At 63.4% G+C, this 55624-nt stretch carries 56 protein-coding genes and 1 pseudogene (2 of these 57 running past the window's edge); 28 read left to right on the top strand and 29 right to left on the bottom strand.

Translation table 11 applies throughout. The features are described 5' to 3' along the window. Positions 1-879, top strand: partial view of a trypsin-like peptidase domain-containing protein gene (locus tag ACVJ19_RS29095; RefSeq protein WP_453952624.1) — the final stretch only. Its footprint begins 2106 nt before the window's first position; only the last 879 of its 2985 coding nucleotides appear in the window; its start codon lies beyond the left edge, outside the window; the stop codon is at positions 877-879. A gap of 141 nt (positions 880-1020) precedes the next feature. Here the strand turns inward: ACVJ19_RS29095 and ACVJ19_RS29090 are convergent, their stop codons facing one another. Both ACVJ19_RS29090 and ACVJ19_RS29085 read right to left on the bottom strand, forming a co-directional pair. After that, positions 1021-1464, bottom strand: coding sequence for a deoxycytidylate deaminase (locus ACVJ19_RS29090; protein WP_453952623.1), 444 nt, complete (start codon positions 1462-1464; stop codon positions 1021-1023). Between the two features lie 268 nt (positions 1465-1732). After that, entirely contained in the window at positions 1733-2926 is a 1194-nt protein-coding gene (locus tag ACVJ19_RS29085) for a restriction endonuclease (RefSeq protein WP_453952622.1), read from the bottom strand. A 167-nt stretch (positions 2927-3093) separates the two neighbouring features. Between ACVJ19_RS29085 and ACVJ19_RS29080 the strand changes: the two genes are divergently transcribed. Next, positions 3094-4299, top strand: coding sequence for an HNH endonuclease (locus ACVJ19_RS29080; protein ID WP_453952621.1), 1206 nt, complete (start codon positions 3094-3096; stop codon positions 4297-4299). A 147-nt stretch (positions 4300-4446) separates the two neighbouring features. Here ACVJ19_RS29080 and ACVJ19_RS29075 read toward each other — a convergent pair whose 3' ends face one another. The 3 genes from ACVJ19_RS29075 to ACVJ19_RS29065 all read right to left on the bottom strand — a co-directional run bounded on the left by ACVJ19_RS29075 (position 4447) and on the right by ACVJ19_RS29065 (position 7238). Continuing rightward, the gene (locus tag ACVJ19_RS29075) at positions 4447-5415 is read right to left on the bottom strand and encodes a DUF2971 domain-containing protein (RefSeq protein ID WP_453952620.1); all 969 of its coding nucleotides are present in this window, start codon (positions 5413-5415) and stop codon (positions 4447-4449) included. A 235-nt stretch (positions 5416-5650) separates the two neighbouring features. Beyond that, positions 5651-6412, bottom strand: coding sequence for a DUF4145 domain-containing protein (locus ACVJ19_RS29070; RefSeq protein ID WP_453952619.1), 762 nt, complete (start codon positions 6410-6412; stop codon positions 5651-5653). Next, entirely contained in the window at positions 6402-7238 is an 837-nt protein-coding gene (locus tag ACVJ19_RS29065; protein ID WP_453952618.1) for an abortive infection family protein, read from the bottom strand. The genes ACVJ19_RS29070 and ACVJ19_RS29065 overlap by 11 nt, the downstream gene beginning before the upstream one ends. A gap of 111 nt (positions 7239-7349) precedes the next feature. Between ACVJ19_RS29065 and ACVJ19_RS29060 the strand changes: the two are divergent. Beyond that, a pseudogene (locus ACVJ19_RS29060) lies at positions 7350-8159 on the top strand (DUF4238 domain-containing protein); the annotation flags it as partial. 390 nt (positions 8160-8549) lie between these two features. Here the strand turns inward: ACVJ19_RS29060 and ACVJ19_RS29055 are convergent. From ACVJ19_RS29055 to ACVJ19_RS29040, 4 genes are all read right to left on the bottom strand, one after another. Continuing rightward, positions 8550-9131, bottom strand: a complete 582-nt coding sequence (locus tag ACVJ19_RS29055; protein WP_453952616.1) for a hypothetical protein — start codon at positions 9129-9131, stop codon at positions 8550-8552. Between the two features lie 29 nt (positions 9132-9160). Beyond that, complete coding sequence (locus ACVJ19_RS29050; RefSeq protein WP_453952615.1) at positions 9161-10912, bottom strand: type IV secretory system conjugative DNA transfer family protein; 1752 nt, start codon at positions 10910-10912, stop codon at positions 9161-9163. Beyond that, on the bottom strand, positions 10905-11534 hold the full coding sequence (locus ACVJ19_RS29045) for a hypothetical protein (protein WP_453952614.1): 630 nt from the start codon (positions 11532-11534) through the stop codon (positions 10905-10907). The genes ACVJ19_RS29050 and ACVJ19_RS29045 overlap by 8 nt, the downstream gene beginning before the upstream one ends. Positions 11535-11784: 250 nt before the next feature. Beyond that, on the bottom strand, positions 11785-12660 hold the full coding sequence (locus ACVJ19_RS29040) for a hypothetical protein (protein ID WP_453952613.1): 876 nt from the start codon (positions 12658-12660) through the stop codon (positions 11785-11787). On the opposite strand from ACVJ19_RS29040, the gene tnpA reads away from it, so the two are divergent. Genes tnpA through ACVJ19_RS29020 form a run of 4 tightly spaced genes read left to right on the top strand, consistent with a single transcriptional unit; the run spans position 12631 to position 15654 of the window. After that, complete coding sequence (gene tnpA, locus ACVJ19_RS29035; RefSeq protein WP_424578819.1) at positions 12631-13053, top strand: IS66-like element accessory protein TnpA; 423 nt, start codon at positions 12631-12633, stop codon at positions 13051-13053. The genes ACVJ19_RS29040 and tnpA overlap by 30 nt on opposite strands. Then, the gene (gene tnpB / locus ACVJ19_RS29030) at positions 13050-13406 is read left to right on the top strand and encodes an IS66 family insertion sequence element accessory protein TnpB (RefSeq protein ID WP_018273742.1); all 357 of its coding nucleotides are present in this window, start codon (positions 13050-13052) and stop codon (positions 13404-13406) included. Before tnpA ends, tnpB begins: the two co-directional genes overlap by 4 nt. Before the next feature lie 50 nt (positions 13407-13456). Continuing rightward, on the top strand, positions 13457-15007 hold the full coding sequence (gene tnpC / locus ACVJ19_RS29025) for an IS66 family transposase (protein WP_035681142.1): 1551 nt from the start codon (positions 13457-13459) through the stop codon (positions 15005-15007). Next, entirely contained in the window at positions 15004-15654 is a 651-nt protein-coding gene (locus ACVJ19_RS29020; protein WP_063712394.1) for a UPF0149 family protein, read from the top strand. The genes tnpC and ACVJ19_RS29020 overlap by 4 nt, the downstream gene beginning before the upstream one ends. Here ACVJ19_RS29020 and ACVJ19_RS29015 read toward each other — a convergent pair. After that, on the bottom strand, positions 15638-15916 hold the full coding sequence (locus ACVJ19_RS29015) for a hypothetical protein (protein WP_453952612.1): 279 nt from the start codon (positions 15914-15916) through the stop codon (positions 15638-15640). The two genes, ACVJ19_RS29020 and ACVJ19_RS29015, sit on opposite strands and share 17 nt — an antisense overlap. 321 nt (positions 15917-16237) lie before the next feature. On the opposite strand from ACVJ19_RS29015, the gene istA reads away from it, so the two are divergent. Both istA and istB read left to right on the top strand, forming a co-directional pair. After that, positions 16238-17779 carry an IS21-like element ISFK1 family transposase gene (gene istA / locus ACVJ19_RS29010; RefSeq protein WP_060907903.1) on the top strand — a complete coding sequence of 514 codons (1542 nt, stop codon included), beginning with the start codon at positions 16238-16240 and terminating at the stop codon, positions 17777-17779. Between the two features lie 18 nt (positions 17780-17797). Then, entirely contained in the window at positions 17798-18559 is a 762-nt protein-coding gene (gene istB, locus ACVJ19_RS29005) for an IS21-like element ISFK1 family helper ATPase IstB (protein WP_011090937.1), read from the top strand. A gap of 541 nt (positions 18560-19100) precedes the next feature. Here istB and ACVJ19_RS29000 read toward each other — a convergent pair. Continuing rightward, positions 19101-20342, bottom strand: a complete 1242-nt coding sequence (locus ACVJ19_RS29000; protein WP_453952611.1) for a site-specific integrase — start codon at positions 20340-20342, stop codon at positions 19101-19103. A gap of 277 nt (positions 20343-20619) precedes the next feature. Here ACVJ19_RS29000 and ACVJ19_RS28995 point away from each other — a divergent pair, with 277 nt between their 5' ends. The 9 genes from ACVJ19_RS28995 (at position 20620) to ACVJ19_RS28955 (ending at position 28634) form a co-directional block, all read left to right on the top strand. Beyond that, entirely contained in the window at positions 20620-22002 is a 1383-nt protein-coding gene (locus ACVJ19_RS28995; RefSeq protein ID WP_453952610.1) for a hypothetical protein, read from the top strand. Between the two features lie 90 nt (positions 22003-22092). Then, positions 22093-22737: a hypothetical protein gene (locus ACVJ19_RS28990; protein WP_453952609.1), complete on the top strand. Its 645-nt coding sequence runs from the start codon at positions 22093-22095 to the stop codon at positions 22735-22737. A 179-nt stretch (positions 22738-22916) separates the two neighbouring features. Next, the gene (locus ACVJ19_RS28985) at positions 22917-23543 is read left to right on the top strand and encodes a PilZ domain-containing protein (RefSeq protein ID WP_453952608.1); all 627 of its coding nucleotides are present in this window, start codon (positions 22917-22919) and stop codon (positions 23541-23543) included. A 122-nt stretch (positions 23544-23665) separates the two neighbouring features. After that, the gene (locus ACVJ19_RS28980; RefSeq protein WP_453952607.1) at positions 23666-24664 is read left to right on the top strand and encodes an acyl-CoA desaturase; all 999 of its coding nucleotides are present in this window, start codon (positions 23666-23668) and stop codon (positions 24662-24664) included. Positions 24665-24803: 139 nt separating this feature from the next. After that, the gene (locus ACVJ19_RS28975; protein WP_453952606.1) at positions 24804-25046 is read left to right on the top strand and encodes a hypothetical protein; all 243 of its coding nucleotides are present in this window, start codon (positions 24804-24806) and stop codon (positions 25044-25046) included. A 101-nt stretch (positions 25047-25147) separates the two neighbouring features. Next, entirely contained in the window at positions 25148-25303 is a 156-nt protein-coding gene (locus ACVJ19_RS28970) for a hypothetical protein (RefSeq protein ID WP_453952605.1), read from the top strand. A gap of 322 nt (positions 25304-25625) precedes the next feature. Beyond that, on the top strand, positions 25626-26666 hold the full coding sequence (locus tag ACVJ19_RS28965) for a PrsW family glutamic-type intramembrane protease (RefSeq protein ID WP_453952604.1): 1041 nt from the start codon (positions 25626-25628) through the stop codon (positions 26664-26666). A gap of 69 nt (positions 26667-26735) precedes the next feature. After that, positions 26736-27314 carry an HdeD family acid-resistance protein gene (locus ACVJ19_RS28960; protein ID WP_453952603.1) on the top strand — a complete coding sequence of 193 codons (579 nt, stop codon included), beginning with the start codon at positions 26736-26738 and terminating at the stop codon, positions 27312-27314. Between the two features lie 234 nt (positions 27315-27548). After that, entirely contained in the window at positions 27549-28634 is a 1086-nt protein-coding gene (locus ACVJ19_RS28955; RefSeq protein ID WP_453952602.1) for a 3-deoxy-7-phosphoheptulonate synthase, read from the top strand. 157 nt (positions 28635-28791) lie between these two features. Here ACVJ19_RS28955 and ACVJ19_RS28950 read toward each other — a convergent pair whose 3' ends face one another. From ACVJ19_RS28950 to epmA, 3 genes are read right to left on the bottom strand one after another with little or no spacing between them, the layout of a single operon-like run. Further along, positions 28792-29046, bottom strand: a complete 255-nt coding sequence (locus ACVJ19_RS28950; protein ID WP_271581713.1) for a hypothetical protein — start codon at positions 29044-29046, stop codon at positions 28792-28794. A 42-nt stretch (positions 29047-29088) separates the two neighbouring features. Beyond that, complete coding sequence (locus ACVJ19_RS28945) at positions 29089-30183, bottom strand: lysine-2,3-aminomutase-like protein (RefSeq protein ID WP_453952601.1); 1095 nt, start codon at positions 30181-30183, stop codon at positions 29089-29091. After that, positions 30180-31232: an EF-P lysine aminoacylase EpmA gene (gene epmA, locus ACVJ19_RS28940; protein ID WP_453952600.1), complete on the bottom strand. Its 1053-nt coding sequence runs from the start codon at positions 31230-31232 to the stop codon at positions 30180-30182. Before epmA ends, ACVJ19_RS28945 begins: the two co-directional genes overlap by 4 nt. Positions 31233-31394: 162 nt before the next feature. On the opposite strand from epmA, the gene efp reads away from it, so the two are divergent. The 3 genes from efp to ACVJ19_RS28925 all read left to right on the top strand — a co-directional run bounded on the left by efp (position 31395) and on the right by ACVJ19_RS28925 (position 34678). Continuing rightward, positions 31395-31961 carry an elongation factor P gene (efp, locus tag ACVJ19_RS28935; RefSeq protein WP_212336766.1) on the top strand — a complete coding sequence of 189 codons (567 nt, stop codon included), beginning with the start codon at positions 31395-31397 and terminating at the stop codon, positions 31959-31961. Positions 31962-31985: 24 nt separating this feature from the next. Further along, positions 31986-33608 (top strand): M23 family peptidase, encoded by a 1623-nt coding sequence (locus tag ACVJ19_RS28930; protein WP_453952599.1) that lies wholly within the window; start codon positions 31986-31988, stop codon positions 33606-33608. An 83-nt stretch (positions 33609-33691) separates the two neighbouring features. Further along, entirely contained in the window at positions 33692-34678 is a 987-nt protein-coding gene (locus ACVJ19_RS28925) for a DUF808 domain-containing protein (protein WP_453952598.1), read from the top strand. A 33-nt stretch (positions 34679-34711) separates the two neighbouring features. Here the strand turns inward: ACVJ19_RS28925 and ACVJ19_RS28920 are convergent, their stop codons facing one another. Then, entirely contained in the window at positions 34712-35215 is a 504-nt protein-coding gene (locus ACVJ19_RS28920) for a cupin domain-containing protein (RefSeq protein WP_453952597.1), read from the bottom strand. Positions 35216-35234: 19 nt separating this feature from the next. Further along, complete coding sequence (locus ACVJ19_RS28915; protein ID WP_453952596.1) at positions 35235-35714, bottom strand: carboxymuconolactone decarboxylase family protein; 480 nt, start codon at positions 35712-35714, stop codon at positions 35235-35237. A gap of 54 nt (positions 35715-35768) precedes the next feature. Between ACVJ19_RS28915 and ACVJ19_RS28910 the strand changes: the two genes are divergently transcribed. Beyond that, positions 35769-36299: a MarR family winged helix-turn-helix transcriptional regulator gene (locus ACVJ19_RS28910; RefSeq protein WP_453952595.1), complete on the top strand. Its 531-nt coding sequence runs from the start codon at positions 35769-35771 to the stop codon at positions 36297-36299. A gap of 6 nt (positions 36300-36305) precedes the next feature. Here ACVJ19_RS28910 and ACVJ19_RS28905 read toward each other — a convergent pair whose 3' ends face one another. Continuing rightward, entirely contained in the window at positions 36306-36488 is a 183-nt protein-coding gene (locus ACVJ19_RS28905) for a hypothetical protein (RefSeq protein WP_453952594.1), read from the bottom strand. Between the two features lie 84 nt (positions 36489-36572). Continuing rightward, positions 36573-36824, bottom strand: coding sequence for a hypothetical protein (locus ACVJ19_RS28900; protein ID WP_453952593.1), 252 nt, complete (start codon positions 36822-36824; stop codon positions 36573-36575). 141 nt (positions 36825-36965) lie between these two features. Between ACVJ19_RS28900 and ACVJ19_RS28895 the strand changes: the two genes are divergently transcribed. Then, the gene (locus tag ACVJ19_RS28895) at positions 36966-38195 is read left to right on the top strand and encodes a lytic murein transglycosylase (RefSeq protein ID WP_453952592.1); all 1230 of its coding nucleotides are present in this window, start codon (positions 36966-36968) and stop codon (positions 38193-38195) included. Between the two features lie 108 nt (positions 38196-38303). Here ACVJ19_RS28895 and ACVJ19_RS28890 read toward each other — a convergent pair whose 3' ends face one another. The 3 genes from ACVJ19_RS28890 to recJ form a co-directional block, all read right to left on the bottom strand. Continuing rightward, positions 38304-39098 (bottom strand): aldolase, encoded by a 795-nt coding sequence (locus tag ACVJ19_RS28890; protein WP_453952591.1) that lies wholly within the window; start codon positions 39096-39098, stop codon positions 38304-38306. A 96-nt stretch (positions 39099-39194) separates the two neighbouring features. Next, entirely contained in the window at positions 39195-40004 is an 810-nt protein-coding gene (locus ACVJ19_RS28885; RefSeq protein ID WP_453952590.1) for an SDR family NAD(P)-dependent oxidoreductase, read from the bottom strand. A gap of 63 nt (positions 40005-40067) precedes the next feature. Further along, entirely contained in the window at positions 40068-41909 is a 1842-nt protein-coding gene (gene recJ, locus ACVJ19_RS28880; protein ID WP_453952589.1) for a single-stranded-DNA-specific exonuclease RecJ, read from the bottom strand. A gap of 285 nt (positions 41910-42194) precedes the next feature. Between recJ and ACVJ19_RS28875 the strand changes: the two genes are divergently transcribed. Next, positions 42195-43271, top strand: a complete 1077-nt coding sequence (locus ACVJ19_RS28875) for a methyl-accepting chemotaxis protein (RefSeq protein WP_453952587.1) — start codon at positions 42195-42197, stop codon at positions 43269-43271. Positions 43272-43503: 232 nt separating this feature from the next. Here the strand turns inward: ACVJ19_RS28875 and ACVJ19_RS28870 are convergent, their stop codons facing one another. The 7 genes from ACVJ19_RS28870 to ACVJ19_RS28840 form a co-directional block, all read right to left on the bottom strand. Then, complete coding sequence (locus ACVJ19_RS28870) at positions 43504-44511, bottom strand: L,D-transpeptidase family protein (protein ID WP_453955230.1); 1008 nt, start codon at positions 44509-44511, stop codon at positions 43504-43506. Between the two features lie 441 nt (positions 44512-44952). Then, positions 44953-45960: a 4-hydroxythreonine-4-phosphate dehydrogenase PdxA gene (locus tag ACVJ19_RS28865; protein ID WP_453952586.1), complete on the bottom strand. Its 1008-nt coding sequence runs from the start codon at positions 45958-45960 to the stop codon at positions 44953-44955. Beyond that, complete coding sequence (locus ACVJ19_RS28860) at positions 45957-47507, bottom strand: tripartite tricarboxylate transporter permease (protein ID WP_453952585.1); 1551 nt, start codon at positions 47505-47507, stop codon at positions 45957-45959. Before ACVJ19_RS28860 ends, ACVJ19_RS28865 begins: the two co-directional genes overlap by 4 nt. A gap of 12 nt (positions 47508-47519) precedes the next feature. Then, the gene (locus ACVJ19_RS28855) at positions 47520-48002 is read right to left on the bottom strand and encodes a tripartite tricarboxylate transporter TctB family protein (protein WP_453952584.1); all 483 of its coding nucleotides are present in this window, start codon (positions 48000-48002) and stop codon (positions 47520-47522) included. Between the two features lie 252 nt (positions 48003-48254). Then, positions 48255-49247 (bottom strand): Bug family tripartite tricarboxylate transporter substrate binding protein, encoded by a 993-nt coding sequence (locus ACVJ19_RS28850; RefSeq protein WP_453952583.1) that lies wholly within the window; start codon positions 49245-49247, stop codon positions 48255-48257. Between the two features lie 51 nt (positions 49248-49298). Beyond that, positions 49299-50552, bottom strand: a complete 1254-nt coding sequence (locus ACVJ19_RS28845) for a CaiB/BaiF CoA transferase family protein (RefSeq protein ID WP_453952582.1) — start codon at positions 50550-50552, stop codon at positions 49299-49301. A gap of 9 nt (positions 50553-50561) precedes the next feature. After that, positions 50562-51356, bottom strand: coding sequence for an enoyl-CoA hydratase/isomerase family protein (locus ACVJ19_RS28840; RefSeq protein ID WP_453952581.1), 795 nt, complete (start codon positions 51354-51356; stop codon positions 50562-50564). A gap of 120 nt (positions 51357-51476) precedes the next feature. Between ACVJ19_RS28840 and ACVJ19_RS28835 the strand changes: the two genes are divergently transcribed. The 4 genes from ACVJ19_RS28835 (at position 51477) to ACVJ19_RS28820 (ending at position 54757) form a co-directional block, all read left to right on the top strand. After that, complete coding sequence (locus tag ACVJ19_RS28835; protein ID WP_453952580.1) at positions 51477-52142, top strand: GntR family transcriptional regulator; 666 nt, start codon at positions 51477-51479, stop codon at positions 52140-52142. A gap of 192 nt (positions 52143-52334) precedes the next feature. After that, the gene (locus ACVJ19_RS28830; protein ID WP_453952579.1) at positions 52335-53306 is read left to right on the top strand and encodes an MBL fold metallo-hydrolase; all 972 of its coding nucleotides are present in this window, start codon (positions 52335-52337) and stop codon (positions 53304-53306) included. A 251-nt stretch (positions 53307-53557) separates the two neighbouring features. After that, on the top strand, positions 53558-54301 hold the full coding sequence (locus ACVJ19_RS28825; protein WP_453952578.1) for an SDR family oxidoreductase: 744 nt from the start codon (positions 53558-53560) through the stop codon (positions 54299-54301). Between the two features lie 42 nt (positions 54302-54343). Next, positions 54344-54757 carry a cupin domain-containing protein gene (locus tag ACVJ19_RS28820; RefSeq protein WP_453952577.1) on the top strand — a complete coding sequence of 138 codons (414 nt, stop codon included), beginning with the start codon at positions 54344-54346 and terminating at the stop codon, positions 54755-54757. Between the two features lie 6 nt (positions 54758-54763). On the opposite strand, the gene ACVJ19_RS28815 is transcribed toward ACVJ19_RS28820, so the two are convergent. After that, positions 54764-55624, bottom strand: the end of a protein-coding gene (locus ACVJ19_RS28815) for an efflux RND transporter permease subunit (RefSeq protein ID WP_453952576.1). 2283 nt of this gene lie beyond the right edge of the window; the window shows 861 of its 3144 coding nt (coding positions 2284-3144); its start codon lies off the right edge, out of view; its stop codon occupies positions 54764-54766.

Here is a 55624-nt window from a genome sequence, read left to right as displayed (position 1 = left end):
CTATTCGTCCATAGTTCGGAACGCATCAAAACTATCTTGGAGCAGCTGGCGGGTTCTACAGCCGTCGAATTTGTGAAGAGCGAAAGTCTGACTGAGCTGACAAAACTTGCCAGCGAAGCCATTGATCCCGAGCTGTCTTCTTTGAACGAAGGACGGTCCTACTGGCAAAATTGGTTGTCTCTATATCTCGGCAAACTCGATGAGTACTCGATGATCGATTCTCTCTGGAGGGATCCATTAATCGGGTGGACAGCGGCAAATGTGCTGCGTAGAGGCGGCTTTGGGGAGAGCACAATTTCAGAGCTCTTCAGGCTCTACCGCATCTCTCGCTCAACCTCTGATCGCGACTTGCGAGCGGTTGGCTTTCGCTGGCGTTTGGTGCACGCTCTCAGCGGCGCACAGAACGACAGCGCGGCGACCGATCTGGTTGCAGTCGCACTTGATCTCGATGAGGATCCTAACGTTCGATACGGAGCAGTTCGAAGTGCTATCGAGATCGCGGCATTGCGAGGTTCGGATGGAGGCCTTGGGGTCTTGGGTCTCCTGACCGAATCGCTTCATCTTTTCTTCGCAAAGGACGATCCTGGACGATCGGACAAACTCGCGGCCTCTGTTCGGCAGCAACTGCGCCGTTGCTGCGCGATCAACGAGCCAAGCGTTCCGAATAAAACCGACCGGGTTCCCATTTGGAAAAATCGTGGCTTGGAGCAGTATCAGAAGCTGCTCACACGAGGTGAGAACTTGGCTACCGGCCAGGAAAAGAGCCGCTGGGCATCTTGGCTAGACGCGGTCGCCAAAGTGCGCGCAACTGGGGATGGCGCGCAGGAGTGGCCAGCTCGACAAAAGATCTGGATGATGGCTGTCAAGGCCGAAAACTGAGGGTGATGCCATCAGACGCGAACTCCACGCTCGCAGACCTAGCTAGGATCCGACCAGATCCTCTCGCCCGCGTTCAACGAACGACCGTCCGAGGATCCAAGCGGATTCTGGACGACCAGCAACCGAAATCGAAGGTCATGACTACTGTTCGTCATACCACGTCAGCTTCAGCCCTACTTCGGAAAAGAGCTCAAGCGCCAGTCTGTGGTCTTCGCCCCAGGTCTCGTGGCGGACATCGGGGCGTATAGCAATGAGCTGAACAATCCCCGACTGCACGATCGCTCGCGCGCAATCCATGCATGGGAACCAAGGCACATACATCCGGCAGCCATTTAGTGACAGTCCAATACGCGCAGCGTTGTAAATTGCGTTGCGCTCGGCGTGCTCCGTCCACTTGTACTTCAGCGGACGCGCGTGCCGCTCGTCCGGCTCGTCATCGACACCTCTCGGGAATCCATTGTAACCTGTAGAACGAATTTCATTGTCTGGTCCAACGATGACACATCCGACTCGTGTGCTCCTATCCTTGCTCCACTGAGCGATCTGCATCGCCAATTCCATAAAGCGCTTATCCCAGTTGGCCATGATTTTGATATCCGCTTTCTCAAACCCAAGAGCGCCCGGCGTCTGCTCTATATTAGATACTAGGTCTTCTAAAAACTCACTAGGGAATCAAAGCGAAGCTCGCGGCATTTGACCCGCTGGGACGGCCTCCCCATCGGAACGCGTGCCGGCTACGCTCCGGGTGGATGGGGCAAGAAGCCCTCCGCCAGACAGGCCAAGCCCGCGCTTAAGGCCCTGTCAACGAGCCGGCGTGATCGAACGGGTCGCGGCGAGAGGCCGCGGCGATTTCTTAGCTGGCTTTTGGAAATTCCTCGGCAAGCCAGGCGGCAACAGTCGCGGCGCTGCCTTTGCCGTTTCTGCGAAGCAGATCAACGATGTCGGCTGCGGAGACAACGACGATCGGGTGTTCGTCTTCCTTGATTTCCTTGTAGGCCTGGAGATCCACCCAGCTTGTCGTGACAAGCACGCCGAACTGCCGGTGTCTCAGCCTGGAAATGAGTCGGGACATTTCGCGGACGCCGACCGAGTTGGTTGCCGAGTAGCATTTTGCCTCCAGGGCAAAATCCACAAGTATTCCGCTCTGGCCCGTTCCCACTCGCAGCTGCCCCACACCATCGCGCCCGCCATCACGTGACGGGCGGGTCACATCGAGGGTTACGACGTCCGGCATCATGAACCGCGTGATCGCCGCCGCGCAGTGCTCGAATGCATGTGGACTGTCCTTGAAGTAATCGCGGACGGTCTGGATGATAGCCTCACCCTCCTTGTCGACCGGCAGCTGCTCGACCTTGCTTCGATACTCCAACGAACGCGTCGACATGAGCGCACGTCGACGGCCTGTCCTCACCCACGTCCGCCAGGCCTCCGGCGCATGCGCGTCGTCCACGACCGCGTCATCCCCATTTGCGGCAATCAGCTTGTCGATCCAGGCACGCGAAATGACCGACGCATCAAGCACCGTGAATCTGGCGCGATAGTTCTGGAACCGCTGCCCCTTGGCCGTCCTCCAGATCGCCACCAATTCCTCGGACGAATCGAGATCGGATGCACCGGGTACGGCCAAGCCCAGGAAGATCATGTCTCGCCAAGTGCCCGTGTTGGCAAAGAGGAATGTCGGAGGAACCTCACGTCTGCCTTCGATGCCGGAACGCGCTGCGTTGAACATCTTCTGCAGAATGAAATTACCGTCGCGGCCAGTCTTGTGAAGCTCCTGGCCCGGCTTCTTGTTGTCGCCGTAATAGGTGAACACGCCGGTTTCGCGATCGAGCGAATCCGGCCAGTCCGCGTCAGACATGCTTGATGTGAGAACAAGCATGTGAAGCTTACCCAGGACCTTTCCGCGGTACCGGAATCCACCCAGGTTGTCGACGCGCATGAGGCGTGGGAGCGGATCGTCTCCCATGTTGCCGCGGCGTCCGCCTTCATAGATGGCGTCAACGTACAGATCGGACGTCGTCAGCTGGTCGGGTGGGATGATTCTCACGAGGCCCCTCCGGGTGCATGCTCACCTGTAGCTGCAATCGACGCAAGTCCGACAGCCAGAGGCATCCGCAGGCGCGATCAGTGGTGCTTCCGCGCCGCGTTCTCAATATGATGGATGGAGCCCTGCCAGCTCCTCGGCAGATTCCGCCATTCAGTGACGGTTGGACCATGCAGACCCGCGCCGAGCTACTGCGAGCCATTCGAAAGCTTCCTGCCCGCACGCCGCTCTTCCCGAAGTCCCAGAAGGAGAACTGGATAGCCTGGCTTCTCGGCTATGACGAGTTTCCCCGCAAGAATCCCGACCGGAACGCCCAGCTCGTCTACAACGCGCTTAACAATGCCAACTACATCATCTGGCTCGCAGCCGCAGCCGGTGTCGATCGGATACTCGTTGCGCGTGCCATCCTGCGCGCCAGCCGACACAAGCCTCGACAAGCGCAGGCCGCCGCAGCCCGTACCGCTCTGCCCTGGGCACTGGTCGTCAGGCATCTCGAAGAACCCGCGCTGCAGAAGCATTTCGTGGCGTATCACAACAGTGAAGAGTTGGGCCCGTATCTTGAAAATGCCGCTAGCAAAAGAGCCAAATACGGAATCTTTTTCACCGCGAAGCGATTTCGCGAAGAAGCGCTGGGCGGCCAGTATCTTTGGGTCTTCGAGGGAAGCGGCTCTCCCAGGCGCTACCACCTGGTAAGCCACGGCACCATTTCAAGCGTAAAGAAGGAGGTGCGGCCGTCGTGGTACCGGAAACCCGATCGGCGCTTCGGAACGCGACTTCGGTTTGCGATGGAAGCTCCCGCGGAACCGGTAGACGTCACCGCGCTGCCCTGGTTCAAGAAGCTCCTCCGCCAGCAGCAATCCTTTCGCAACGGGTTGAATTCGATATCCGACCAGAAGGTCATCGCCGCCTTAAACGCCATGGCTGCTGCCGTAGATGACGATGTCAGCGCCGACATCGGTCGTATTCGCTCCGATCCCACGGTCAGGAGCGAAACGACCCGCAAGGCTCTCATCGATGCACGCCTCGGCATGGGCGATTTCCGCGATGCCCTTGTCCGACGATGGAACGGCCAGTGTGCGGTGACCGGCTGCGCCATTACGGAAATACTGCGCGCATCCCACATCAAGCCCTGGGCCGACAGCAGTAACAAGGAGCGACTTGATCCGACAAACGGCTTTCTCCTTGCGGCACACATTGATGCTCTCTTTGATCGAGGGCTGATCTCGTTTGCGGATACCGGCACGATGCTGCTTTCGCCCAGACTGACTGCCGGAGATCGCAAGATGTTTCGCCTTCCTGCGCGTCTCCGGTCAAGCCTGTCATCGTCGGAAAAGCGGTTCCTCGGTCACCACCGACGAACAACATTCAGAAAATGACGGGAAATTTGTCGGTCGACGCCAGTCTCGTCGTGTCGTTGGGCCGAATTGCTCGTGCTCTGTCACGTTCTGATGGCTGTTGGCTAGTTCTGCGATCGACCGCTTGCCGGCACTTTCCAGCAGATGGCGCGGCGAACACCGAGCCCTTCACAAAACCGCCGAAGACCGGATCACGGGAATAGCGTCGGCATACCCTTCGGATTTCAGCAACGCCCTCACCTTCGCCTCGGCATCAGGCGGAGCATGTCGCCCGACCAGGACTTCCGCAATCCCACCGGGTGTTCTCAACGGCAGCGGCACCTCGATGTATGCCCGCGCCCCCAGCATTTTCCGGTACGGATCGAAGCGCTCGCGTACACCCATGACGATGCCGCGCACCTCCCGCTCGTTGGAAAATTTCGATTCCTTGGCGGTAAGACAATTCCAGACCAACTGCGAGGCCATGACCTCGCGCGCCATCGCCGCCAGATACGGTACTGGCCGCACCATGTCGATCCATTTCCGGTTACGGCGCGCGACTTGGCTGGTAATGGCCGCGGCTTTCCGGATCACCAGCCGATGCCGCGCATTGGTTTCGCGATCGCCATAGATCACACGGCCGATGTGCAGATTTTCGTTGGCCTGTGCGTGGAGGACATTAGTGTCCGGCTGCAACAGGACAGGCGCAACGCCGATTGCAAATCCCTGACCTGCCTTGCCGTACTCGCGCCACTGTCCCGGGTCGTCGCGATGCCGGCTGAGGCTGAACAGGTAGAAGTCGAACGGGCTGGCGAGCCCGTTGGTCACCAGCATGTCCTCGAGACAGCCGCAAAAATGCTTGGTCCAGAAGTCGCTCGACCTGCCGATCTGCCGTATTACGTCCAACGCGCCGGCCAGCGAATACTCGAACTCCTTCGGGTCACTCTGGTGAAGGTGGCTGAAGCACCAGAGCTTTTCATGGCGCAGAATGCCGACAAGCGCTTCCTCGCCAGTATAATGGTACAGCGGCTCGATCGGGGTTGCCGCGCCCTGCTCCTCCAGCAGCTGCTTCTTCGACCACGCATCGAATTTCTCGGCCGCCGCGGTCAGCTGCGGCGGCAGCGCGTGCCGGTATTCGTTGACAGTCAGCTTGTCCATGGCCCGGATTTAGGCCGCGAACGCGCGGAATCAAGCTTTCTGAACGTCCGCACAGCCCAACAGCTCTACGCGCTGGGCGCCAGCCCAGATCCCGGCGTCGGGTGCCCCACCCCCGCTCCCCCCGGGGGCATGCTCACGCGCAGCGGCAATCGACGCAAGTCCGACATCCAATGACATCGGCACGAAGTGGGCTTTGGCGTTTCCAGCAATCAATCGGGATTCCTGCCATATGACCTCAGTAGTAGGCTTCACCTTTCGACTTCACAATCTTCCGCGCCAATTTCCTCAGCGCTGTTGCTTTTGCCTTGCTGAACAGCCCCTGCACCAGCAAGTCCATCAAGCTATATGCTGTCATCAGATGCAGGTGGGTTACATCCTTCCCATGACTGCCAAGGTTCCCGATGATCCTCAATGCGTCTATCAAAGCGGCATTCGGCTTGTGGGTGCGACGCCTTGCAAGTATCTGGATGCGACCATTGAGGTCATAGGCGACAGGCTTGCCTTTTTTCGAGGTGCCGTCGCGAGGTACATCTAGATGATCGAGAATGTATTCGCACACCGTCCGAAGGCCGTTCGCGCAGGATGCGAAGTCCATCCAGAAAAGTTCGAAGGAACGTGTGAGGTTCAGTGCAACGCCCCTCGGCATTTCATCCGTCAGCGGGATCAGTGGCGGGGCCGGAACCATGCACTTCGGCCTGAGGGCCAGTGACAGCCCCCACCCGTGCCCCGTGTCCGATTCAACGTATATGTATTCGCCGGCGACGCTCACCACTTCGCCACAACTTCCGTTTCCGCACTTGGCAATGGCGACAAACGCCCGTCGGACATAGTCTTCGGGAAGCTCGTTAAGATCAGCTGAAGTATAGTGAGTTGCACCCTCGCTCTTGAAGAACGCAGGATGGTTGCTCAGTCTCCCTGTCTTGCATGTGGGACAGGGCAGCATCGGAAAGTGGTTTTCTTCAAAGAACTCGTGCCAAAGATCAGGTTCAAAAGCCAATCTGCCAGCCTCCCTTCCGGGCTTCCCAGGTATCCAGGATGAAAAGTGCCATGGTGTGGGCGGCATGCACCGCAAGCCGCGCGTGCCGCGCTTCAATACCGGATGCGCTGCTGCCGCGCCCGTGCGCCGAACTTTCGTGCGTTCGCAAGGCAGCAACGCCGTTTGCTATCGAGAATAGCCCCGAGAGTATCTGCTTGACGTCGTCATCGGCCAGCTCTGGTGAAAGACCAAGGTTCTTCGCAACGTTCGACCATAGCGGCGAAAGAACCTGCTTGGTCGGCAGCGGTAGCCCCTCAATTTCCAAGTAGTGCTTGCATACCGCTTCCAGGATGGCACACGCTGCTGTGATCGCCGCAGGTGGATCAGCTTCAATCGACCTGTAAGCTCGATTGAATTCCTTTTCGACCGCCTGGATGCTGTTGTCCTTCAGCAACTCTGCAAGGTCCCTGCTCGGTGCAGCCAAGCTCGCACCGTAGATGTAGCCGCCCTCCCGATAGCTCAGGCCCTCCTCAGCCAGTGCCTGTCGGATTTTATCCCGAGGATCAGGCTCCGTGACTTCTTCCTGAGTATTCCAATCGATCCTGGTGACGGGCGTCCAGCTCGAATCCATCATCTCCTGGATCAGCTTGCCGAAAGCGGCCAGCGCATCCGGCAATTCTTCATTGGCATGGAGCAGCCAGAGCCGGCATTTTTCACTCTTGTTGCCTGGAGGCGGGTTGGCGGGAAAGCCCGCCGCCTGAAACAATGCATTCAATTGGGCGTGGCTGTACCACTCGCCCAGGATCGGTGCGGTTGTTCCTACGACGCGAAGCGGAATCTTGGTCACGATAAGGATTGCCCCCCAGGGGAATTAAGACTGCTGCTCTAGCCGAGATCAAGCATTTCATTCTACGATAGGTTGCGGCGCAAACCCCTCCCGATAAATCGACATCAAGCCATGCCTGACGACCACTATGTTGCCAGAACCTACCTGAAGCACTTTGCCGGCGACTCCGGGAAGCTTCGTGCCTACCGGAAATCCGACGGCAAGACGTTCCCCTGTGCCTCGAAGGACATATGCAAGGAGCTGGACGGCGATACGATCCCGGAGTTTATCACGGACGAAAAACTGCTCGGAAAATATCGCGCCATCTTCGAAGGCGCCTGGAATCCTGCGGTCGAAGCTCTGGAGAAGCGCGTTGTCGACCGGGAAACGAAACTACACGTTGCTGGCTACTGGGCAAACCTTCTGATTGGTACGCCGACATGGAAACGCACCGGCATCGACCTGTACAATCGGGACATTGAGCTGAACCTTCGCGCGCGGGCTGCGCTCGCCAGGGAGAACGGCCAGCCCGAGGAGCTGCTTGAAGAAGGCATCAGGGCTCTCGATAGTGGACAGCTTCGGATTGGTGTAGAGGGCAATTACATTCGTGCACGGGGCGCGATGTTCGCCCTCAAATACGCCTGGAAACTCTACAATGCCGACTGGCGCGTATACGTGAACCAGACCACCGTTCCTTTCATAACCAGCGATAACCCCTGCAGCTTCGAGGACGACCCGACTTGGGGCAAGCGGGAGCATGCTCTGTATCTGCCAATCACTCCCAAGCTCTGCGTGACCTGTGATCTCACGAAGCAGCGCGACTTGGCCGAACAGCCCGATTTCACCAAGGCTCCGAAGGGAATGGTTATCGGCAACGACGCTTCCCTCGAAACCGTGCGCCGGATCAACGTCTACACTGCGAAGAGCGCCGAAGATCTGATCATCACGGCCGAAGAAAGTGAATACGCGCAGTTTCTTGCCACGACATACGCCAAATACCACGTTGAGCACGAGAGCCAGATGGTGCGCACGGGGAACGCCTACCTCATCGGGCATCGTTCGCGTGTGATCCCACACAAGCCGACATCGACAGCGGGGAGATCGTCGTAGCCAGCCCTTCTTCGCTCATCGCGCGTTTAGTGCCAGACGCTCCCCTTTCCTCAAGTCCACAGACGAAACGTGTTAAGCGGTCCTTGCGCGGCGCAGTCACTCCTGGTGCCCGGCCGGCACACAAGCCGGCCTCGGAAGTTAGACCAGTAGGCGCGCGTTCGGAACGCATCCAATCGTCTCTCGGGGATCACCTCCCACATTATTGTTTCGAGCACAGTGTTCCTAGCTTCTAGGGATGCACCAGGTGCATCGCGCGAAATTGTTAGCCTGCCAGAAATCGAAAAGCTCTTGCGCAAGGTTGATCAATTGAGCGCGTCGCGACCGGATCTTCCGATACGTGACGATCCCATGCTGCTGAAAAAGCGTTCTCACGGTCGAAGAGGCGCGCTCGCCTCCTGCCGAAAGCTCACTCATGAGCGCATGGGCATTTGGCAGTCCAATCTTTCCAACGAGAGAGATGCAGTCGTTGGCCGCTCGGTCCCCGTTAACGAAAAACGGAGCATCGCTGCGGCGCAGATAGGATTCGTCATAAAGAGCGAGTTCAGCGCAGTAACCTCCGAAGCAAAAATCGATAATTCCGGTCTTGTCCAAACCTACGAGTTCAATGGCGCCTCCCGCGTGCTCCGCCATCCGCAACCCAAATGGACCCGGCACGAGCGCGGGCATCAGGACTGGGAGGTCGCGACCGAGGAGATTTGCCATAAGAACATGACCAGCTTCGTGGAGGGGCACAACCACGCGAATGTCGCGCTGCAGTGCCTTGGCACGCTCTTCGTTGGCCGCTGCTGCGATGTTTTTGATCAATTGGAAACTCTCCTCTCTGGGGATGGCTGCTAACCGTAATCAGCGCGCTTAATCTTCGCGCGCGCGATTTTTTCGGGATGGTCCTTGTTAAAAACAATCGCCTCTCCAACCCCCAAATGCTTGATCTCATCAGGGTGAACTTTGAAACTGTGCGCCGATCTTGCCGATGCAGATCCGGTCATGACGTGATTCACGATCTGAGCGGTGAAATCGACAGCCTGTACGGTGCCGATAATGCCAGCTGCGAATTCTGCGTCTCCAGGGTCGGTAAGTTCGTGAATGATAAAGGTGTTCACGCTGCCAACGATTTGAGGCAAGAAGGATTCCGAAACAGCGGACACATCGCTAAGCGATTGCGTTGCGAGGATTGCGCAACCTCGAAATGACCGCCCCATATTGACGAGATTTAAAATGTGGGCGTTGTTGGCGCCGAGCGCCGTGAATTCATCGAAGATCATCAGCCATGGCGTGTTGGCGTCTGAAAGAGTTGCACGCAAATCTCCGATGACAAGACTAGCGAGTCGTGCTGCTGCATCTGGCGAAGGCAACGTGGGCAGCCCTATATACGCGATCGCCTTGCTTTCGCGGGCATCCCTCAGCCGCAACACCGGTCGCCCGGCAGTCTTCGCCGCCCGAAGATCAAAGCACTCCCCAAAGCCGCTATCAGTCAGAAGTGATATCTCAGCCTGCAGGCTATCGATTGCGGCGCTCTCGTTTGCTCGTCGCTGCTGAATCTCGCAGGCGAGAGCTCGATAGCCACCCTTCTTGCCGTTGATTCGCCGAGCGAGTGCAAGCATCGATCGGACGGACAGGTTTCGAGTCATTTGATGCAAGTCGGGCTGGATGCCGGCGTATTTCAGAGTTTTGCAGACCGTCAGCGCGTGCGCGCCCGCTAATGACTTGTAATGATCTTCGGTCCATTTGGGGCGAAGTGCGATCACCATGTCGGTACAGGTGGTAGCGGTCTTGTGGGCGAATGCATCGTACGCACAGGACATCTGCGGTTGCATCGCATCGAGCGAATAGAACTGCCGGCCATTTGCCGCAGCCAGCCTCAGCAGAGCGTCACGGACGTCCGCATCGCCCTTGCCGTTGACGTAGACAATCGGGAGGCCGTTGGCGGCGCAGCTTGCGGCGATTCTGAGGACACTTTCAGTTTTTCCGCGGCCCGGCCGGCCGACCACCAGAACGGTTCTGGTAAGCGCGTCGAAGCTGATCTGAACACGGCGTCCGGTGTCGATATCGGCTCCGATCGTGATCGCCTTGCTACGCCGGCGGCTGTCGAATAAGCCGGCAAGCACGAGCCAAGTCCTGAACCTCGCCCATGGTGTCGGCCGGTGGCGCCGGCCTCGACCAGTGACCTGCGTCTCCGGCGAATTCCGGTGGTCTTCCCTCAAGAACAGGAAGCCGCCACCACCCAACAGACCGATCCACGACGTGACCTTCCAAGCGGTCGGGTCGACGATCGCGCCAAACCAATCCTGGGCGATCAGACTGAGTGAATTCGGCTGGCCGAGATCACTCCAGAACAGGCGCACCGGAGCCGTAAGATAAGCGGCCGTCTGACCGGTCTCGTACGTGATCCATCCGCTCACCGGGGCAAGCGCGAGCGCCGCGAATGCGGTCGCCCGCCCTCCGAACAAGTATCCCGCCGCAAGCACCAGCCCAACGACAGCGAACGGCACGGGACCGACGAACAGAACACCCACCGCGACCAGGATGGTCCCGATCAGGAGGCTGATGTGATCGTCAGGCGAACTGAAGGGCTTGGAGCTATTCATTGCCCCCTCCAGAGGTCATCCGGCGCTTCAAGATGTGGATATGCAGGTAGTCGATCCCCTGCGCGAAACGGGCGACGTAGTCGGCCATTTTCTGATCCGGGACCAAATATATTAACCGGTCGTACCGCTGCTCAGCGGCGTACTCGTCAAAGATCCCCCTCATGCGCTCAGGGGCCTTCTGAGTCAGCTCCAGCTCGATCGCGATCTGGTGCCGGTTTGCGGCCACAACGACTCCGTCTGGTGCGTGGCGCCGCGACTTTCCATCCAGCGCCCAGTTCATCCGCAGCCGGCGCTCGGGCACGAAAATGCCGCCAAACCGCTTGAGCAGACTGCGCTCCAGAGAGGCCACCAGCGAATCATGTCGCCATGTTCCAGCCCGAAGCCCTTGCAAGGGCTGCAGCGGATCGCCGATCAGTTCGCACCCCGCTTTGGTCGCAGCAATCGGACGAACTCTGAGCACTGGATCGCTGAGGCGTCTGACGAGAGCAGCCTTTTCCAGTACCCGAATCCGACGAGCCACCGTCGACTCATCGATGCCTTCGTAATCCGCAATATTTTGAATGGTCACCGCCCCAAACCCGTTTACCCGCCAGATCCACTTTTCGTCTCGCTCCGTCAGCATCGGGCACCCCCATCCCCGCGCCGATTCCGCATGAGAGCCGCACCCGACCCCATGATGTCGTAGACGGCATGGGGTCGGGGGCGCGAAAGGCGGCTAAGCGGCGGCGTTATCGGCGGAAAATCGGCGCGAGGTGCCCACCCGTGGTGGGCAGGGTGCGGGGCAGATCGGGGGGCAGCTGCGCGACGGGGGCAGCATGCGCCTGCGCTGGTCAGCGACGCTGCGAGCAACAAGACGGGGGCAAGGACGACCATTAGCCACGCTCCCCCTCGTACTTCGAACCGACGGGGGCGCCCATCAAAGCCAGCAGACGTGCTTCGCGGGCCGCGGACCGCTCACGCTCGTCGGCCAGCTCGCGCTCATACTCAGCGCGGATAGCAGCCCGCTCCGCTTCGTGGCGCCCATTCATATCCAAGATGAAGAGATCCTGGCGGGCGACCTGGCCGACAAGGACGTTGACCCTGTCGCTCAGACGCACGTTCTCGGTGTGAAGCTCGGCGCTGCGGGCTGCTGCCTCCTCGAGGCCCTTGCACTCCTCGTGGAGCCGGGAAACCTCGGCAGATTGATTTACCGCGGCCGCCTTCAGAATCTCAACCTGCGCCTCTGCGGAGGCCAACCGGACGTGATCGAGCTCCCGGACGTGCGCGGCCTGAGCCACGGCGGCGTCGCGCTCGGCTTCGACAACAGCCAGCGTGGCCCGCAGCTCCTCTGAATTCGAGTGATTCAGCCAGGATTCGTCCCCGGCGCCCGAGGCGGCCGCTTCCAGGTCGGCGATGCGCTCCTGGTCGGCGCGATGCTGCGTATCAAAGCTAGCCTCCTGATCCTTCAGGACCATCTGGAAGCGGCGCGTGATGTCGGCGCTCTCCGCCGCGCCCGCCTCGACAACGATATTGGAGGCCTCTTCCAGAGCCTTCGCAACTGCGTCAAAAGCCGCCTGAACGGCCGGAGGAAGAGGGGACGAATTCGCCCCTTGGCGCTCGACCTTCGTCTTCTGGTGAGGCTGATCGCTTGATAGCGGTACGACGACCCCACCTCGTTTAGGTGGACGGGATGAGCGAGACTCGCGCGTGGATTTGACAACGCGAGGGACGCTCGTTCCATGCATCAAGACAGACATCAAGACGGGCATGATGCCGCCTCCTATCAGCGGATCGAGGTGATCACAGGGGAGAGGCGACGGCGCAGTTGGAGCGATGCGGAGAAGGCGCGGATCGTGGCCGAGAGTGCCGATCCGGAGACGAGCATTTCCGAGGTGGCTCGACGCAACGGGGTGAACCGGGGACTGCTCAGTGTGTGGCGGCGCCAGGCGCGGCTCGCGTCGAGCGAAGCGCCGCAGTTCGTGCAAGTCAGGCTCCAGGCCGCCGTCGAGGCGCAGCCGAACGCGATCGATAAGGCGCATGTTCTGACGGATCCGGCCGAGCGGATCGAGGTGATGATCGCGGGCGCGACGGTGCGCGTGCCCGTCGGCGTCGACGCCGCGACGCTGGAGCGCGTGCTGGCGGCGGTGAGATCGACGCGATGATCTCTTTCGGTCCAATGGTCCGTGTGTTCGTCGCGACGCAGCCGATTGACTTTCGTAAAGGCGTTCATGGCCTTGTCGCGCTGGTAGCGGAGGGATTAGGCGGCAAGCCCTACAGCGGTGACGTTTATGTCTTCCGATCGAAGCGATCGGATCGTTTGAAGCTACTGGTTTTTGACGGCTCGGGAATGGTTCTAGCGACGAAGTGGCTGGAGAATGGGGGCTTTGCCTGGCCACCTGTTCGCGAGGGTACGATGCCGGTGACGGGGGCGCAACTGGCGATGCTGATTGAAGGTCTTGCGGAGTGGTCGCGTGTGGTCCCGAAGGTGACGAAGCGGCCGACGAAGGTTGCCTGAAGCGTCTTGTTTTGCTGGCGATTGCGAGTGCGTTCGTGTAGCTCTGCGATATGGCGCTTCGCCCCGAAGATCTCCCCTCTGACCCTGCGGCTCTTGCCGAGATGGTGCTGGCTTTCGAAGGCGAGAACGATGATCTGCGCGCAGAGATCGCCACGTTGAAGAGCCTGATCTTCGGCGCACGATCGGAGCGCGCGGCGATCGTCTGCGCCGAACAGATCGCGTTTGATCTGGAACGGACCGCCGGCTCACAGCTCCCGGCCAATGACGACAAACCGGACGCGCCGCGGCCGGAGCGGCGCAAAGCGAAGCGCAACATCGGCGCGCTGCCGGCGCATCTGCCTCGGGTCGAGCGGGTGATCGAGCCGGCGTCCACGCTGTGCCCGTGCTGCACGGGTCAGATGCATCGGATCGGCGAGGAGAGCAGCGAAGCGCTCGATCGGGTTCCCGCGTGGCTGCGCGTGCTCCGCACGATCCGTCCAAAATACGCCTGCCGCTCCTGTGAGGGCCCGATTGTCCAGGCCCCGGCACCGGCGCGGCTCGTCGAGGGCGGCATGGCAACGACGGCGCTGATCGCGCATATCGCCGCGGCCAAATATGCCTGGCAATCGACGCTCTATCGCCAGACGCAGATCCTGGCGGGTCAGGGTGTCGTCGTCGACCGTCAGACGCTGGCGCGCTGGATGGGGAGCGCGGCGTGGCTGGTCAGGGGCCTCTACGATCTGCAACTGAAGACTATGCACGGCTTCGAGCGGCTGTTCTGCGACGAGACGCCGATGCCAGTGCTCGATCCGGGACGCGGCCGCACGAGGATCTGCCAGTTCTGGGCGCACGCGACGGACGATCGGGCGTGGAAGGGGCCGGCGCCGCCGGCGGTCGCCTACGTGTTCGCAGGTGGTCGCGGCAAAAAGGAGATCGTGGCGCAGTTAGCCGGCTTCGAAGGCGTGCTGCAAGTCGACGGCTATGCCGCCTACGCCTCGCTGGCGGGCGATGCGATGATGTCGGGCCAGATCCAGCTGGCGTATTGTCTCGTTCACGCGCGCCGCAACTTCGTGAGGGTGCACAAGACGACGAACTCACCCTTCGCCGCGGAGGTCATCGAGCGCATTGCGGCCGTCTACGCGATCGAGGAGAGGATCCGCGGTCTCGATGCTGGGGAACGCCGCGCGACGCGACAGGCCGAGACGAAGCCGCTGATGGAGGCGTTGAGGGCCCGTCTGATCGCGGTGAAGGACGGGATCTCCCGCCGCTCGACGCTCATCAAGGCGATCGACTACATGCTCGAACGCTGGCAGGGCCTGACGACGTTCCTGGATGACGGGCGGCTCGAGCCGGACACCAACACGGTCGAACGATCGATCAGGCCAATTGCGATCGGAAAAAAGAACTCGTTGTTCAGTGGTGACGAAGGCGGGGGCGAGACCTGGGCGATACTCGCTTCGCTTCTTAACACAGCGAAATTGAATGGCCTCGACCCCGAGGCGTATCTCGTCGACGTTCTCGATCGCATGGTGAGCGGCGCCACGAAGACCAACCAGCTTCACGAACTTCTGGCCTGGAACTGGAAGGCCGCACGCGAAGCCGAAAAGCGGGCCGTGGCATGACGAAGCCGAAGCAAGGGCGGGGAACGCGAAAAGCACGCAAGACGACGATGGCGGACTATGCCATGTCGTTCGAACGGCTCGGGCAATGGATCAGCAAGCGCGCCAGGTCGCCGACGCTTCGGCATCCGCGGGCGACGTCGCTCTCCATGCTCGATGGCGCGGTGGCCGCGGTCGTCGCCGGGCCGGTCTCGATGGCGTCCGAGGAATGGGTGTGCCCGCTCCTCGGCGTAGATCCCGACGCCTTCAATCACGACACCGAGGAGTTCTCGGCAATCGCCGCCACGCTGATGCGCCACAACGCTATCAGCGAGACGCTGTCGACGAGACCGGAGAGCTTCGAGCCGCTGTTCGTGCGATCACCGGACGGCGAAGTCGACCCGCAGCCCTGGTGCATGGGCTTCTACGCCGTCATGAAGCTTCGGCTTCTCGTCTGGTCGCGGCTTCTCCCCCCGAATGGAACCGAACACCTTATGCTGCGGCCGATCTTGGTCCATTGCATCGACGACGCCGGTCGACCCTTGCTACCCCCGGCCCGGCGCACGCTGGGAACGCAGCCCATCATCCAAAACGCCTGGCGCAACATTCCAGCAACCGTCGAGGCCCTCCGGCAGTTCTGGATGCCTATACGCTTCAAGCGCGGTGCGTAGGCCGTCCGCACCAAGTCCGTGGCTCCGTGGGCCTCTCGTACCGTTTACGATCGCTTTCCAGTGGCTCAATGAGCTTCATGGCTTGCACAGCCATGCTGATCGACTTGGTGCGAGCGGCCTCTGCGACCGCCTGGCGCGAGATATGGACGTCGGGCCCGAGCTTTTGGCGGAGCTCGCGGTACGCATTCCAATATCGGTCGAACGTGGCGCGCCGTTCGGGTGGCATTTTCGCCACTTCGTTCAGCGCTTCTTCCTTCGTCATCGGTAGGCTCCCTTCCGGTACTTCCGGTAGGGATGAGCTACCGGAAGGCCTTCGGAAGGGCCGGCAAAGGCGCACGCTTCCGCGACGCCAAAGGCACAAGGTGGACATGAAAGCAGGATGGGTACGGGCGTCGAGCGGTCATCCAAACTGCGCGTTTCGCGGGATCGTGAGCGCGGATTTCAGGGGATCGTGAGCAGAGATTTCAGACGATCGTGAGCAACGATTTCGCGGGATCGTGAGCAAGGCTTTCGGAGCCTTGCAGCGCTTCGGCCGACAACTCAACCGGCTTAGGGATGACCTCGTGGTTAACGAGGAAGTCCAATGCCTACCCAGAGATTGTCGATGCGCCGGATCAAGGAAGTCCTTCGGTTAAAACATTTTCAAGGCCTGCCAGAGCGGGCCATCGCGCGGAGCGTGGGCGTCAGCAACGGCGTTGTGCACAGCTACCTGAGCCGCGCCCGCTCTGCTGGGTTGAGCTGGCCGCTTCCGGAGGGAATGACCGATGAAGACCTGGAGCTTTTGCTTTTCCCGGCCCCACGACCAGCGTCTCAGAGCCCGCAGCGGCCGGTGCCCGACTGGAGCTACATCGATAAAGAGCTCCGCCGGCGCAACGTAACCCGTCGCCTGCTCTGGGAGGAGTATCGCGCCGTTAATCCCGACGGTTTCGGGTACACGTGGTTCTGCACTACCTACGAGGCCTGGAAGGGGCGGGTCCGACCTTCGATGCGGCAGATTCATCTGGGCGGCGAGAAGGTGTTCGTGGATTTCGCCGGCGACACCATCGACATCGTCGATCCCCTGACCGGGGAAGTGCAGCCGATGAAGCTGTTCGTCGCGGCGATGGGCGCTTCGAACTACACCTACGCCGAGGCCTGCCCCAGCGAGAGCTTGGCCGACTGGATCCGGGCCCACGTCAACTTGTTCACGTTTTTGAGCGGAACGCCGACGTTCGTGGTCTGCGACAACCTCAAAGCCGCCGTCAGCAACCCCGACCGCTACGATCCCGGCCTCAATCGCACTTATGCCGAGATGGCGAGCCATTACGGCACGGCCATTCTCGCCGCACGGCCGCGGCGCCCAAAAGACAAGGCGAAGGTCGAGGTCGCGGTGCAAATCGCCCAGCGCTGGATTCTGGCCCGGCTGCGCAATCAGCGCTTCTTTTCCCGGGCCGAGCTCAACGCCGCCATCAAGACACTCGTCGACGAACTCAATGCTCGTCAAATGCGTGGCTTCGGCTCAAGCCGCGCCGAACTGTTTGCCGAACTCGACAAACCCAAGCTAACCCCGCTGCCAGATCAGCCTTATGCCTTCGCACGCTGGAAGCGCTGCCGCCTCGCTCCCGATTATCATGTCGAGGTCGACGGCCATTGGTACTCCGCGCCGTATCGTCTGATTGGCGAGCTGGTCGATGCCCGTATCGACGATCGGACGGTCGAGATCTTCCACAAGGGCCAGCGGATCGCCAGCCATGCCCGCGCGCCCAACCGACGCGGACACACCACCATCGCCGACCACATGCCCAGCGCCCATCGCCGCTACGGCAAATGGACCCCCGCCGCGGTGATCGCCGCCGGCGAGCGGATCGGTCCTTCGACAGCAGCGTTTTTCCAGGCCGTGATCGACGCCCGGCCCCATCCAGAACAAGGCTTTCGAACCTGCCTTGGCATTCTGGCGCTCGTCAAAAGCTACGGCGCCGAACGCCTCGACGCAGCCTGCCGGAGGGGCATCCTCATCAAGGCGCGCTCCGTCGCCTCGATTAGATCGATCCTCCAGAACGGCCTCGATCGCACGTTCTTCGACGAATCTTTCGAGCACCAGCCCCTGCGCCACGGCAACATCCGCGGACGCGACTACTTCCACTGAAGCAAGGAGAGACCCGGCATGCTTAACCACCCAACCCACGAACGGCTGATCGAGCTTGGCCTGACCGGAATGGCCAAGGCCTTCGAGGAGCAGCGCCGATCGCCCGATCTCGAAGCCCTGCCGTTCGAAGATCGCATCGGCCTGTTGGTCGACCGCGAAGCCGCCGAACGCGACACCAGGCGGCTCACCACGCGCCTCAAGATCGCCGCACTGCGCCAGACTGCTTGCGTCGAGGACGTCGATCTGCGCACCCCGCGGGGCATCGACCGCGCCGTTTTCGCCAAACTCGTCGAAGGTCGCTGGATCGATCGCCACGAGAATTTGCTCGTCACCGGGGCAACCGGCCTGGGCAAAAGTTGGTTAGCCTGCGCGCTCGGCCACAAGGCCTGCCGCGACAACCGATCAGTCCTCTATCATCGCGTTCCAAGGCTGTTCGAGGCGCTCGCGCTCGCGCGCGGAGACGGACGTTACGCTCGGCTCCTCAAAAGCCTCGGCCGCGCTCAGCTTCTGATTTTGGATGATTGGGGACTATCGGTGCTCACCGCCGCGGAACGCCGCGATCTGCTCGAAATCCTCGAGGACCGCCATGGCCGCGCATCCACCATCGTCACAAGTCAGCTCCCCGTGGACACCTGGCATGGAGCCATTGGGGACCCCACGGTCGCCGACGCCATTCTCGATCGCCTCGTCCACAACGCCCACCGCCTCCAGCTCACCGGAGAAAGCATGCGAAAACGCAGCGCCAAAACCATCACCCTTGACGGCCAACCAGAACACTGACTCTATCTCCCATCGGCCGTAGCGGGCTGCTCACGATCGTCTGAATTCAGTGCTCACGATCGCGCGAAATCGATGCTCACGATCCGTGAAATCCGCATCCAAACGACACACCACGGACGCCAAGCGGCGCCTCTGGTTTGTCTCTGAGAACCGAGCGGCCATTGTTGGGCCGGTCGACACCAAACGCGGCTCACATGGGCCGCGCCCCCCTCGGGGCTAAGGCTTTTTGCGCCCTCCCGCAAACGCGGAAGGATCACCCGGCAAGGGTCGGCTCCCCGCCTACATGGGACAGATACCCTCTCGTGATATCTACCCACCGTCTGAAATCTTCCTGATCCCCGGTCATATCCGGTTCAGCGAGACTAACTGGGCGATACCGATGCGCCGCAACCAGTCTCCCGCAATTGCGGAGAAATCACCTCAAAAGTGGGCCCCATTGCTCAGAAAAGCAAGGGCAAGCGTTCGACAACGTAAACGACTGTTAACCGCGTACTGACGCAGTGTGCCCTCTTCCGGATAAGAGACCCGTTTTAATGCACACTCAGAAACCTATTTTGTCTATCCAACGCTTCAGTTTGACTACTGGAAATCCTGCGCCGTAGCCGTCAGCTACCGTTTTTTTCTCGTGACCTAGCAAGGCCCAGCGGATGTCTTGCGGGCAACCCGTCGCTCTCAGGCGGTCTTGGGCACGATGGCGTAACGAATGGACGACTTTCTGCGGTTCGCCAATTCCAATATCGTTCAAAAACCGATTTAGCCGCTTCGAAGCCGCGCTAACGCTCCCCTTGAACAGGGGTCGTCGGATTTGCGCGGGAAGATAGGGCAAAAGTTGCGTTGGAAAAGGAACCCGGCGCTTCGATTGGTCGGTTTTCGTTCCCACAATTACGTAGCGGGAGCTTCCCTCGATGAGATCGTGATCAATCTCGAAAGGCTCTGCGAGCCGCATTCCCGTCGTTGCAAGCATCCTGATTAGCAACTGGTCGTGCGTACTTAACAGCGACAAATTTCGACGGATCAAATGAATATCTTCATCCGAAAGCGGGTATCGTTGTGATGCATCGTCAACCTTGGCAACCACTTTCGAGAACGGGTTGAATTTGAGCTTGCCCTCTTCAATGGCGAGATTAACAGCCGCATTCAGCCACCCGATTTTTTTCGTAACCGTTGCTGACTTCAGGCCCTTACTCATCAGGTGCTTCGCAAGCATCCGACCGTGGTCGCGCGTCGCATCCTTGAGTGCAGTGTTTGCGGAGAGCTCTTTATAAAGCTCCCATGTAGCTCGAGCTTCTTTCGCGTTGTAGCCCGTTACATTGGCGTGGCTTAGATATATCTCCAAGAGACCGTCATCGCTGTTGTCCGGTCGGCGGAGTCTCTCCTCTCTGCTCACTGCCGCCTTTTGCTGCTTAAGTGGAGGAAGCGCGAAGTACACAGTTCCGTTCGGGGCGGTCTTTGTAATGGAGCCTTGGTCATCGAGATAAATAAGCTCCTTATCTGTGGCGATGATTCGCTCGCCGGAAGGTCCGAGGTGTTGCCGACCAGGCTCGTATTTGGGTCGGAAAGCGAAATCGAAATCCTTTTTCTTCTGTACCTGCATCAATGCCAGCTTGTGCTGCTGAATGTAGCTTAGAGCTAAAATTTCCGCTTTTGCACGGTCGGGGGTCCCAAGCGATTTCTCCAGCCTTTTGCGACCCATCTGCTCCGCTGCTGCCCCTGTATACTGAAGCTTGAGATGCCAATTGCGGGAGCCTTTACGGAGAAACAGGTAGTCGATCTTTCGCGCCATGAATGGTTCCTCCCGGGGCCAACTAGCGGCGCAATTTAGCGGCGTTCTTTAGCGGCACCAATAGCGGCAATCAGAACATAGTAAATTCAACTAGTTAAATAGATTTTTGCTTTATAGCCTTCCTTCCGCTAGGGAGCGCCACGTCCCATCCCCACCATCGCTCCGCCTTGCGAGCGCCACTTGCGGCCAAGCGCAGTTGCGGTCCGTGCGCCGTCCGCCCCCGATCACGTCTCCTTTACCCCACGTTTCGTGTCGGACTTGATTCGCGGTCTGGTTGATGATCGACTATGCGACATTGAGGGTCGCCAAGCTTGCCTTTAGCTCCTTGTCGTCACCGGCAATGTCGCATCACGCCGCCAGATTCTTGTTCTATTTCATTGGGTATGTGTCGATCGCGATCACAGCCGGCGGCAGCGCACATGCATCCCAGTTCGAAAAGCACGGCGGCGGTGAGCCTGCCTTTCAGGGAACGCTGGACTTCCTGAAATCCCGACCTTGCAAGATGAGGCGCTGCGGCACCGGCACCACGATCGCGGCAGCTCCGAAGACTGACGCACGGCAACGTCGACGCTATGCCCGGACCGTCACCGCCCATGGCTCGTGCCGACCACTCAAACGGATCCACGCCAAGCCTCCGCGCGGCGAACCGTGCGCCCAGTCCCCGCCGAAATCCGATCCGGCCCCCTCGATATTGATCGTCGTGATCGCGCCGCAGTCCGAGGACGGGTCGGGCAAGGCTTCCGAGCCCGGCCGAGAGGGCCAACCCGGCCGGGATGGCCAGGACGGCAAACCTGGTCGCGACGGCAAGGACGGTCAGCCCGGCCGCGACGGGAAAGACGGCGAGCCTGGTCGCGACGGCAAAGACGGCAAACCCGGTCGAGACGGCCGCGACGGCGAGGCCGGTCGAGACGGCCAAGTCAGCCGAAACGGTTCGAACACTCAACCCGTCACAAGGGCTCGAGACGGCAAGGACGGTCGCGATGGCAGGGACGGTCGAGATGGCAAAAACGGTCGTGACGGGAAAGACGGGAAAGACGGCAAACCCGGCCGAGACGGCAAGGACGGCCAAGCCAAATGCGTCCCCCTGACAATCAAAGAGGATTGCACCACGACACCAGCGGCGTGCCCGAAGCTCACGACGACGTGCGCGACGCCAACATCGACCGAAACACCCACGACCGAGACGCCCGACCAGCCTGAGCCCCCATCAACTACCAAAGAGGATTCCTCCATGATTTCTGAGCCCAATCTCCTCGCAGTAGGAGCACTGGCCGCGGGCATCTTGTTCGTTGGCCTCTTTATCCTTTTGAAAATATTGAAAAGCGATCAGGAGAAGCACTCGAACATCTGGGGCGAGAGGCTAGGTCAATACACGCTTCAGATACTCGGGCTGACCTTCATACTCCCCACGATTCTGATCATCGCGGTGGCGACCAAATTGAACGCCGAAGCCGTAACAGCACTTCTTGGATCGATCATCGGGTATATATTTGGATCGTCCCGATCCGACTCCGTGCCATCTGTATTGTCCGAGACGCAAGCGCGGAGTACTGCGCCGGCGGCGCTGGCATCACCCGCAGCACCGGCCGCTCCGGCACCCGAGACTTCAACCACGCCGCCGAATACGCCCCCTGCCGGCGGCGCGTCCACGGGTTCGTGAGTCGCGCCGAGCGGCGAAATCGGCAGCCGCGGCATGAACCTCCCCGCCCCCGACCTTCGACCAATCCTCGATTGGAACCGGTGCAGGCCCATGGAGCAGCGCAAATCCCCCTCGGACAGCCGGCCCGGCGTTGCCGCGCAACCGCCGTCCTGGATGCACCGCGCCACGCCATACGCGCCGGAGCGCCGCGCCAAAATGCTCGAGCACATGGCGCGCGCCAGATCGCAGCCGCAGCGCCAGGCCGCACCGAAGCCATCGCGCGCGAACGGCATTGAGATCCTCAGCGACATCATCGGCCACATCGTCCTGTTCGGCCTCATCGCCATCCTCTTCATGTCGCGCATTCCTCTCTATGTCGGCGCCTTCCTGTTCTTCACCGACGGCGAGCGGATCGAACGCATGCTCGCGGCGACCGGCATCCGGTTCGAGCCCGGTGCGATCGGGCCCGATATCGTCAAGGGCTTTGCGACCTGGTTTGGATGGTTCGCGCTGCTCGGCGCACTGAAAGGCTCGGTCCCCGCCTTGGTCGCGCGATGGATGCCCCCGGCCGAGTCATGGTCGGTCATCGCCGGCATCGCTCTTCTGTTCGCCTGCCTCGAAGTGTTCGGGTCGTTCGCGATCCGGCGCGCACTCGCTTGGTTCGGATTGGAGCACCCGTCGGATGGTCTGATCTGGACGACGATCAAATTCCTGATCGGCCTCGGCCTGCTGGTTCTGGTGGTGCTGCTCGGATAGATGCCGCAGCCGTTGCTTCTGCCGCGCTCGGCAATGACGATGTTGTGAGAGCATCACGGTGCACCACGCTCCGTGCGTTTACCGGAAATTTACCCCTGCTCCTGATCGACGGTATCATTTGCTTAGAATTTGACGGCTACCGTTGATTTACGGAAATCATCCGCAACCGATTGGCGTTCATGTCCGTCGCAGAGTTCCTCAGGCAGCGTGCAGTGGAAGTCACCGTGAGCGGCAGCTACTCGCTGCCGCGCTGGTACGATTGCGAGGGCCAGCTGCGCACCTTCGCCTGCCGGACCAAGCGCGTCTCGCCGTTCCGCATGATCGTGGACGTGCCCGTCGTCGGCAAGGTCGGCGAGCGCGTGACCTCCTATTTCCAGGATTTCGGCGAATTCCAGTGCACCATCAGCGCGACGCTGAAGGCGGGCTTCCTGATGGAGCTCGAGATGACGCGGGCGCGGCGGGCCTGGATGTCGGAAAAGCTGACCTGGCTCGAGAAGAAGCAGAAGGACGCCAGCGTCCAGGAGCTGCGGCATGACGCCCGCTTCGTTCCGCAGGTCTCGCACACGCTGCTGACGCTCGCCGACGGCAGCATCCATCCCTGCTTCATCATCGACGTCTCCACGGCCGGCGTCGCCATATCGTGCGAATACGACCCGCCGGTCGGAACCGCGCTTGCGGTCGGCGCCTGTGTCGGGCGCGTCATCCGCAAATTCGACAACGGCTTTGCGGTCAAGTTCGCCGATAAGCAGTCGCGGGACGACCTCGTTCGCCTGATCGTTCGCTCGCCCCTGGCGCAGTCAGCCTGATACCGGCCGGGCCGATCTTAACTCTTTTTTAACTAAACGCTGGAGGCGAAGGCCCCTGCGCGATAGGGTGTGACCGAATACGTCCGCAATCAGTGCGGGCCTTAAGTATTGGAACTCCCGGAATGTCCATCGCCGAGGCCGCCCCGGCTGAAATCGCAAAAGCCACCATCACCGCGGCGGGGCCGCAGCTTCCGCCCGGCGTCGTGACCGAGGGTCCGCTGGTCCAGGCCAAGCTGCGCGAGAGCTATCTCCTGCTCGGCATCCTCTATGTCGGCGCGGTCGCGGGCATCGTGTGGGCCATCACGCAGGGCGTCGGCAAGGTCGAGCTGTTTACGTTCGCCTGGATGTTCGCGCTGACGACCTTCGGCATCGGCGCCGGCATGCACCGCCTGTTCGTCCATCGCAGCTTCCGCACCGGCCCGATCATGCGCGTCTTCTTCTGCGCGATCGCCCAGATGGCGGTGCAGGGCTCGATCGCCAAATGGGTCGCCAACCACCGCCGCCATCATCTCTATGCCGACGACGTCGGCGATCCCCACAGCCCGCAATTCGACGGCTTCGGCAATCGCTATGTCAGCGCGCTCAAGGGCTTCCTGCATGCCCAGGGCAGCTGGGTGTTCGACCAGGCGACCACCGACAACGAGTACTATGCCAAGGACATCCTCGCCGATCCCATCGCGATGTTCTTCGTGCGCACCCGCTGGGTCTGGTACGGGATGTCGGCTGTCTTCATCCCCGCCGTGATCGGCTACACCTTCGGCGGCGTTCACACCATGATCGGCTGCGTGCTGTTCTCCGGCCTGCTCCGCGCCTATCTGCTGATCCTCACCAGCCAGCTCACCGGCTCGGTCTGCCACGCCTACGGCTATCGCCGCTTCGAGGTCGATGACGCCTCGACCAACGAGTTCGTGACCACGATCCTCACCTTCGGCGAGGGTCTGCACAACAACCATCACCGCTTCCCGCGGGACGCCTATATCTCGCACGCCTGGTGGGAGATCGATCTCAACGGCCTGATCATCCTGGGCCTGGAAAAGATCGGCCTCGTCCACGACGTCTTCCATGCCTCGCACCGTCAGCTGGAGCGGGCCGAAGCACAGGCGGCCTCGACGGCGCGCTGAACCGGCAGGCGGCGGCCGCGCGCTGCGGCCGTTTTGCCTCCGCATCGCCGCCCTATCGCGGCCCCATTGCGGGATCAGCTTTTGACGGTCCGAGCCTCGTGCCGGACGTCAATTTGCGGACTTGCGATCGGGGGACCGGATGCCAGTCAACAAGATCACCTGGGACAGGGTCGGCCGGGTTACCGAGCCCGGCCGCTACATGTACACGTTCGGCTGGCTCACCATCACGGCCGGCGATCTCGAGATCTGGAAGCAATACCCCAACGCCGCTTTCACGCTGCTCGCGCATCCTGCCGAGCCGGACGCGTTTATCGGCGAGGAGTTCCATCTCGGAGCCTTCGACATCGCCCCCGAAGGGCCGCCGCCGTTCACCGCGCACTGAGGCTGGGGAACCCGGGCTCCAGCCACTTTGCGAAAGGCCCGGCTGCACACAGCGCAGGTCAATGCGGGAACGCATGGCATGCGCGTTGCTTAATCTGCGCCATGATACACATCCCAGCCGTCGACCAGGCCTTCCTGCTGCTGCTCATCGTCTTCTGCCTCGGCACGTGCCTCGTGCGCGCCTTCTGGGAGCTGGAGCAGGTGCGGGCCCGTCGGATCGCATCGCTACCACGCGGCCGCACGACGAAGCGGGGTTAGGCCGCTTCCTTGTCCGTGCCTTGCGGAATGGACGCCGCGTCCCTCTGGACTCGGCGTCAGGGCACGTGCATCGTGAATCGAAGAAACATGCGCACTCCCTTGATCTGACTGGCCAATCCGCGCCCCGGCCGCGAGGCGCCGCCGTTGCCATTGATGGCGAAGTGGTTCTGTCATGCAATTGATTGCGCTCGTGTTCTACACGTGGCGGCCCTGATGAACGGCGGCTATCACGCTTGTTAAGCGAGGCGACAGCAAGCGCATGACACATGGTCGCATCGGGAGACGTAGATAAGCGAACCAAGGGAACCTATTTTCGGCGCCGATGTACCTGATTGAAGCGTTACCCACTGTCATCGGAACTGCCGCCATCGCTCCCGCGCTGCTGATGCTGTGGCTCGTCATTGCCGCCGAAGAACGCCCGGGGCCGCCGGCTCAGGTCTGGACTGCGTTCCTGCTAGGTGCGGCCAGCATTTCGCTGCTGGGCCTCGCCCGCGCCCCCTTCGCCAAGATGGTTGCAGCCCCCGACAATCCCTGGGCCGCGCTGGTCATGCATTCGGTGTTCGGGGTCGCGCTGCCCGAGGAAGCCGTCAAGGTGATCGCCATCGTGCTGGTCTCCTCGACCAAGCGGCGGACCTTTGCCAATCCGATGGACACCGTGGTTTATGGCGCCGCGGTCGGCCTCGGCTTCGCCGCCTACGAGAACCTCGCCTATCTGGTCCAGCATGCCGAGATGTGGCGCTCGCTGGCCGCCCTGCGCAGCGTGCTGACGGTGCCGTTCCACGGCGCGCTCGGCATCATCGCCGGCGCTTACCTGACCATCGCGCGGGCCGGCACCGCGCTGGGCGCGAACCGTCACCACCGCGACTGGGCCCGCTTGTCCAGCCGCCTCTTGATCTTCGCCGGCCCGCTCGCGCTGCATTCGGCTTTCGACTTCCCGTTGCTGACCTTGCAGAGAATGCCGGATCTCGATCCGACTCTTCGGATGTGGCTGGGAGGCGCGAGCCTCCTGATCGGCTTCAGCTCGATCGCCTTCGCCATCCGCCTCGTCCGGCGCGTCGCGCGCCACCACGCGCCCCGCACCGACGTCGCGCGGGAGCGGCTCAGCCAGTTGCGGCGGATGTGGGCGCTGCTGCTCGCCGGTGGCGGCGTCGGCTTCCTCGGCCTCGCCTTCGTGCTAACCTCGATCCATCACTGGCTGATCAACCCCGAGCGCAATCTGACGCTGGCGCTGATCCCGATCGGCTTCGTCTCGATCCTGCTCGGCCTTGCACTTCTGATCGTCACGATCGCGATCTACATTCTTGGCCGCAACCGCGTTCGTACCAGTGGCGAAGGTTTTTCGTCTGCGCACGGCGGCGGTTGACGCACGGGTTGGCGAGCGCGCTGCGCACCGGGTAGATTGGACGCATCGGCTGCCAATTTGGGGGTCACCATGACATCGCCCGAGGATTTTTCACGGCTGCAATCCGCGATGAGCCAAGCGGTGAAGGCGCATTGGAAGGCCTTCCTGTTCGAAGGCATCCTGCTCGCCGCGCTCGGCATCGCCGCGCTGATCGTGCCGCCGCTCGCGAGCCTTGCGACCGCGATCTTTCTCGGCTGGGTATTTTTGATCAGCGGCATCGGCGGCCTGATCGTGACGTATTGGGCGCGCAGCACGCCAGGCTTTTGGTGGTCGCTGATCTCGGCCGCGCTCGCCTGCCTCGCCGGCATGCTGCTGCTGGCCCGGCCGATGCAGGCCGTGCTGACGCTGACCATCGTGCTCGGCGCCTATTTCCTCGCCGAGGGCGTCGCCACGATCATGTACGCACTGGAGCACCGCCGCGAGCTCAGCGGCCGCTGGTCGTGGCTCCTGATCTCGGGCCTCGTCGACATCGCGATCTCCTTCATGGTGATCACGGGGCTGCCGAGCTCGGCGGAATGGGCGATCGGGGTCCTCGTCGGTATCAACCTGCTGTTCGGCGGCGCCACCCTGATCGGCGTGGCACTGGCGGGGCGCAAGAGCAACACCTGAGACGCCTCGTCGCCCCCGATGCCGTTTTGGGGGGTGACAACCCGCCGGCGGCACGCTATATGGCCAGCCATGATCACCGTCGCCACCAGCTATTTTTGGTACTTTAGCAACGACAGCTTGCTGGCGGCAGGAGGATCGCGCTCAATCTAAGACATTGCAGCAAACGTCCGAACAGCCGCCAGACCTGGCGGCTTTTTTATTGGCCGGCAGGTTCTAAACAGACAGGAGCCCGCCGTGCTGAGCACGACAGACGATCTTCGTATCCGCGAACTGAAAGAGCTGAGCACGCCGGATGAGGTGATGCGGGAAGTCCCGCGCACGCTCACGGCGACCCGTGTGGTCATGGCGGCGCGCAACGCCATCCATGCCATCCTCACCGGCCAGGACGACCGCCTGCTGGTCGTGGTCGGCCCCTGCTCGGTCCATGATCCAAAGGCCGCGCTCGATTATGCCGAGCACCTGGCAAAGCTGCGCGAGGACCTCGCCGACCAGCTCGAGATCGTGATGCGGGTCTATTTCGAGAAGCCGCGCACCACCGTCGGCTGGAAGGGCCTGATCAACGATCCCGATCTCGACGGCAGCTTCGACATCAACAAGGGCCTGCGGCTGGCGCGCAACGTGCTCTCGGCGGTCAACAATCTCGGCCTGCCCGCCGGCGCCGAATTCCTCGATATGACGACGCCGCAATACATCGCCGACCTCGTGTCCTGGGCCGCGATCGGCGCGCGCACGACCGAGAGCCAGATCCACCGCGAGCTGGCTTCCGGGCTGTCCTGCCCGGTCGGCTTCAAGAACGGCACCGATGGCAATGTTCGCATTGCCGCCGATGCGGTGAAATCAGCCTCGCATCCGCATCATTTCATGGCCGTCACGAAACTCGGCCGCTCGGCGATCGCCTCGACCGCCGGCAACGAGGACTGCCACATCATCCTGCGCGGCGGCAGCAAGCCGAACTTTGACGCGGCAAGCGTTGCGGCGGCCTGCAACGAGCTGGCGAAATCCGGCGTCGCGCCGCTGGTGATGGTGGATGCGAGCCACGCCAATTCGAGCAAGAAGCCGGAGAACCAGCCGCTGGTGATGGCCGACATCGCCGGCCAGATTTCCGGCGGCGAGAACCGCATCATGGGCGTGATGATCGAGAGCAATCTCGTCGCCGGCCGCCAGGACGTGGTGCCGGGCAAGCCGCTCACCTACGGCCAGAGCATCACGGATGGCTGCATCGACTGGGCGACCACGGCAACCGTGCTCGAGCAGCTCGCCGACGCGGTCGAAATCCGCCGCAACACCCAGCGCGCAGGGTTGCACGAGCGGTCGGCCTGAGGCGAAACCCATGCGGGCGGGGCGATGCTGTTCGCGCCCTGCCCGCTGTTATTTTCTGAGCATGATCTCCGCGCAAACGCGTTCCGCGTTTGTCGCACGGGAAAACCGCTTCACACTTTGCGCTAACGCGGCACTTCGGGTCCGGATCATGCTCCGATCAGCAGCCGCGGCAGATGCTCTTGATCTTCTTGTCGAGCAGAGCGTCTTCCTTGTTCACGGGATTGTTCGGATCGCTCAGGTTCTTCTCGCTCGGCACATCACTGGCGCGCGGCTGGCGATGACCGACGGGCGCCGGCAACACCGTTCCGGAGGACGCGCCGCTTGATGTCGATCCCTTGGAGCCGCCGGTCTGTGCGACCGCCGCGCCGCCGAGCAAGACCACGAGCGATGCTGCCAGCATGATCTTCTTCATGTCCGTTCCTCCATTCTCAACGAGCGCTCCCACCATCACCGCTCAGGTCTCGGGCGGATAGAGATGAACCTCGCCGCAATAGTCGACGATACGATAGCGTGTTTCGGCTTCCGCATCACGTGCGTCGGGTGCGGTATTTTGTGCCGCCAACACGTAATTCGGCCCGACCGGCGACTTGCCGGCGCCGCCGGGAATATCGATGACATAGTCAGGCTGACACAGTCCTGACACCCGTCCGCGCAGTTGCCGCATCAACTCCTGTCCTTCCGCCAGCGTCGTGCGCAGATGCGCAGTGCCCGGCGCCAGATCGCCGTGATGCAGATAATAGGGCTTGATCCGGCATTCGACGAAAGCTCGCATCAAATCCGACAAAGCGGCCAGGTTGTCGTTGACGCCGCGCAACAGCACGGACTGGCTGACCATGGGAATTCCGGCATCGACGAGCCGCGCGCAGGCGGCGCGGGCACCTTCCGTGAGCTCGCGCGCATGATTGGCATGCAGCGCAACCCAGGTGGTCGCGCCCGGAACCTTCAGCGCCGCGACCATCTCATCGCTGACGCGCGCGGGATCGGCGACCGGCACGCGGGTGTGAAGGCGGATGATCTTGACGTGATCGATTGCAGCGAGATCGGCCATGATCTCGCTCATGCGACGCGGCGACAGCATCAGCGGATCGCCGCCGGTCAGGATCACCTCCCAGATCTCGCTGTGCGCACGGATGTAGTCAATCGCGGCGCGATAGGCGCTGTCGGAGAGCGCATTCTCCTTGCCGGGCCCAACCATCTCGCGGCGGAAGCAGAAGCGGCAATAGACCGCGCAGACGTGAACCAGCTTGAACAGCACGCGATCGGGATAGCGATGCACGATGCCGGGAACCGGCGAATAGGGATGATCGCCGATCGGATCGGCGTTCTCGCCGGGCTGCATCTCCAGTTCCGCGGCGGTCGGAACGAATTGCCGCGCGATGGGATCGTCGGGATCGGAGCTGTCGATCAATTCGACCAGCGCCGGCGTGATCGCAACCGCATAGCGCGCGGCGACGCGCTCGAGCGCAGGCAGCGCCGCGGCAGGAGCAAGCTGCTCGGCCACGAGCTCGGCTGGCTCGCGCAGGGTGCGTGCAAGATTGGTCTTCGTCATGTCTCACCCGCAGGCGGCGTCCACACCACCTGATCAATCCGTGTTGCGCCGCTCGCCAGCATCACCAGCCGGTCGAAGCCGAGTGCGACGCCGCTTGCTTCCGGCATCTCGGCGACCGCGGCGAGAAAATCCTCGTCGAGCGGATAGGCCTCGCCGTAGCGGCGCTGCTTCTCCGCCATCGAGTCCGTGAAGCGGCGGCGCTGCTCCTCGGCATCGGTCAGTTCGCCAAAACCGTTGGCGAGCTCGACGCCGCAAGCATAGACCTCGAACCGCTCGGCGACCCTGGCATCGTCTGCCTTCACCCGCGCCAGCGCCGCCTCTGGAGATGGGTATTCGAACAGGATGGTCAAACGTCCCTGCCCCAGATGCGGCTCAACGTGCTCGACCAGGACCTTGCTGAAAATGTCGGACCAGGTGTCGTCCCCGGCGACGCGGACCTTGCCGGCGGCCATCTGGGCGAGCGCGGCACGGTTACCCTCGCCGCCCGAGATTGTCGACAGCAGATCGATTCCCGCGAACCGCTCGAAGGCACCGGCGACCGTCAGAAGCTCCGGCTCGGCGAAGGGGTCGGCAGTCCGCCCCCGGAACGCGAAAGTCGCGATCCCGGTCGCCTGCGCCGCACGGGCGATGACGGCGACGGTATCGGCCATGATGGCGTCATAGGGGGCGCTGGCCCGGTACCATTCCAGCATGGTGAATTCGGGCAGATGCAGGTCGCCGCGCTCGCGGTCGCGGAACACCCGGGCGAACTCGAAGATTCGGGGCTCTCCGGCCGCCAGAAGCTTCTTGCAGGCGAATTCCGGCGAGGTCCGCAAGTATCGGCTGGCCCGGCTGCCGTTGGGCCGCATGATCTCGGTCCGGGGGGCGTGCAGATGGGTCTCATTGCCCGGCGAGACCTGGAGGACGGAGGTTTCGACCTCGATAAACCCCTGCTCGGCGAAAAAGCCCCGTAAAGCCCCGGTCACGGCACCCCTGGCCTGGAGGAACGGCCGCCGGTCGAGGTGCCGCGAAGGCGACCAGAACGGTGAAATCGGCTTGTCCCCAGTCATTAACCGACCGCTCCCCGGCCCAGCAAAATGCTGGCATCCAACGGCAAAATCAGTATGTTGCGCCCCGAAACGGGCGCTGAGGTCCGATTTGAGACCCCGAGTCCCCCCGAGATTTGACCACGTCCTGGCCGGAGCCGGGCCAAGCAAGCAGGAAATACAGCTCTGAGAGTCATCGCCAGTTCTATTCGCAAGGGCAACGTGATCGAGCAAGACGGCAAGCTTTATGTCGTCGTGAGCGCCGAGAACATCCATCCCGGCAAGGGCACCCCGGTCAGCCAGATCGAAATGCGCCGAATCTCGGACGGGGTAAAGATCTCTGAACGCTACAAGACCACCGACCAGGTCGAGAAGGCCACGATCGAAGAGCGCAACTACACCTTCCTGTATGAAGATGGCGACGGCTTCCACTTCATGAACCCCGAGACCTACGATCAGGTCCAGGTTTCCAAGGACGTCGTCGGCGACGCAGCCGCGTATCTTCAACCGGACATGACCGTCAAGCTGTCAACCCACGATGTCAACGTGGTCTCGCTCGCGCTGCCGCAACGCGTGACGCTGGAAGTGGTCGAGACCGAGCCGGTGACCAAGGGCCAGACCGCCTCGTCCTCCTACAAGCCCGCGGTGCTTTCGAACGGCATCCGCACCGCCGTGCCGCCGCACATCTCGGTCGGCACCCGCATCGTGGTGATGACCGAAGACGGCTCCTACTCCGAGCGCGCCAAGGACTAAGCGAGCAATCGAGGAACGAGACAGGTGCCGCCGGGGGGCGAGACAGTGGTTGGGAAGAGTTTCCGCTTCGTCTCGCTCCTCGTGGCGTCGCTGTCGCTCCTCATTGCCACACCGCTGGCCGCGGACGAGTTCCGCAGCCCCTCACTCACGGCCCTGCGCGTCGATTGGCGCGCAGCGCTCGACCAGCTTCGCGCCGAGATCAACAGCCACCCCCAGATCGCCGGCGATTTCATCTTCGTCCCCCGCCGTTCGGTGCCGCGGTACGATCCGCGCGCAACGCCGGCCCTGGTGCAGCTCAACGGGGTCTCCTCGCAATTCTTCACCGGCATTGCCCGCAGCGCCGTGCCCGTGCTGCTGCCCTTCGATGCTGGCGCCTATCTCGAGGCCCGGCGCAGTGGCGCGCCGTCGAGCCTGTCGCTGTCGCGCTACCAAGCCGATTTCAATCCCGTCGACATGTTCGATGCCGGTCCCGCCGGTTACAGCGCGACCTTTTCGCTCGAGCCCGGCGCCGGCGACGGCATGCCCTCGCGTATCTTCGCAAGACCGGTCGAGGTGCAGATCACCGGCTCGGCGCTGCTCTATGACATCGCCGATCCCTCCGGCGGCAAGGGCGAGCCGATCAAGCCGCTCGCGGCGACCTATCCGGACCTGCGCCGGTTCATCCGCGAAGGTTACGTCCGCTACGCCTTCACGCGCTTCGGCGTCGCCTATGTGGTCTCGGTCCAGTGTCTCGACAGCGTCGCAAAACCGCGGCGGCTCGCCTGCAAGGAGGCCTATCCAGTTGCCGAGCGCTTCCTGAAGGCCCTGCGCGTCGCGGGCGGCCAGCGCATGCGGCCGCTGACCGACATTGCCTCCAATGTGCTCGATCGTCCCGCGACGCGCTCACCCGATTTCAGCTATCGTCCGAGCGGCGACATCATCCCCAACACCGGCTACCGCAACAAGAGCGGCCATCCCGACGTGATCGCCTATGCGCAGATCCGCTTTCCGCTGGAGAAGGCGCCCGCTTTCGTGCGCTCGCAGTCCTACGCCAGGCGCGACAGGAACGACGGTCCGACCGCCTATCCCTGGCGCGACAATTTCTGCGAGTCCCGCAGCTTCGAAGTCTGGCAATGCGCCGGCGGTTACGGCCACCAGGGCGAGGACATCCGTGCGGCCGAGTGCCCACCGCCCGGCGAAGGCCGCGAACCCTGCGATCGCAAGCAGCGCGCCGTCGTCGCGGTGCGCGACGCCGTCGTGGTCCGCGCCTCCAAGGACCAGGCCGCGACGCTTCAGGTCAACAGCCGGAACGAGCACATCCGCTTCCGCTACATGCACATGAATCCGCAGGCGATGAATGCCGATGGCCTGCTCAACGGCCGCATCGTCGCCGAAGGCGAGAAGATCGGCGTGGTCTCGAATTATCTCGACCATCCTGCCGGCACGTCGATGCACCTGCATTTCGACGTCCAGGTGTTCACCCGCGACGGCTGGATCTGGGTCAGCCCCTACGTCACGCTCGTTTCGGCCTACGAGCGCCTGATACGCGCCCGCGGCCGCGAGGTCGGCCCGGAGATCGCCGTCACGGCCCAGCCAGTGGCCCATGCGCTGCCGGAGGACGTGATCAAGCCGGACCTGCGCGAGGGATCGAGCAGCGAGGAGAACTGAGCGGCTCGCTCGTTCCATGCCGGGCGGTGCATGAGCGTGTTGTCGCGCACACCGCCGGCTCGCACGAAGAAGGGTTAGCATTGATGAGTGTCGGACTGCTCGGTCTTCTCGACGACATCGCGGCGATTGCAAAGGTGGCAGCAGCCTCGCTCGATGATGTGGCCAGTCAGGCTGCCAAAGCGGGCACAAAGGCGGCAGGCGTCGTCATCGATGACGCTGCCGTAACGCCGAACTACGTCATCGGTTTTGCCTCCAAGCGCGAACTGCCGATCGTCGGCAAGATTGCGGTCGGATCGCTGCGCAACAAGTTACTTATTCTGCTGCCCGTTGCGCTGCTGCTTGGTTATTTCCTTCCTGCCGCGGTCACGCCGCTGCTCATGCTGGGCGGAGCCTTTCTCTGCTACGAGGGCGCCGAGAAAGTGCTCGAAGCGGTGATGCCGCATCATGCGCACGACCACGAAGCTCAGCTCCAGCCGATTGCGTTGAATGCCCAATCGGTCGAGGACGAGAAGGTCGCGAGCGCCATCAAGACAGATTTCATTCTGTCGGCGGAGATCATGGCGATCACGCTGGCCGCCCTCCCGGCGGGTAGCATCTGGACGCAGGCGCTGGTGCTGGCGCTGGTCGGTTTCTGCATCACTGCCGGGGTCTATGGCGTGGTAGCCCTGATCGTGAAGGCGGACGATGTCGGCGTAACCCTTGCGCGCTATGACGGCGCCTCAGTCGTTGGCGGCGCGATCCGCTTGCTTGGACGTAGCCTCGTCCGCGGCATGCCAACCTTCCTGGCAGTGCTGAGCACCATCGGCACCGCCGCCATGATCTGGGTCGGCGGCGGCATTATCCTGCATGGCATCGAAAAATATGGCCCGCCCGCGATCGGCCGCACGGTCCATGCCGCAACCGAGACTGCCGCAGACGTCCTTCCATCCGTTGCCGGCATCATCGCATGGTCGGTCGAGGCAGCCATCTCAGGCGCACTTGGACTGCTTGTCGGCGCGCTTGCGATTCCGGCAGTCGAATACGCTCTCTCACCGGCATGGAAACGATTGAGGCGATCGCAGACGGACTGAAGCGGCCGAAGCCGACGAGCCGCGCTCCACAGATCACTCCAAGAACGTCGTGAGCTGCGCGCCCTCGTCCGCGACGAAGACCGCGATCAATTCCGCCGGCTCCGTGGCGCTTGCATTCGCGGACACCAGATGCGTCGAGCCCGGCGGCTCGAAGAACGACTGGCCGACACCAAACGTTTCGACCGGACCACCGCCGAGCTGAGAGCGGATCTCGCCCTTGGTGACGTAGGCGGTCACCGAGCCGGCATGGCGATGCGGCCGCGAGAACCCGCCGGGACCGTAGAAGACGCGCACGATCGTGACGCGCTTGCCCGGCACGTTCGGCAAGGCGTAAGAGCCGATCGGCTCGACCTTGTCGAGCGGCGAGCTCTCGGCCGCGGTGGCGCAGAGCGGCGCCAGCGCGCCGGAGACCGTGTCGATCGTCACCGGCAGCGCCTTGCCGAGCGCGAACGCGCAGGCGAGTCCCGCGACGACGGCGAGCACCGCCGGACGTGACGGCGCCGGACGTTGCACGGCAGAAAAGCTTATGGCTGTCATCGTGATCTCCCCTTGTCTATCAGGATGCAGCGGCGACCGCTGCGACCGGGCGCTTTGCAGGCGTCCAGCGAAATGCCGCGCCAAAACGGTTCCAGACATTGATGGAGGCGACCGCCGAGGTCAGATACGTCAGTTCCGTCTCGGAGAATTCGCTGGACGCCTCCGCGTAGACCTCCTCGCTGACGCCATCGGGCAGACAGGTCAGCGCCTCGGCCCAGGCCAGGGCCGCGCGTTCGCGCGCGGAAAAGATCGGCGCCTCGCGCCAGACCGCGACCAGATGGAGTTTGTCGACCGCCACACCGATGCGCTCCGACAAGAGGATGTGATGCTGCACGCAGAAAGCGCAGCCGTTGATCTGCGACGCCCGCAGCTTGACCAGCTCGAGCAGCTGCTTGTCGAGGCCCGCCTTGGCCGCCAGCTGCCCCAGCGCCAGTACCAGATCATACGCGTCCGGCGCGATCCGCTTGAAATCCTCGTATTCGCTGCGGGCGTGTGACATTGCCGTGCACCTCGTGTTATTGTAAGAGCACTGATACTTTATAAGAGCACTTATATGTTCCGCAAGACGTCCGGCATCACAAGATCGAAAACCTCGCGGAAGACGCCGGCGCCTGCCGATGATGGCGCGGTACGCGTGCCCGCCCCTGGCGAAGGCAAGCGCGGCGAAGAGGGTTATCTCGGCTATCTCTTGCGTCAGGCCCATGCCGCGGTCCGCCTGACGATGGAGCGGACGCTCGCCGATCTCGGCGTGACGTCGCCGCAATTCGCGGTGCTGACCATGCTGAACGCCTATCCGGGGCTGTCAGGCGCCGACGTCGCCCGCCTCACCTTCCTGACGCCACAGACCGTCGGCGTCATCATTCGCAATCTCGAGCGTGACGGCGCGATCGTGATGACGCCGCATCCCGTCCACGGCCGCATCCAGCAATGGACGCTGACGCCGCGCGGGGCAACGCTGTTGAAGGCCTGCCGGGAGCGGGTGATCGCGCTGGAGAAGCGCCTTGCCCTGACTCTGGATGCCAAGGCGGAAACCACGGTCCGGCGCTGGCTCGCCGGCATCGCAGCCGATTTGCAGGAGGACTAAGCGGGCCTAGTCGCCGCCCCCTCCGTCGCCGCATCCTCCGCCGCCATCGAAATCCGGGAGGTCGCCGGCGGCGCCATCGCCTTGAATGCCGCGGCCAAAGTTCTCGGCAAGGATCATCAGGATCACGACAAACAAGCCGGCCCCGAAGGGCCAGGGATTGGCACGGATGATGTCGAACAACTCCTGCATGCGCGCATCTTGCCCAACAAGAGCGAACCGACCGTAAAGTACCAGATTCAAGTTTGGGGATATGCGGGATTGCGCAAGGGCGGCCTATCCGCCCTTCAACGATTTCTTAACCTCACCGTCCGACCAGGTCTCGCCTGCGGCGATCACCCGGACCCGGCTCTGGTCCGCAGCATTCACCAGCACATGCGAACTTACCCGGTCGCCACTCGGCTCCAGGCGCAAATCGGTTTCGGGCTTCCAGCTCAGCGTGGTCGCGAGATCGCCGGGGAAGATCTGCCATTGCGATCCGTCGTCGAGTTCGACGACGTGGCTTTCCGCATGCGCGCGTATCTTCATCCCACCTCGAATACTTCGATGAACAGACCATGTTCGGAGGGAATGCAGCAGTGCGACAGTTTGTTCCGGTGAACGCCGGCCCGGCGCCTCGTGTTCCCAGGAACCGTCCCACAGCCCCCTGTTTCCCGCTAGAATGGGTCCATGAAACAAGCTGATTCCTCGCCCTGTCACACCCGCCGCGCCCTGCTCCAGTCGACGCTCGGTGCGGCCGCTTTGCTGGCACTCCCGACGCGCGTCCTCGCCGCGCCTGCCGGTTTCGACGAATGGCGCGAGAGCTTTCGCGCACGCGCGATGGCCAAGGGAATCTCGGCTGCGACCTGGCAGCGCGCGATGGCGCGGGTCGAGCCCGACATGAGCGTGTTCAAGCAGATGCGCAACCAGCCCGAATTCCACGAGCAGGTCTGGCAATACATCAACCGCCGCGTTTCGGACTGGCGCATCATCAACGGCAAGATCGCGCTCAAGAACAACGAGGCGCTGATCGCACGCATCGAGCGCGATTTCGGCGTCGAGCGCGGTACGCTGCTGGCGCTGTGGGGCGTCGAGTCCGCCTATGGCGATCCGCTGGTGCAGCAGAACCACATGACCCCGGTATTTCCCTCGCTCGCCGCGCTCGCCTGGAATGAGCCGCGTCGCAAGGCCTATTGGGAGACCGAGCTGATCAACGCGCTGCGCATCGTCGACAAGGGCTGGAGCACGCCCGAGGAGATGAAGGGCTCATGGGCCGGCGCGATGGGGCATTCGCAGTGGATGCCGGAGGTCTGGCTCAATGTCGGCATCGACTATGACGGCGACGGAAAAGTCTCGCCGTTCGGCAAGCCCGACGATGCGCTGGGCTCGACCGCAAAATATCTCGTCAATCGCGGCAAGTGGCACCGCGGCGAGCATTGGGGCTACGAGGTGCGCACGCCCGGCGATATGAGCGGGAGCCGGACCTACGCTGCCTGGGCGTCCGCCGGCGTCACCCGCGCCGATGGCCAGCCGTTCCCGCAGCCCAACGCCTCGGCGCAGATGTGGACGCCGGTTGCGGGCGGACCGACGTTCCTTCTGGGGCCGAACTTCTACTCGGTGAAGAGCTACAATCCCTCGATGAACTATGCGCTGGCGATCTGCCACCTCGGCGACCGCTGCCTCGGCGCGCCGCCCTTCATCCAGCCTTTCCCCGGCTCCGAGCGCGCGCTGACGCTCGCGGAAGTGCAGGAGATGCAGACGCGCCTGACCAAGGCCGGTTTCGACACCGGCGGCACCGACGGCCGCGTCGGCAACGACACGATGAAAGCAATCAAGGATTTCCAGCAGCGCGCCGGCATCACGCCGGCCGACGGCTATGGCGGGCTGAAGGTGCTGGCGAAGCTGCGGCAGGGGTCGTAGATACCCCGTCATTCCGGGGCTCGCGTAGCGAGAACCCGGAATCTCGCCCTACAATCTCCGGCTTCCGGGTTCGAGGCTTCGCCTCGCCCCGGAATGACAAGTCTACTTTCAGTGCCTGTACTGCGGCTCTTCCGCATCGAGCTGGCGCCGGATGGCAGCGAGATGCAGCCGCGCGGATTCGGAATCGCCCTCGCGCATCTGCTTGTAGGTTTCGGCCGCAATGGCGGGATCGACCGGGAGCACCTTGCGGCCCGTGGACATCGCGAGCACCTGCACCTCGGCGGCTCGTTCGAGGTAATAGAGATCGTCCCAGGCTTCTGCGATGGTCGGGGCCAGCACCATCACGCCGTGATGCTTCATGAAGACGATGTCGGCATCGCCGACGGCGGAGGCGATGCGCGCGCCCTCGCGGTTGTCGAGTGCGAGCCCATTATAGTCGCGGTCGACCGCCGTGCGGCCGTAGAATTTCAGCGCGGTTTGCCCAGCCCAGATCAGCGGATCGCCCTCGGTCATCGATAGCGCCGTCGCATAAGGCATGTGAGTGTGGAAGGCGACCTTGGCGCGCGGCAGGCGCTTGTGCATCTCGGCATGGATGTAGAATGCGGTCGCCTCGGGCACGCCCTCGCCGTCGAGCACGTTGCCGTGGAAGTCGCAGATCAGGAGCTTTGACGCGGTGAGCTCACGGAAAGCGTAGCCATAGGGATTGACGAGGAAGAGGTCGTCATGGCCCGGCACGACGGCCGAGAAATGGTTGCAGATGCCCTCCTCAAAGCCGTTGCGCGCGGCCATGCGGAAGCAGGCGGCGAGGTCCTCGCGCGCGGTGCGGATCGCGTCGGTAGCGAGGTCCGGCCGGTTCGAGCGGAACGGCGCCGGCGAGGAAGAAGAGTGAAGACTGTGCGCCATGGCGAAGGACACCTTTGTCGGTCGGAAGCTCTTCGCGTTGTACAGGGGCCGCGCCTGCGCGTCAGCCCCTGTGGGCGCCACCCTGCCCTGCGCCGCTTAGCTTCGCCGCGGCACGCCGCCGGCGTTCATGCCGCCGTCGATGACGAGCTCGCTGCCGGTGACGTAGCGCGAGGCGTCCGACGCCAGATACAGCACGCCGGAGGCGATTTCCGCAGCCTGGCCGGCGCGGCCCAATGGCGTGACCACCCGGGCGCGTTCCTCCGGATCGATCGGCGCATTCTGACCGGCGCCGGTCGCCCCCGTCGGGATCTTGCCCCAGATCGGCGTGTCGATGATACCGGGATGGACCGAGTTGACGCGAATGCCGTCGCCGGCGGCCGCACACTCCATTGCGATCGACTTGGCAAACAGACGTACGCCGCCCTTGGTCAGCGAATAGGCCGAGAGGCCCGGCGAGCCGCGCAGGCCGGCGAGCGAGGACATCATGACGATCGAGCCGCCGCCGGTTTTGCGCATCAACGGCAGGCAGTGTTTGACCGACAGAAACACGCCATCGAGATTGATCGCATTCTGCTTGCGCCAGTCAGACAGCGTCATGTCGACGATCGAGGGCACGGCAATGCCGATACCGGCATTGGAGACCATGATGTCGAGCCGGCCGTAGCGTTTCGCGATCTCGGCGACGATCTCGATCCAGCGCTCCTCGCTGGTGACGTCCTGCTCCAGGAAGATCGCCTTGCCACCGGCTTTTGCGACGCGCTTGACTAGCTCGGGCCCGCGCAGCTCGTCGATGTCGGTGATGATGACCGTCGCGCCCTCGCGCGCGAACAGCTCGACGATGGCCTCGCCAATGCCAGAAGCGCCGCCAGTCACCAGCGCGACCTTGCCCTCAACCTGCCCTGCCATGTTCACTCCCTTTTTTTTGTTTGAGCGGCTTATTCTTGACGCATGATCTCGTTGGATCTTGCGTTATCTAATCACGGATGGCCCCTGGTCCGGTAGGGCGACATCGACGACGCGGAATTGCACACGCTCGGCGCCCTGGTAGCGATCGACCGACAGCGAGCCCGCGACATGCATCTGCTGGCCGCGATTGGCGAGCAACGCATTGCCGAGCTTCTGGCCGACCGAGCGGAACGCAATGCCGTTGACGATGGCGCCGTCGCCCGATTTGAAGCGCAGGCGCAGATGCGCCTGCCCGACCTCGTCGGCAAACACGAGCTGATGCGCCGGCAGCGCCAGCACGGGCTCCGGATTGCCGCTGCCGAAGGGACCTGCGCGGTTGAGCGTGGTCGCAAGCTCCGGCGTCACCGCCCGCGCGGAGACCGCGCCGTCGATGTAGAGCTCGTTGACGTGGCGCGCCTCCGCAACATCCTGCGCCAGCGCGTTCTCGAGATAGGCGCGGAATTCGGCGATCTTCTCCTTTCGCAGCGTCACGCCCGCGGCCATCGCGTGGCCGCCGCCCTTGAGCAAAATCCCATCGGCAACCGCCTGCCGCACCGCCTTGCCGAGATCGACGCCGGCGATCGAGCGGCCCGAGCCGGTGCCGATGCCGCCGGGTTCGAGCGCAATGGCGAAGGCCGGCCGCGAGAACTTCTCCTTCAGGCGCGAGGCGACGAGACCGACCACGCCCGGATGCCAGCCCTCGGACGCCGTGACGATGACGCCGAGCTTGTCCTCCAGCCCGATCGAGGCCAGCGCCTCGGCCTCGGCCTGGGCTTCGGCCGCCTGCTCGATGACACGGCGCTCGCTGTTGAGGCGATCGAGCTCGGCCGCGATCCGCGCCGCCTCGACGCTGTCGCCTTCGAGCAGCAGCCGCACGCCGAGATCGGCGCGGCCGATGCGGCCACCCGCATTGACGCGCGGCCCCAGCATGAAGCCGAGATGCCAGGCCTCCGGCGGGCCGTTCAGCCGTGCCACATCCATCAGCGCGGTGTGGCCGACATGGTCGCGCCGCCGCATCGCGATCAGCCCCTTGGCGACGAAGGCGCGGTTGAGGCCGATCAGCGGAGCCACGTCGGCGACCGTGCCAAGCGCAACATGATGCAGCATGCCGAGCAGGTCGGGCTCCGGCATCTCGCTCGTCCAGAAGCCGCGCTGGCGCAGCTCGCGATTGACCGCGACCAGCGTCACCAGCACGAGGCCGACGGCTGCGAGATGGCCGAGGCCCGAGAGATCGTCGAGCCGGTTCGGATTGACCAGGGCATCGACCTCCGGCAGCTCGGTGCCGGCCTGATGGTGGTCGATCACGACGACGGACATGCCGAGCCGTTTTGCTTCCGCAAGCGGCTCGATGCTGGTGGTGCCGCAATCGACGGTGACGAGCAGCGTCGCGCCCTTTGCCGCGAGCCCACGGACGGCCTCGACGTTGGGGCCATAGCCCTCGAAGATGCGATCGGGAATGTGGATCAGCGGATCGAGCCCGCAATGCCGCAGGTGCCAGGCCAGCAGCGCCGCCGAGGTCGCGCCGTCGACGTCGTAGTCGCCGAAGATCGCGACCTTTTCGCCCCTCACGGCGGCATCCGCGATGCGCTTGGCGGCGGCCTCCATCTCCGTCACCGTGAACGGGTCCGGCAGCAGTTTTCGGATGGTCGGATCGAGGAAGTCGGCAACCGCGTCGATGTCGATCCCGCGGCCCGCCAGCACCCGCGCCAGCAGCTCCGGAAGCTGGTGCCGCTGCACGATGGCGAGCGCCTGCGCCGCCCCGCGAGCGTCCAGCCGGTCGCGCCAGAGCTTGTCGGTGAGCGAGCGCGCGACGCCCAGGAACGCCTGGGGCGCTTCGACGGGCAAGGCTGTGGCAGGCGGCGTCATGACGAGGGCTATCGGTTGGGAACTCGGGTCCGGGCGAACACGCTAACGGCCCGGTGCTGGCTTTACGGGATTGGCCGGGAAACTCCGGCGATTTGCAACGGCCGGGCCGCACAAAGCGGTGGATGGCCGGCAGGCAGGCCGGAGTGACTATCATTTAGGCATTCCGCCGAACAGCAAATTAAGCAGGCGTTAGGTTGAATCCTAGAAAAAGACTCGTATTCGATCTGACGTGATTTTGTTCCGGGTTCATTGCAGATCTGGCCTCATTGCCAAGGGAAGTCCCCGATGTCTGCTGCGCTGGGTCTGAAAGCCAAGCCGATCGCCTCCGAACCCACTGATGATGATTCCGACATCTCCGCGCTGATCAATCGCCTCACCGCGGAGGTCAACCAGATCGCGGTCGACAAGACCAAGGCGATCCAGCAGATCACCAACCAGATGAAGATGCTGGCGCTGAACGCGCTGATCGAGAGCTCGCGGGCCGGCGCGCAAGGCGCGGGCTTCGCGGTGGTGGCGCAGGAGGTGCGCGGCGTCGGCCAGCAGGTCGAGACCATCGCCCGCGAGCTCGAGACCCAGCTGACGAAACGGACCGGCGACCTCGTCGCCTCGATCGACCGCATGAGCCAGCGCTCGCGCGGCGAACGCATGGTCGACCTGTCTCTCAATGCCGTCGAGCTGATCGACCGCAATCTCTATGAGCGCACCTGCGACGTGCGCTGGTGGGCGACCGACTCCGCCGTGGTCGATTGCGCGGCCTCGCCTGCGCCGGCCGCGGTCACCTATGCCTCGCAGCGCCTCGGCGTGATCCTCGGCGCCTACACCGTCTATCTCGACCTCTGGCTCTGCGACCTCGACGGCAACGTCGTCGCCAACGGCCGCGCCGACCGCTTCCGCGTGGTCGGCCAGAACGTCGCCCACACCAAATGGTTTCGCGAGGCACGTACCTTGCGATCCGGCGACGACTACGTCGCCGGCGACGTCGAGAACCAGCCGCTGCTCGGCAACGCGCAGGTCGCGACCTATTGCGCCAGCGTCCGCGCCGGCGGCCAGGCCAATGGCGCGCCGATCGGCGTGCTTGCCATCCATTTCGACTGGGAGCCGCAGGCCCGCGCCATCGTGCAAGGCGTCCGCGTCGGCGACAGCGACAAGGCGCGCGTGCTGCTGGTCGACTCGAATTTCCGCGTCATCGCCGCTTCCGATGGCCAGGGCATTTTGAGCGAGCGCATCTCGCTCTCGCTGAACGGGCAGCGCTCCGGCTTCTATCAGGACCGCTCGGGCACGATGGTCGCCTTCCACGCGACACCCGGCTACGAGACCTATCGCGGCCTCGGCTGGTACGGCGTGATCGTCTGCGGGGCGTGAGGCGCAAGCCGGCCGCCAAGATCGGGATCCGTTGGCTTGCCCGAAAAAAAGCTCGCGAAACAACCCCATGCACAGTAGCCGGGCGTTGTTTCCGCTGGTGTTTTGCCTGCGCTCAAACCTCGTTTTGACACGTCGGGCAAAACAGTGGCATTATGCGACTATTCCGAAATCCGAAAGCGCTCGCGCTGCCTTGGGCTGACGACCGGCGCGTGAGGGCCCCTCACTTACCCCCTCATTTGGCGCCTTCCACGAACGCGACCGGCGTGCCTTTCGCGACGCTGCCAGCGACACGTTCGGCGTCCCAATTGGTGAGACGCACGCAGCCGTGAGATTCCGCCTTGGAGATCTTGTCCGGCGAAGGCGTGCCGTGAATGCCGTAGCCTTCGGCGGACAGGTTGATCCACACCGTTCCAACCGGGTTGTTCGGCCCGGGCTTGATGGTGAAGGGCTTGCGCGAATGGACGCCCTTGAAGCGATAAGCGGGATTGTAGCGATAGAACGGATTTCGGCTAACTTCGGTGATCTTGAGCGTGCCTGAGGGCGACGGCTTGTCCTCGCTTCCCACAGTCGCCGGATAGAATCCGATCAGCGCATTCGACTTGTCGAACAGCTTGACGGTCTGCCTGACCTTGTCGATCTCGACCCTGTCGGCCTTGGCGGGTGCCCCCTCGCCTGTGCTCGCGGTGTCGGCGACGACGATGGTGTCGCCGGCCCGGTCGAAACGGCGCCCGGGGTTGAGCGCCGTCAGCAGTTGCTCGCTCATGTGAAATTTTTCGGCCAGGGCCTCTCGCAAACTGCTGTAGCCGAGCTTCGGGATGCCCTTCATGTCCTCCATTTTCGACGGCAGCTTGTTCAGGAAAGGACCCGCCACGTCCTGCTCGGTGATGGCATAGGTCAGCGTCACCGGCCGGTCGTCCGCCCGCAGCGCCTTCCAGACCTCCTCGGCCGGAGTGTCTGCGCCCGGCAACTGCCGGGCTTCCGCATAGGCGCGCAGTGCCTTCTTCGCGTTCTCGCCGAACCTGCCGTCGATCTCGCCGGGCGAGAAATGCGCCCTGTCCAGCAGAACCTGCAGCCGCACGCCCGCCGGCGTCGGCTTCTCATTCGAGAGCGTCTTCTTCGAGGGCTCGGAGGAATTGATGGCGTCCGCGGTCATCTCGGCAGCGAACGCGGGTGCTGCCGCCAGAACGAGGATCAGAACGATGCAGAATATCCGGGCGCGGTCGGCCGACCAGGCGCTCATCATCGTCCGCCGCAACACGCCATCGCCCATGTGCCAGCTCCGGGATGAAGACATTCACCGGATTGGCAACTCGGGGCGGCCACGGAAGTTTCTAGCTTTTCCCGGAGACGACAGGCAACACGTAGCGGAGAGCTTGCCTGCGGCGCATCCTTCGAGACGCCCGCCTGTGGCGCAGGGTTATCGCAGATGGCTTCTTGGTGACGGCCAGAGCAAGCGCCTCGTCCTTCGAGACGACCGCTCGGCGGTCTCCTCAGGATGAGGCTGAGCAGCATTGGCCCCGTTGAAATTGCCGCCGCGCACTCCCCTCATCCTGAGGGCCCGCCATCGGCGGGCGTCTCGAAGGACGGGCTGCGGGGCGAGCTATGCGCCACGCTTCCTCATATGCGATAGCCCTGGCCTATGGCGGACCCTCAGGGTGAGGTCGCGTTTTGCGGTGAGATATCAGACCCTCGTGCGCCGCGCTGCGCTCTCTGCCGCGAGCAGCAGCGCGGCGCGGCTGGCGCCGATCGAGGCGATGCCTTGTCCGGCGATGTCGTAGGCGGTGCCGTGCGCGGGCGTGCAGATCGGGAAAGGGAAGCCCCCGAGCAAGGTCACGCCGCGATCGAAGCCCATCAGCTTCATCGCGATCTGGCCCTGGTCGTGGTACATCGTCAGCACCGCATCGAAGGCGCCGCCCTTGGCGCGCAGGAACACAGTGTCGGCCGGGAACGGCCCCTCGGCGGCAATGCCATCGCGCTGCCCAGCCGCGACCACGGGCGCAATCACATCGATCTCCTCGCGGCCGAAATTGCCGCCGTCGCCGGCGTGCGGGTTGAGACCGGCGACCGCAATGCGCGGCCGGGCGAAACCGGCGTTGCGCATGCAGGCATCGGTCAGCTTGAGCGCGCGATGGATGCGTTCGCCGGACAGGTTTGCAGCGACGTCCTTCAGCGGAATATGCGAGGTGACCCGTGCGTTCCAGAGCCGGTCGAGCACGTTGAATTCGCTTGCCGGAGTCTTGAGTCCGACCACTTCGGCCGAGAACGCGATCTCGTCGTCATATTCGGCGCGGGCAAGGCGCATCGCCTGCTTGTTGAAGGGAGTGAAGCAAACGGCGTCGACGCGCCCGTCACGGCCGAGTTCGAGCGCGTGCCGATAGTTGGCCAGCGCGAATTTGCCGCCGGCAAGGGTCGCAGTCTTCGGCTCGACGTCCTTGGGATCAAGGTGACGGAGATCGACAAACAATGCCTCGCCCTGCGCCGCGCGAAGGTCGGCGCCCTGCTCCACTGTCTTCAACTCCGGCTTGACGCCCGCAACGCGCGCGCCCTCATCGAAGATGCGGCGGTCGCCGATCACGACGAGGCGGCAGCGGGCGCGGATGTCATCCTGTACCACCAGCTTTGCCGTCAGCTCCGGGCTGATGCCGGCGGGATCTCCCATCGCGAGTGCGATGAGCGGCTTTGCGGTCATATGATCACCTTTTCTCGAGCTGTCTCTTGAACTGTCGTCTCATCGGTGGATAGCGCAGGCTTGCGCCGCAAGCGCGCGAGCTGCAATGCGAGCGGCAGCAGGAGCAGCGCGATGCCGCCCAGAATCAGGCACGTCACAAGCTTGTTTGCGAAGAAGATGCCGAGGGATCCCTTCGAGAGCAGCATCGACTGCCGGAACGCATCCTCCGCCTTGTCGCCGATCACGATCGCGAGCACGAGCGGCGCCAGCGGATAGAACAGCTTCTTGAAGAGATAGCCGACGATGCCGAAGCCCAGCATCATGACGACATCGAGATAGGAGTTCGACACCGAATAGGCGCCGACCACGCAGATGATCACGATCAGCGGCGCGATGACGACGAAGGGAATCCGCATCAAGGCGGCGAAGACCGGGACGGTCAGCAGCACCAGCGCGACGGCGACGATGTTACCGACATACATCGAAGCGATCAGGCCCCAGACAAAGTCCTTCTGATCGACGAACAGCATCGGCCCGGGATTGAGGCCCCAGATCATCAGCCCGCCCATCATGACGGCGGCTGTCGCGGAGCCGGGAATGCCGAGCGAGAGCATCGGCAATAGCGCGCTGGTGCCGGCCGCATGATCGGCCGTCTCGGGCGAGATGATGCCTTCGACCTCGCCTGTGCCGAAATACCGGCCGCGGCGCGAGAAGCGGCGGGCGATGCCGTAGCTCATGAAGGAGGCTGCGGTCGGGCCGCCCGGCGTGATCCCCATCCAGCAGCCGATCGCGGCGCTGCGCAATAGCGCAACGCTGTGGCGCGGCAGGCGGCCGATCGCACGAAACACCTCGCGCCATTCAATCTTCGAGGAGACGGCGCGGGCATGAAACTCCTCCTCGACCGCGACCAGGAGTTCGCCGATGCCAAACAGGCCCATCACAGCAACGACGAAGTTCACGCCCTTGACCAGCTCGTCGACACCCATGGTGAGGCGGACGCTGCCGGAGACGGTGTCGATGCCGATAGCGGCGATGGCAAAACCGATCGCGAGCGCCACGACGGTCTTGATCGGGGCCGCGCCGCCCATGCCGACGAAGCTGGCGAAGGCCAGGAAGTAGACCGCGAAATACTCCGGCGGCCCGAAGGCGAGCGCGACCTGTGCCACCCAGGATGCGAGGAAAGTGATGAGAATGACGCCGATCAACGCGCCGAATGCCGCCGAGCCGAAGGCGGTGGCGAGTGCCGTGGTCGGCCGGCCGTCGCGCGCCATCGGATAGCCGTCGAAAGTGGTCGCGACCGAGGACGGCTCGCCCGGGATATTGAACAGGATCGAGGTCACCGATCCTCCGAACAGCGCGCCCCAATACATGCTGGAGAGCAGGATGATCGCCGAGACCGGCTGCATGCCGAAGGTCAGCGGCAGCAGCAGCGACACCCCGTTCGGCGCGCCCAGCCCGGGCAGCACGCCGACGAGAATGCCGAGCAGCACGCCGACCGCCATCAACAGCAGATGCGGCACGGTGACCGCGATGGTGAAGCCGTGGAGGAGTTCCTGGAGATTGTCCATCGGCCTCCTCCCTCAGAAGCCGAACGCGGCGGCCAGCGCGCCATGCGGCAGGCTGACCTGGAACATGCGCTCGAACACGACGTAGAGGGCGAGCGCCGTGGCTGCCGCCATGGCGAGAGCGCGCGGCACGGACTGGTGCCTGGGGATCGCCAGCACCGCGAAGACATAGAGGCTTGAGGCGAGATACATGCCGAGCAGCGGGATCGCGGCGACGAAGATCGCGGCCGGCAGGAACAGGCCGGCGAGCCGGCGCAGCTCGAGCGGAGTGATCGCGATGGGAACGTTCGCGAGCGATGCAACTGGCCGCACGCCCCGCACCAGATTGTAGAGGCTGCCGAGCACGACGATGATGCCGGTCAGGAACGGAAACGTGCCGGCGTCCACGCCCGCGCTCGACCAGCCGATGCCATTATCGAGGCTGGAGACGACGACGGCCACACCGAAGCTGCCGGTGAGGATTGCGGTCGCAAGCTCAAGCGCGCGGCGTGAGATCATGGCGTTCTACCTTTGAAGGCCGGGCTGTCGCATGTGACAGCGGTGAGCCTGCCGAACGTGCTCGGCCTGCATGGTTCGAGACGCCCGCTTTGGCGGGCACCTCACCATGAGGGTCTGATATCTCGCCGCAACGCACGACCTCATCCTGAGGGCCCGCCGCAGGCGGGCGTCTCGAAGGATGGCCGCAAGCGACCTGCCCGCCACGCTTTGCTCCATCTGCGATCGCCCAGCCCTTGAAGGGATTTGCCCGCCTCACTTGACGAGCCACCCCTGCTCGCCTGCGACCTGCTTGACGTGCTCGAGGTCCTCCTTGATGAACTTGTCGAGCTCGGCACCGGTGAGGAACGTGTCGACCTGGGAGGTCTTCTCGATGTAGTCCTTCCATTCCGGCGTCGCCTGCACCTTCTTCATGAGGTCGACATAGAACGCGGCCTGGTCCGGCGTGACCTTGCCGGGCAGCCACACCGTGCGCGGCTGCTCATATTGCTTGATGTCGAGGCCCTGCTCGACGCAGGTCGGGACGTCGCTCCAGCCTTCGGTCGCGGTGACCTTGGGTCCTTGCGGCAACCGCTCGGGGCTGAACACGCACAGCGGGCGTTGCGTGCCGCCGCGCCATTGGCCGATGCTTTCGCTGGGATTGTTGACGTGGGAGTCGAGATGTCCGCCGGCGAGCTGCACGGCGGTCTCGGCCCCGCTCTTGAAGGGGATGTAGGTCAGCTTGACCTTGCCGGCCTTCTCGATCATGCGGGTCAGCACCTCGTCGGTGTCCTTGGACTGCGCGCCGCCCATCCTGAATTCGCCGGATGCAGCCGCCTTCAGATAGTCTCCCGCATTCTTGTAGGGCGCGTCCTGCTTGACCCAGAGCAAAAACTCGTCCTGCGCCATCGCCGCGATCGGGGTGAGATCGGTGTAGTTGAAGGCGACCTTGGAGACGAGCGGCTGCTGCCATGCGTTCGACGTGCCGAAGATCACCTTGTAGGGATCGCCGGCGGAGGCCTTGCCGTAGACATAGCCTTCGGCGCCGCTGCCGCCGCCCTTGTTGACGACGACGATCGGCTGCTCCGTCAGCTTGTGCCTGGTGATGATGTTCTGCACCGCGCGCGCGAGATTGTCGGTGCCGCCGCCGGGGCCGGCGGTGGCGACGAACTCGATCGGCTTTTGCGGTTGCCAGGCGGCAAGCGCGGGCATCGCGCCGGCGAGCACGGCTGCGACCGCGGAGAGCAGAAATGTTGACGTCCGACCCATGATTTCCTCCAGCTGATTTTTGTCTTTTGTTGTTGTCGTATCGACGTCCGGTCAGGCGACGCGTTCCTCGCGTCTTTCCAGGGCCGAAACGATTGCGCCTTCTTTTTCGAGCGCTTCGATCTGCGTCTGGTCGAACCCGTGCTCGGCCAGCACTTCGCGCGTATGCTCACCATAGACCGGCGCGCCTGACAGCACTTTGCCTGGGGTCTCCGAAAACTTGACGGGAAGCCCGATCGTCTTCACGGCGCCGAGCGTGGAATGCTCGACCTCGACCACCATCTCGCGCGCCAGCGTCTGCGGATCGCTGAGGGCCTCCAGCATGTCGTGCACGGGGCCGCACGGCACGCCCTTCTCGTCCAGCGCCGCGAGCCAATGCGCCCGCGATTGGTTGCGGAAGCGCTCGCTCAGGACGGCCTCGAGCTCCTTCAGGTTCGCCATGCGGTCGGAGCCGTTGACGAAGCGCGGATCGGCGGCGAGCTCGCTCGCGCCGAGCGCTTCCAGCATCAACAGCCAGTGCTTCTTGTTGGCGCCGCCGACCACGAGCCAGCCGTCCGAGGCTTCGAAGGCCTGGTATGGCGCGTTGAGCGGATGGGCCGAGCCCATCGCGCGCGGCACGGTACCCGCGGCGAGCGCGATGGTCGACTGCCAATAGGTCTGCACCAGCGCGGCTTCGTAAAGTGAGGTCTCGACCCACTGCCCTTCGCCTGTCTTCAGGCGATGCGTGTAGGCGGCCAAAATGCCCATGCTCGCGAGCAGGCCGGCGGTGATGTCCGACAGCGGCGGACCGCATTTGACGGGCGGACCATCCGGGCGCTCGCCGGTAAAGCTCATGATGCCGCTCATGGCCTGCGCCACGAGGTCAAATCCGCGGCGGTGCTTGTAGGGGCCGGTGCGGCCGAAGCCGGACAGCGAGCAGTAGATCAGCGATGGGTATTGCTTGTGCAGCTCCTCGTAGCCGAAGCCGAGGCGCTCCATCGCGCCCGGCGCAAAATTCTCGACCAGCACGTCGGCGTCCGCGAGCAGCCGGCGCAGCACCTGCTTGCCGCCGTCGGTCTTGAGATCGAGCACGATGCCGCGCTTGTTGCGGTTCATCATCAGGAAGGACGCCGCCTCCTCGCCGATCTTCGGCGGCACGGAGTGGCGGGTGTCATCGCCGTTGGGCGATTTCTCGATCTTGATGACGTCGGCGCCCATGTCGGCGAGCATCAGGGTGCAGGTCGGGCCCGCCATCACATGGGTGAGATCGACGACCTTGAGGCCGGCCAGCGGTCCCGAACGGCGAGAGGTGGATTGCGAACTTTGCATCGGCTCGTCCTATTGGCCGCACCACTGCGGCGCGCGCTTGTTGAGGAAAGCATCGAGCCCTTCGCGAAAATCCTGGCTCGTGTAACACATCAGGATGAGGTCTTCGCCCTCGTCCCGCGTCAGCCGCCTTTGCAGGCGAGCGACCGCCTGCTTGGTCGCATTCAGCGTCAGCGGCGCGTGACTGGCGAGCAGCCGGGCGACCTCCTCAGTGCGTCTCTCCAGTGCGGCCAGATCATCGACGACCTCGCCGAGCAGCCCGACGCCGGCGGCCTCCGCGGCGTCGACCAGGCGCGCGGTGAAGATCAGATCCTTGACGCGGGCAGCGCCGATCAGCGCGGTGAGACGGCTGACATTGGACATCGACAGGCAATTGCCGAGCGTCCGGGCGATGGGAAACCCGATCTTCGCAGCTTTCGTGCCGATGCGCAGGTCGCAGGCCGCGGCGATGCCGGCGCCGCCGCCGGTGCAGAAGCCGTTGATCGCGGCGATGGTCGGCACGCGGCACTGCTCGAGCGTCGAGAGCACCCGATCGATCCGGTTCTCGTAGTCGATCGCGTCCTGCGGCGTCCTGAATTCGCGGAACTGGTTGATGTCGGTGCCGGAGGCAAAGGCCTTGTCGCCGGCCCCGCGCAGCACCAGCACCTTGATCGCATGGTCGCGGTTGGCCTCCTCGCAGATCGCCGCGAGGCGTTCGTACATGGCGAAGGTGAAGGCGTTGCGCGCCTGCGGGCGGTTGAAGGTGATCCGCCCGATGCCGTCGTTGCATTCAAAAACGAGGTCGTCTGCCTCCGCAGCCAGGTCCATTTCCTCATATCCTCTTGTTTTTTACATTTTTGAATGCAAAATTCGCGATTAGCAAGCTGGAACTTCCAGATTTCGACAGATCACACTGTTTTTGAATTCAAAATTGGAGCCTCAGGTCCCATGCTTCATGAGGAGGTCGTCGGCCGGATCCGCGCCATCCTGCTCGACGGAGAGATCCCGCCGGGCGCGCGGATTCCCGAGCGCGAGTTGTGCGAGCGGCTCGAGATCTCGCGCACGCCGCTGCGCGAGGCGCTCAAGGTGCTCGCCGCCGAAGGCCTGGTGCAGCTGCTGCCGCATCGCGGCTCGCGCGCGGCAAAACTGACCGACAAGGACATGCGCGACCTGTTCGAGGTCTGCCAGGGCCTCGAAGCCCTCGCCGGCGAGCTTGCCTGCGAGCGCATCAGCGACGCCGAGATCGGCGCGATCGCCGCCGCGCATGACGAGATGGTGCGGCATTATCGCGAGGGCGATCTCATCCAGTACTATCGCGGCAACCGCGCCATCCACGAGGCCATCGTCGCCGCCGCCGGAAATCCCGTGCTCGCCGGGTTGTACACATCCGTGACCGCACGCATCCGGCGCGCGCGCTACGTCACGCCGATGACGCCGCAGCGCTGGGCGCTCGCGGTGAAGGAGCATGAGGCGATCCTGAACGCGCTGCAGCGGCGCGACGGCGCCGGCCTCTCCCACATCCTGCGTGCGCATCTGCGCCACAAGCGCGAGGAGGTTTTGCAGGCCGGCTTTGCGGAGACGGAAGGAAGTGAGCCCACGCTGCGGATCGCGTGAGATTTCTGCAGCGACGATTCAGCGGACACAATCGCGACACAATCATTGATTGTTTCTTGATCACCCCGCGATCATCGCCAATCCGTTTCCTCTTGCGAGCGTGTCTGAACCGGCGCAGCATCGCATGCCGGCCCAAAGCCGCACATCACGCGCGAACAATCGTGCGGATCAAAACAGAAAATGGAGGAACGAATGACACTTGATGTCTCACGCCGGTCCCTGCTCGCACTCGGGGCCGGCCTCGGCGCCAGCGCGCTCCTTGGCGGCAGCGCGATGGCGCGGGCGCCCAAGCTCGGCACCCAGACGCCCTACTGGCACCGCTTCATTCTCGGCGATGCCGAAGTGACCGTCGTATCCGACGGACCGCTGCCGCTCGGCGATCCCTCCGGGACCTTCACCGGCGTTCCCAAGGAAGAGGTGAAGAAGATGCTGGCGGACAATTTCCTGTCGCCTGACAACGTCGTGCTCGAGCAGAACTCGCCGATCGTGAACACCGGCGACAAGCTGATCCTGTTCGACACCGGCATGGGCTCATCCAAGATGTTCGGCCCCACCACCGGGCGACAACAGAAGAGCATGACCGAGGCCGGCATCAAGCCGGGGGACATCGACGCCGTGGTCTGCTCGCATGCGCATATCGACCATATCGGCGGCATCGTCGACGACGGCGGCAAGCCGCTGTTTCCGAACGCGCAGATCTACATCTCCCAGACCGATTTCGACTTCTGGACCGACGAAGGCAAGATGGGGAGCGCGGCCAAGGATTTTGTCGTGCACGCCCGCAAGAATCTGCTGCCGGTCCGCGACCGCATCGTCTTCTTCAAGGACGGCCAGGAATTCCTGCCCGGGGTGCAGGCGATCGCGGCGCCCGGCCACACCGTCGGCCACACCATCTTCATGGTCTCCTCGGCCGGCAAGTCGTTCGCCTTCCTCGGCGACCTCTCGCACCATTCGGTGCTTTTGTTGGAGCGGCCGCGGATGGAATTCTCCTACGACACCGACCCGAAGCAGGCGGCAGAGTCGCGCGTGAAACTGCTCACCATGCTCGCGGCCAACAAGACGCCGGTGATGTCCTATCACTTCGCCTGGCCGGGCTATGGCCATGTCGCCAAGGCCGGTGAAGGCTTCCACTATTATCCTGAGCCGATGCAAATGACGTTGTAGCCGGTGACATCAAGCCCGGGTCGCACAGGTGCGGCCCGGGTACGTTATCTGATCCGCGCGCGCGCGGAGGGGAATGATCCCTGACCAATTCCTGTCGCCCGATACTTCTGGAGCATTTTTCGGCAAGGCAGGCCCGTTCCAGGCAAGAGCCCGCCTCATTGCTTGGGTAAGACTCTGCTCGCATCATTCATCGTCGCGAGAGCGTAACGCCCCCCGCGTACTCGCGTTCGAAAATGCCGAGGAGACATGCCATGAAGATCGTCGTGATCGGCGGTACCGGTTTGATCGGATCCAAGCTCGTGGCGAAGCTGAAGCAGCAGGGCCACAACGCCGTGGCCGCCTCGCCGAAGTCGGGCGTGAATGCCGTCACCGGAGAAGGACTCGCGGCCGCGCTGGCTGGCGCGGATGTCGTGGTTGACGTCGCCAACGCGCCGTCCTGGGAGCCCGCCGCCGTGCTCGAATTCTTCCAGCAATCGAGCCAGAACCTCGCGACGACGGAGGCTGCGGCGGGCGTCAAGCATCACGTCGCGCTGTCGATCGTTGGTACGGATCGCTCGCCCGACATCGCCTATTTCCGTGCCAAGCTCGCGCAGGAGAACATCGTCAAGGCCTCTTCGGTCCCCTACTCGATCGTGCGCGCCACCCAGTTCTTCGAATTCCTCGGCGCCATTGCGGAAACGGGTGCGACTGAGGGACGGATCGTCGTTCCATCGGCGGCGTTCCAGCCGATCGCATCCGACGACGTGGTCGCGTGCCTCGCGGAGGTCGCGACCGGACGGCCGCTCAACGGCACAATCGATATCGCCGGACCCGAAAAGGCGCCGTTCAACGAGTTCGTCGCGCGCCGTCTGAAAGCGGCCGGCGACAGCCGCCCCGTCGTGGGTGACGCCAAGGCCGGATATTACGGCTCCCCCATCGAGGACACTTCGCTGGTCCCGCTCGGCGAGGCCAGGCTCGGAAAGACGCCGCTCGCGGCATGGCTGGCGACGGCCTGAGGATCTTCAGGTCCCTGCAACCACGGCAATGAAGGACTTCCCATGCGCAGACTGTTGATCGCGACGGCGGCGTGCGCCGCAGTCTTCCTGACGGCACAGGCCGCCGAGGCGCAGCCTGCGGCCAAGGTGACCGTGGTGTTCGACCATGCCCTGCCGAATGTTCCGGGCAAGAGCATGAAGGGCGTGCTGGTCGAGTACGGCCCCGGCGGCTTCTCACCGGCCCACATCCACGCGCGCTCCGCGTTCATCTACGCCACAGTGCTGGAGGGAGCGATCCGAAGCCAGGTCAATGACGAGCCTGCAAAAGTCTATCAGAAGGGCGAGAATTTTTTCGAGAAGCCCGGCGATCGCCATGCCGTCAGCTCCAACGCCAGCGACACCGAGCCCGCGAAATTGCTTGCCGTGTTCGTGGTTGACACCGCTGATACCGAGCTGACGACGCCGATCGCGAAGTAGAGCGCGCTATTCCGCGGGCTCAGCGACCGCGGCGGGGTTGGCGGCGGCATCCGTCCGCTTGCCCGGAAAAATCCGGCGAACCAGCACGAACAGCGCGGGCACGAAGAAGATGCCGAGCACGGTTGCCGCGATCATGCCGCCGGCAACGCCGATGCCGACCGCGTTCTGGCTGGCCGAGCCCGCCCCCGTCGCCACCGCCAGCGGCAGCACGCCAAGGATGAAGGCGAGCGAGGTCATCAGGATCGGACGCAGGCGCTGGCGCGCGGCGTGCAGCGTGGCCTCGACGAGGCTGCGGCCGGCTGCGATCTGCTCCAGCGCGAATTCGACGATCAGGATCGCGTTCTTCGAGGCGAGACCGATCGTGGTCAAAAGGCCGACCTGGAAATAGACGTCGTTGGCCTGGTTGAACAGCGTCGCTCCCGCCAGCGCGCCGAGCACGCCGATCGGCACCGTCAGCATCACCGCGAACGGCACCGACCAGCTCTCGTAGAGCGCGGCGAGGCTGAGGAAGACGATCAACAGCGAGATCGAATAGAGATACAGCGTCTGGCTGCCGGTCAGCCGCTCCTGGAACGACAGGCCGGTCCATTCGTGGCCGTAGCCCTTGGGCAGCTTCGCCATCTGCTCCTCCACCGCCTGCATCGCGACGCCCGAGCTGACGCCCGGTGCCGCCTGGCCCTGGAGCTCGACGGCGGCAACGCCGTTGTAGCGCTCGAGGCGCGGCGAGCCGAAGCTCCAGCGGTTGGTCGCCACCGCCGAGAACGGCACCATTGAGCCCGAGGCATTGCGGACGTACCAGCGGCCGATGTCGCTGGTGTCCATGCGGAACGGCGCATCGCTCTGCACGTAGACCTGCTTGACGCGGCC

This window comes from Bradyrhizobium sp. USDA 376, from assembly GCF_054063675.1.
This window is presented reverse-complemented; position numbering and strand designations above follow the sequence as displayed.

Excerpts from the sequence above, each read along its gene's own strand:
- ACVJ19_RS29090 (WP_453952623.1), bottom strand. The coding sequence starts at position 1,464 with ATGGCCAACTGGGATAAGCGCTTTATGGAATTGGCGATGCAGATCGCT.
- ACVJ19_RS29080 (WP_453952621.1), top strand. The coding sequence starts at position 3,094 with ATGCAGACCCGCGCCGAGCTACTGCGAGCCATTCGAAAGCTTCCTGCC.
- ACVJ19_RS29075 (WP_453952620.1), bottom strand. The coding sequence starts at position 5,415 with ATGGACAAGCTGACTGTCAACGAATACCGGCACGCGCTGCCGCCGCAG.
- ACVJ19_RS29050 (WP_453952615.1), bottom strand. The coding sequence starts at position 10,912 with ATGAATAGCTCCAAGCCCTTCAGTTCGCCTGACGATCACATCAGCCTC.
- ACVJ19_RS29045 (WP_453952614.1), bottom strand. The coding sequence starts at position 11,534 with ATGCTGACGGAGCGAGACGAAAAGTGGATCTGGCGGGTAAACGGGTTT.
- tnpA (WP_424578819.1), top strand. The coding sequence starts at position 12,631 with ATGCATCAAGACAGACATCAAGACGGGCATGATGCCGCCTCCTATCAG.
- ACVJ19_RS29040 (WP_453952613.1), bottom strand. The coding sequence starts at position 12,660 with ATGCCCGTCTTGATGTCTGTCTTGATGCATGGAACGAGCGTCCCTCGC.
- tnpB (WP_018273742.1), top strand. The coding sequence starts at position 13,050 with ATGATCTCTTTCGGTCCAATGGTCCGTGTGTTCGTCGCGACGCAGCCG.
- tnpC (WP_035681142.1), top strand. The coding sequence starts at position 13,457 with ATGGCGCTTCGCCCCGAAGATCTCCCCTCTGACCCTGCGGCTCTTGCC.
- ACVJ19_RS29020 (WP_063712394.1), top strand. The coding sequence starts at position 15,004 with ATGACGAAGCCGAAGCAAGGGCGGGGAACGCGAAAAGCACGCAAGACG.
- ACVJ19_RS29015 (WP_453952612.1), bottom strand. The coding sequence starts at position 15,916 with ATGACGAAGGAAGAAGCGCTGAACGAAGTGGCGAAAATGCCACCCGAA.
- istA (WP_060907903.1), top strand. The coding sequence starts at position 16,238 with ATGCCTACCCAGAGATTGTCGATGCGCCGGATCAAGGAAGTCCTTCGG.
- istB (WP_011090937.1), top strand. The coding sequence starts at position 17,798 with ATGCTTAACCACCCAACCCACGAACGGCTGATCGAGCTTGGCCTGACC.
- ACVJ19_RS29000 (WP_453952611.1), bottom strand. The coding sequence starts at position 20,342 with ATGGCGCGAAAGATCGACTACCTGTTTCTCCGTAAAGGCTCCCGCAAT.
- ACVJ19_RS28995 (WP_453952610.1), top strand. The coding sequence starts at position 20,620 with ATGATCGACTATGCGACATTGAGGGTCGCCAAGCTTGCCTTTAGCTCC.
- ACVJ19_RS28990 (WP_453952609.1), top strand. The coding sequence starts at position 22,093 with ATGGAGCAGCGCAAATCCCCCTCGGACAGCCGGCCCGGCGTTGCCGCG.
- ACVJ19_RS28985 (WP_453952608.1), top strand. The coding sequence starts at position 22,917 with ATGTCCGTCGCAGAGTTCCTCAGGCAGCGTGCAGTGGAAGTCACCGTG.
- ACVJ19_RS28980 (WP_453952607.1), top strand. The coding sequence starts at position 23,666 with ATGTCCATCGCCGAGGCCGCCCCGGCTGAAATCGCAAAAGCCACCATC.
- ACVJ19_RS28975 (WP_453952606.1), top strand. The coding sequence starts at position 24,804 with ATGCCAGTCAACAAGATCACCTGGGACAGGGTCGGCCGGGTTACCGAG.
- ACVJ19_RS28970 (WP_453952605.1), top strand. The coding sequence starts at position 25,148 with ATGATACACATCCCAGCCGTCGACCAGGCCTTCCTGCTGCTGCTCATC.
- ACVJ19_RS28965 (WP_453952604.1), top strand. The coding sequence starts at position 25,626 with ATGTACCTGATTGAAGCGTTACCCACTGTCATCGGAACTGCCGCCATC.
- ACVJ19_RS28960 (WP_453952603.1), top strand. The coding sequence starts at position 26,736 with ATGACATCGCCCGAGGATTTTTCACGGCTGCAATCCGCGATGAGCCAA.
- ACVJ19_RS28950 (WP_271581713.1), bottom strand. The coding sequence starts at position 29,046 with ATGAAGAAGATCATGCTGGCAGCATCGCTCGTGGTCTTGCTCGGCGGC.
- ACVJ19_RS28945 (WP_453952601.1), bottom strand. The coding sequence starts at position 30,183 with ATGACGAAGACCAATCTTGCACGCACCCTGCGCGAGCCAGCCGAGCTC.
- epmA (WP_453952600.1), bottom strand. The coding sequence starts at position 31,232 with ATGACTGGGGACAAGCCGATTTCACCGTTCTGGTCGCCTTCGCGGCAC.
- ACVJ19_RS28925 (WP_453952598.1), top strand. The coding sequence starts at position 33,692 with ATGAGTGTCGGACTGCTCGGTCTTCTCGACGACATCGCGGCGATTGCA.
- ACVJ19_RS28920 (WP_453952597.1), bottom strand. The coding sequence starts at position 35,215 with ATGACAGCCATAAGCTTTTCTGCCGTGCAACGTCCGGCGCCGTCACGT.
- ACVJ19_RS28915 (WP_453952596.1), bottom strand. The coding sequence starts at position 35,714 with ATGTCACACGCCCGCAGCGAATACGAGGATTTCAAGCGGATCGCGCCG.
- ACVJ19_RS28910 (WP_453952595.1), top strand. The coding sequence starts at position 35,769 with ATGTTCCGCAAGACGTCCGGCATCACAAGATCGAAAACCTCGCGGAAG.
- ACVJ19_RS28905 (WP_453952594.1), bottom strand. The coding sequence starts at position 36,488 with ATGCAGGAGTTGTTCGACATCATCCGTGCCAATCCCTGGCCCTTCGGG.
- ACVJ19_RS28900 (WP_453952593.1), bottom strand. The coding sequence starts at position 36,824 with ATGAAGATACGCGCGCATGCGGAAAGCCACGTCGTCGAACTCGACGAC.
- ACVJ19_RS28895 (WP_453952592.1), top strand. The coding sequence starts at position 36,966 with ATGAAACAAGCTGATTCCTCGCCCTGTCACACCCGCCGCGCCCTGCTC.
- ACVJ19_RS28890 (WP_453952591.1), bottom strand. The coding sequence starts at position 39,098 with ATGGCGCACAGTCTTCACTCTTCTTCCTCGCCGGCGCCGTTCCGCTCG.
- ACVJ19_RS28885 (WP_453952590.1), bottom strand. The coding sequence starts at position 40,004 with ATGGCAGGGCAGGTTGAGGGCAAGGTCGCGCTGGTGACTGGCGGCGCT.
- recJ (WP_453952589.1), bottom strand. The coding sequence starts at position 41,909 with ATGACGCCGCCTGCCACAGCCTTGCCCGTCGAAGCGCCCCAGGCGTTC.
- ACVJ19_RS28875 (WP_453952587.1), top strand. The coding sequence starts at position 42,195 with ATGTCTGCTGCGCTGGGTCTGAAAGCCAAGCCGATCGCCTCCGAACCC.
- ACVJ19_RS28870 (WP_453955230.1), bottom strand. The coding sequence starts at position 44,511 with ATGAGCGCCTGGTCGGCCGACCGCGCCCGGATATTCTGCATCGTTCTG.
- ACVJ19_RS28865 (WP_453952586.1), bottom strand. The coding sequence starts at position 45,960 with ATGACCGCAAAGCCGCTCATCGCACTCGCGATGGGAGATCCCGCCGGC.
- ACVJ19_RS28860 (WP_453952585.1), bottom strand. The coding sequence starts at position 47,507 with ATGGACAATCTCCAGGAACTCCTCCACGGCTTCACCATCGCGGTCACC.
- ACVJ19_RS28855 (WP_453952584.1), bottom strand. The coding sequence starts at position 48,002 with ATGATCTCACGCCGCGCGCTTGAGCTTGCGACCGCAATCCTCACCGGC.
- ACVJ19_RS28850 (WP_453952583.1), bottom strand. The coding sequence starts at position 49,247 with ATGGGTCGGACGTCAACATTTCTGCTCTCCGCGGTCGCAGCCGTGCTC.
- ACVJ19_RS28845 (WP_453952582.1), bottom strand. The coding sequence starts at position 50,552 with ATGCAAAGTTCGCAATCCACCTCTCGCCGTTCGGGACCGCTGGCCGGC.
- ACVJ19_RS28840 (WP_453952581.1), bottom strand. The coding sequence starts at position 51,356 with ATGGACCTGGCTGCGGAGGCAGACGACCTCGTTTTTGAATGCAACGAC.
- ACVJ19_RS28835 (WP_453952580.1), top strand. The coding sequence starts at position 51,477 with ATGCTTCATGAGGAGGTCGTCGGCCGGATCCGCGCCATCCTGCTCGAC.
- ACVJ19_RS28830 (WP_453952579.1), top strand. The coding sequence starts at position 52,335 with ATGACACTTGATGTCTCACGCCGGTCCCTGCTCGCACTCGGGGCCGGC.
- ACVJ19_RS28825 (WP_453952578.1), top strand. The coding sequence starts at position 53,558 with ATGAAGATCGTCGTGATCGGCGGTACCGGTTTGATCGGATCCAAGCTC.
- ACVJ19_RS28820 (WP_453952577.1), top strand. The coding sequence starts at position 54,344 with ATGCGCAGACTGTTGATCGCGACGGCGGCGTGCGCCGCAGTCTTCCTG.